At 62.0% G+C, this 57,671-nt stretch carries 49 protein-coding genes (2 of these 49 running past the window's edge); 27 read left to right on the plus strand and 22 right to left on the minus strand.

Annotated elements, in window-relative coordinates:
- Positions 1-411 carry the end of a RagB/SusD family nutrient uptake outer membrane protein gene (locus E4021_RS04285; protein WP_136456672.1) on the plus strand. Its footprint begins 1,410 nt before the window's first position, so 411 of the gene's 1,821 nt are visible here — the last part of the coding sequence; the start codon falls outside the window, past its left edge; it ends in the stop codon at positions 409-411.
- A gap of 46 nt (positions 412-457) precedes the next feature.
- Positions 458-2,116, plus strand: coding sequence for a DUF4957 domain-containing protein (locus E4021_RS04290; RefSeq protein WP_246050221.1), 1,659 nt, complete (start codon positions 458-460; stop codon positions 2,114-2,116).
- 231 nt (positions 2,117-2,347) lie between these two features.
- On the opposite strand, the gene E4021_RS04295 is transcribed toward E4021_RS04290, so the two are convergent.
- The 7 genes from E4021_RS04295 to E4021_RS04325 form a co-directional block, all read right to left on the minus strand.
- Positions 2,348-3,298, minus strand: coding sequence for an alpha/beta hydrolase (locus E4021_RS04295; protein WP_136456676.1), 951 nt, complete (start codon positions 3,296-3,298; stop codon positions 2,348-2,350).
- A 94-nt stretch (positions 3,299-3,392) separates the two neighbouring features.
- Positions 3,393-4,289 (minus strand): alpha/beta hydrolase, encoded by an 897-nt coding sequence (locus E4021_RS04300; RefSeq protein ID WP_136456678.1) that lies wholly within the window; start codon positions 4,287-4,289, stop codon positions 3,393-3,395.
- A gap of 4 nt (positions 4,290-4,293) precedes the next feature.
- Entirely contained in the window at positions 4,294-5,751 is a 1,458-nt protein-coding gene (locus E4021_RS04305) for a tagaturonate reductase (protein WP_136456680.1), read from the minus strand.
- A 39-nt stretch (positions 5,752-5,790) separates the two neighbouring features.
- Positions 5,791-7,443, minus strand: a complete 1,653-nt coding sequence (locus E4021_RS04310) for a UxaA family hydrolase (protein WP_136456682.1) — start codon at positions 7,441-7,443, stop codon at positions 5,791-5,793.
- Positions 7,444-7,634: 191 nt separating this feature from the next.
- Positions 7,635-8,393, minus strand: coding sequence for a rhamnogalacturonan acetylesterase (locus E4021_RS04315; RefSeq protein WP_211096958.1), 759 nt, complete (start codon positions 8,391-8,393; stop codon positions 7,635-7,637).
- Positions 8,394-8,427: 34 nt separating this feature from the next.
- The gene (locus tag E4021_RS04320; protein ID WP_136456684.1) at positions 8,428-9,966 is read right to left on the minus strand and encodes a pectate lyase family protein; all 1,539 of its coding nucleotides are present in this window, start codon (positions 9,964-9,966) and stop codon (positions 8,428-8,430) included.
- Between the two features lie 50 nt (positions 9,967-10,016).
- Entirely contained in the window at positions 10,017-11,459 is a 1,443-nt protein-coding gene (locus E4021_RS04325; protein ID WP_136456686.1) for a glycoside hydrolase family 28 protein, read from the minus strand.
- A 203-nt stretch (positions 11,460-11,662) separates the two neighbouring features.
- Here E4021_RS04325 and pelA point away from each other — a divergent pair, with 203 nt between their 5' ends.
- Positions 11,663-12,700, plus strand: a complete 1,038-nt coding sequence (pelA, locus tag E4021_RS04330; RefSeq protein ID WP_211096959.1) for a pectate lyase — start codon at positions 11,663-11,665, stop codon at positions 12,698-12,700.
- On the opposite strand, the gene E4021_RS04335 is transcribed toward pelA, so the two are convergent.
- The 6 genes from E4021_RS04335 to E4021_RS04360 all read right to left on the minus strand — a co-directional run bounded on the left by E4021_RS04335 (position 12,697) and on the right by E4021_RS04360 (position 26,214).
- On the minus strand, positions 12,697-16,965 hold the full coding sequence (locus tag E4021_RS04335; protein WP_168797464.1) for a response regulator: 4,269 nt from the start codon (positions 16,963-16,965) through the stop codon (positions 12,697-12,699). The two genes, pelA and E4021_RS04335, sit on opposite strands and share 4 nt — an antisense overlap.
- A gap of 104 nt (positions 16,966-17,069) precedes the next feature.
- Complete coding sequence (locus E4021_RS04340) at positions 17,070-18,578, minus strand: M20/M25/M40 family metallo-hydrolase (RefSeq protein WP_136456690.1); 1,509 nt, start codon at positions 18,576-18,578, stop codon at positions 17,070-17,072.
- Between the two features lie 61 nt (positions 18,579-18,639).
- Positions 18,640-20,034, minus strand: a complete 1,395-nt coding sequence (locus E4021_RS04345) for a putative oxidoreductase C-terminal domain-containing protein (RefSeq protein WP_211096960.1) — start codon at positions 20,032-20,034, stop codon at positions 18,640-18,642.
- The gene (locus tag E4021_RS04350; protein ID WP_136456692.1) at positions 20,024-21,412 is read right to left on the minus strand and encodes a Gfo/Idh/MocA family protein; all 1,389 of its coding nucleotides are present in this window, start codon (positions 21,410-21,412) and stop codon (positions 20,024-20,026) included. Before E4021_RS04350 ends, E4021_RS04345 begins: the two co-directional genes overlap by 11 nt.
- 27 nt (positions 21,413-21,439) lie before the next feature.
- On the minus strand, positions 21,440-23,401 hold the full coding sequence (locus tag E4021_RS04355) for a DUF6807 family protein (protein WP_136456694.1): 1,962 nt from the start codon (positions 23,399-23,401) through the stop codon (positions 21,440-21,442).
- A 74-nt stretch (positions 23,402-23,475) separates the two neighbouring features.
- Complete coding sequence (locus E4021_RS04360; protein ID WP_136456696.1) at positions 23,476-26,214, minus strand: alpha-L-rhamnosidase; 2,739 nt, start codon at positions 26,212-26,214, stop codon at positions 23,476-23,478.
- 239 nt (positions 26,215-26,453) lie between these two features.
- Between E4021_RS04360 and E4021_RS04365 the strand changes: the two genes are divergently transcribed.
- Both E4021_RS04365 and E4021_RS04370 read left to right on the plus strand, forming a co-directional pair.
- Positions 26,454-26,888, plus strand: a complete 435-nt coding sequence (locus E4021_RS04365; protein WP_136456698.1) for a transporter substrate-binding domain-containing protein — start codon at positions 26,454-26,456, stop codon at positions 26,886-26,888.
- The gene (locus tag E4021_RS04370; protein ID WP_211096961.1) at positions 26,885-27,901 is read left to right on the plus strand and encodes a cation transporter; all 1,017 of its coding nucleotides are present in this window, start codon (positions 26,885-26,887) and stop codon (positions 27,899-27,901) included. Before E4021_RS04365 ends, E4021_RS04370 begins: the two co-directional genes overlap by 4 nt.
- Before the next feature lie 31 nt (positions 27,902-27,932).
- On the opposite strand, the gene E4021_RS04375 is transcribed toward E4021_RS04370, so the two are convergent.
- The 4 genes from E4021_RS04375 to E4021_RS04390 form a co-directional block, all read right to left on the minus strand.
- On the minus strand, positions 27,933-28,790 hold the full coding sequence (locus E4021_RS04375) for a glycoside hydrolase family 16 protein (protein WP_136456700.1): 858 nt from the start codon (positions 28,788-28,790) through the stop codon (positions 27,933-27,935).
- Between the two features lie 153 nt (positions 28,791-28,943).
- Positions 28,944-29,960, minus strand: coding sequence for an LLM class flavin-dependent oxidoreductase (locus tag E4021_RS04380; protein WP_211096973.1), 1,017 nt, complete (start codon positions 29,958-29,960; stop codon positions 28,944-28,946).
- Positions 29,961-30,074: 114 nt separating this feature from the next.
- Positions 30,075-30,833 (minus strand): bestrophin-like domain, encoded by a 759-nt coding sequence (locus E4021_RS04385; RefSeq protein ID WP_136456704.1) that lies wholly within the window; start codon positions 30,831-30,833, stop codon positions 30,075-30,077.
- Positions 30,834-30,857: 24 nt separating this feature from the next.
- Entirely contained in the window at positions 30,858-31,616 is a 759-nt protein-coding gene (locus E4021_RS04390; RefSeq protein WP_136456706.1) for a bestrophin-like domain, read from the minus strand.
- Positions 31,617-31,781: 165 nt separating this feature from the next.
- Between E4021_RS04390 and E4021_RS04395 the strand changes: the two genes are divergently transcribed.
- Positions 31,782-32,537: a DUF3891 family protein gene (locus E4021_RS04395; RefSeq protein WP_136456708.1), complete on the plus strand. Its 756-nt coding sequence runs from the start codon at positions 31,782-31,784 to the stop codon at positions 32,535-32,537.
- 151 nt (positions 32,538-32,688) lie between these two features.
- Here E4021_RS04395 and E4021_RS04400 read toward each other — a convergent pair whose 3' ends face one another.
- Positions 32,689-33,117 (minus strand): Dabb family protein, encoded by a 429-nt coding sequence (locus E4021_RS04400; protein WP_136456710.1) that lies wholly within the window; start codon positions 33,115-33,117, stop codon positions 32,689-32,691.
- A gap of 134 nt (positions 33,118-33,251) precedes the next feature.
- Here E4021_RS04400 and E4021_RS04405 point away from each other — a divergent pair, with 134 nt between their 5' ends.
- The 4 genes from E4021_RS04405 to E4021_RS04420 are packed head-to-tail and all read left to right on the plus strand — an operon-like array spanning position 33,252 to position 38,851.
- Positions 33,252-35,618, plus strand: a complete 2,367-nt coding sequence (locus tag E4021_RS04405; protein WP_136456712.1) for a hypothetical protein — start codon at positions 33,252-33,254, stop codon at positions 35,616-35,618.
- 3 nt (positions 35,619-35,621) lie between these two features.
- Positions 35,622-36,347, plus strand: a complete 726-nt coding sequence (locus E4021_RS04410) for a hypothetical protein (protein ID WP_136456714.1) — start codon at positions 35,622-35,624, stop codon at positions 36,345-36,347.
- A 19-nt stretch (positions 36,348-36,366) separates the two neighbouring features.
- Positions 36,367-37,686 (plus strand): cation:proton antiporter domain-containing protein, encoded by a 1,320-nt coding sequence (locus E4021_RS04415; protein WP_136456716.1) that lies wholly within the window; start codon positions 36,367-36,369, stop codon positions 37,684-37,686.
- A gap of 43 nt (positions 37,687-37,729) precedes the next feature.
- Entirely contained in the window at positions 37,730-38,851 is a 1,122-nt protein-coding gene (locus E4021_RS04420) for an alpha/beta hydrolase (RefSeq protein ID WP_136456718.1), read from the plus strand.
- Here the strand turns inward: E4021_RS04420 and murQ are convergent.
- Positions 38,807-39,604, minus strand: a complete 798-nt coding sequence (gene murQ / locus E4021_RS04425) for an N-acetylmuramic acid 6-phosphate etherase (RefSeq protein ID WP_136456720.1) — start codon at positions 39,602-39,604, stop codon at positions 38,807-38,809. The two genes, E4021_RS04420 and murQ, sit on opposite strands and share 45 nt — an antisense overlap.
- 244 nt (positions 39,605-39,848) lie before the next feature.
- On the opposite strand from murQ, the gene E4021_RS04430 reads away from it, so the two are divergent.
- The 6 genes from E4021_RS04430 (at position 39,849) to E4021_RS04455 (ending at position 44,565) form a co-directional block, all read left to right on the plus strand.
- Positions 39,849-40,553 (plus strand): NUDIX hydrolase, encoded by a 705-nt coding sequence (locus E4021_RS04430; protein WP_136456722.1) that lies wholly within the window; start codon positions 39,849-39,851, stop codon positions 40,551-40,553.
- Between the two features lie 144 nt (positions 40,554-40,697).
- Positions 40,698-41,279 carry a nucleotide exchange factor GrpE gene (locus E4021_RS04435; protein WP_136456724.1) on the plus strand — a complete coding sequence of 194 codons (582 nt, stop codon included), beginning with the start codon at positions 40,698-40,700 and terminating at the stop codon, positions 41,277-41,279.
- 41 nt (positions 41,280-41,320) lie between these two features.
- Entirely contained in the window at positions 41,321-42,484 is a 1,164-nt protein-coding gene (gene dnaJ / locus E4021_RS04440; RefSeq protein WP_136456726.1) for a molecular chaperone DnaJ, read from the plus strand.
- Complete coding sequence (locus E4021_RS04445) at positions 42,481-42,951, plus strand: gliding motility lipoprotein GldH (protein WP_136456728.1); 471 nt, start codon at positions 42,481-42,483, stop codon at positions 42,949-42,951. Before dnaJ ends, E4021_RS04445 begins: the two co-directional genes overlap by 4 nt.
- 56 nt (positions 42,952-43,007) lie before the next feature.
- On the plus strand, positions 43,008-43,637 hold the full coding sequence (locus E4021_RS04450) for a hypothetical protein (protein WP_136456730.1): 630 nt from the start codon (positions 43,008-43,010) through the stop codon (positions 43,635-43,637).
- A 127-nt stretch (positions 43,638-43,764) separates the two neighbouring features.
- Entirely contained in the window at positions 43,765-44,565 is an 801-nt protein-coding gene (locus E4021_RS04455; protein WP_136456732.1) for an SDR family oxidoreductase, read from the plus strand.
- Here E4021_RS04455 and E4021_RS04460 read toward each other — a convergent pair.
- Positions 44,538-45,764 carry an O-antigen ligase family protein gene (locus tag E4021_RS04460; protein ID WP_136456734.1) on the minus strand — a complete coding sequence of 409 codons (1,227 nt, stop codon included), beginning with the start codon at positions 45,762-45,764 and terminating at the stop codon, positions 44,538-44,540. The genes E4021_RS04455 and E4021_RS04460 overlap by 28 nt on opposite strands.
- 65 nt (positions 45,765-45,829) lie before the next feature.
- On the opposite strand from E4021_RS04460, the gene pheS reads away from it, so the two are divergent.
- The gene (gene pheS, locus E4021_RS04465; protein WP_136456736.1) at positions 45,830-46,882 is read left to right on the plus strand and encodes a phenylalanine--tRNA ligase subunit alpha; all 1,053 of its coding nucleotides are present in this window, start codon (positions 45,830-45,832) and stop codon (positions 46,880-46,882) included.
- Between the two features lie 12 nt (positions 46,883-46,894).
- Here pheS and E4021_RS04470 read toward each other — a convergent pair whose 3' ends face one another.
- Positions 46,895-47,773 (minus strand): UbiA-like polyprenyltransferase, encoded by an 879-nt coding sequence (locus tag E4021_RS04470; RefSeq protein WP_136456738.1) that lies wholly within the window; start codon positions 47,771-47,773, stop codon positions 46,895-46,897.
- Positions 47,774-47,928: 155 nt separating this feature from the next.
- On the opposite strand from E4021_RS04470, the gene E4021_RS04475 reads away from it, so the two are divergent.
- From E4021_RS04475 to E4021_RS04505, 7 genes are all read left to right on the plus strand, one after another.
- Entirely contained in the window at positions 47,929-49,233 is a 1,305-nt protein-coding gene (locus E4021_RS04475) for an LVIVD repeat-containing protein (RefSeq protein WP_136456740.1), read from the plus strand.
- 7 nt (positions 49,234-49,240) lie between these two features.
- The gene (locus E4021_RS04480) at positions 49,241-50,035 is read left to right on the plus strand and encodes a hypothetical protein (protein ID WP_136456742.1); all 795 of its coding nucleotides are present in this window, start codon (positions 49,241-49,243) and stop codon (positions 50,033-50,035) included.
- A gap of 4 nt (positions 50,036-50,039) precedes the next feature.
- Positions 50,040-50,594, plus strand: coding sequence for an RNA polymerase sigma factor (locus tag E4021_RS04485; RefSeq protein WP_168797465.1), 555 nt, complete (start codon positions 50,040-50,042; stop codon positions 50,592-50,594).
- Positions 50,584-51,873, plus strand: a complete 1,290-nt coding sequence (locus E4021_RS04490) for a hypothetical protein (RefSeq protein WP_136456746.1) — start codon at positions 50,584-50,586, stop codon at positions 51,871-51,873. The genes E4021_RS04485 and E4021_RS04490 overlap by 11 nt, the downstream gene beginning before the upstream one ends.
- 190 nt (positions 51,874-52,063) lie before the next feature.
- A complete protein-coding gene (locus E4021_RS04495) occupies positions 52,064-52,465 on the plus strand; it encodes a hypothetical protein (RefSeq protein WP_136456748.1) in 402 nt (133 codons plus the stop codon).
- Between the two features lie 20 nt (positions 52,466-52,485).
- Complete coding sequence (locus E4021_RS04500) at positions 52,486-52,989, plus strand: acyl-CoA thioesterase (RefSeq protein WP_246050222.1); 504 nt, start codon at positions 52,486-52,488, stop codon at positions 52,987-52,989.
- Positions 52,990-53,002: 13 nt separating this feature from the next.
- Entirely contained in the window at positions 53,003-53,776 is a 774-nt protein-coding gene (locus tag E4021_RS04505) for an exodeoxyribonuclease III (protein WP_136456752.1), read from the plus strand.
- Here E4021_RS04505 and E4021_RS04510 read toward each other — a convergent pair.
- Complete coding sequence (locus tag E4021_RS04510; RefSeq protein ID WP_136456754.1) at positions 53,773-54,798, minus strand: hypothetical protein; 1,026 nt, start codon at positions 54,796-54,798, stop codon at positions 53,773-53,775. The two genes, E4021_RS04505 and E4021_RS04510, sit on opposite strands and share 4 nt — an antisense overlap.
- A 64-nt stretch (positions 54,799-54,862) precedes the next feature.
- Here E4021_RS04510 and E4021_RS04515 point away from each other — a divergent pair, with 64 nt between their 5' ends.
- The 3 genes from E4021_RS04515 to E4021_RS04525 form a co-directional block, all read left to right on the plus strand.
- Positions 54,863-55,987 (plus strand): cysteine desulfurase family protein, encoded by a 1,125-nt coding sequence (locus E4021_RS04515; protein ID WP_136456756.1) that lies wholly within the window; start codon positions 54,863-54,865, stop codon positions 55,985-55,987.
- Positions 55,988-56,102: 115 nt separating this feature from the next.
- Positions 56,103-57,536: an Asp-tRNA(Asn)/Glu-tRNA(Gln) amidotransferase subunit GatB gene (gene gatB, locus E4021_RS04520; protein WP_136456758.1), complete on the plus strand. Its 1,434-nt coding sequence runs from the start codon at positions 56,103-56,105 to the stop codon at positions 57,534-57,536.
- Positions 57,537-57,538: 2 nt separating this feature from the next.
- Positions 57,539-57,671: the start of a hypothetical protein gene (locus E4021_RS04525; protein ID WP_136456760.1), read on the plus strand. It continues 1,889 nt past the right edge of the window; 133 of the gene's 2,022 nt are visible here — the first part of the coding sequence; its start codon is at positions 57,539-57,541; its stop codon lies off the right edge, out of view.

The raw sequence follows: 57,671 nt of genomic DNA on the forward strand, positions 1-57,671 counted from the left end.
GGGGAGATGATCCGCAAGTACGAGCTCATCCGCTGGGGCAACTACTCCGAAAAAATGGCCGAGACCGTCACTACCCTGAAGAAAATGGCCGATTCGGCCATGGAGGGCTCCGGCCAGTACGCCGAACTGCCCGACTACATCTACTGGAAGGTGGACGAGAGCGGCAACTTCGTAGTGCTCAACCCCGACACCGAGGTGGCCGCTCCGCCGGACGACACCTGGAATCGTGAACCGTGGCTCATCGCGCTTAACGACGAGGTGACCGTCTACGACGAGTGGATCCTCAAGGACTGGAGAAACTACATAGACGAAGGCCCCAAACCGGGTACCGTACGCTACATCTTCCCCGTACCGGAGGAGGCCATCACCAACAGCCAGGGCACCCTTTCCAACGACGGCTACGCATTCTGATCCCCCCGTCAACTCACTTATTCAAGCATTATCAATGAAACAGTCCATGACAATCCTGCCCAAACTGTGCCTCATACTGCTGGGGGGCGCCCTGCTGCTCTTCGCCGGCTGTGAAAAGGAAGAATTCTTCGAAGAGACCCGCCTTTTTCGGCCGGTCCTCAACGAGCCCCTGGAAGCCGAACTCAACACCATCATCGTCAATATGGGCAACATCCGGGAAGCCACCTCGTACACCATCGAGGTGAGCCGCGACTCCTTCGCTTCCGTCCTTTACACGATCGAAAGCGACACCCACTACGTGGTCATCAACGAGGAAACCCTCAATGGGGAATCTCTGCTCTACGCCACCCTCTACCAGGTGCGGGCCACCGCCCACGCCGCCGAGGCGGCCTTTGACAGCCGCCCTTCCGACCTCGGCGACGTGCGCACCGAACGCTTCCCTTCCGTGCTGATCAGTCCGACCGAAGGAGACCTGCTCGATGCCCTGGCCCGGGTACGCTGGCAGGTAGCCGGAGCGCCAATTACCCACATCCGGGTGTTCCGGGGCAGCGACGAGCGGCTGACCGATCCCTTGCAGACCTTTGAAGTGGATGCCGTGGCCCAGGACACCGGAGCCTTTATCGTAAGCGGGCTCAAGGCCGAAACGGAATACCAGATCGCCATCTACAGCGGGACCGAGGGAGAAACGCTGCGGGGCTGGGACCTCTTCACCACCATCGCCAGCGCCATCGACCTCAACGATCCCAACGTCATCAACCTGAGCAACTCGAGCAATCCCGATACCCTGGAAGCGGCCATCGCCATGGCGCAGGACGGCCAAGTCATCGTACTCCAAAAAGGATTCGTGTACAATCTGCCGAAAGAACCGCTCGACAAGTCGATCACCATCACTTCAGCCTACGGCTTCGGCAGCGTTAAAACGGTGCTCTATACCACCGGCAACTGGAACTTCGCCGAAGGAGCTACCATCGACCACGTACGCTTCATCGACGTGGAGCTGCGGGGTGAAGACATCGGCGGCGACTACGTGTTCAACCCCAAGCTGGACACGCGAACGGTAGTGAACGAACTGACCTTCGAGAACTGCATCATCAATCATTTCCGGGGAATCATCCGCATCCGCAACCAGATGTTCGTGAGCAATTTCACCATCAACAACTCGCTGGTCCACCACATCGGAGGCTACGGTATCCTCACCGCCGATACCGACGGGGTGGGCAACGCCGCCTTCGACAACATCACGCTGACCAACAGCACCTTTTCCAAGGTCCACGTATTCATGCAATCCCGGCAGAACGCCCAAAGCATCACCATCGACAACTGCACCCTCAACGAAGTAGGTGACCCCGACGGCATCATCTTCCGCTGGCGCGGCGAGGAAGGTCTCCTCAGCAACGTCCTCGACGGCATTACCATCACCAATACCATCTGGGGTCCAGCCTGGGACGAGGGAGAAACCGGAAACACCGCCGTGCGCGGCATCTACGACGGGCTGGAGAATACCAACTTCAACGTCGTGAATACTTACGGTACCGCCGATTTTGCCTTCACCGCCGGCTCGGAGATACCGGGCTTCCCCAGCCTGGTTTACAGCGGAACCGCCGATGAACTCTGGGTGGCACCGGATCAACTGAATTTTAACTTCCAGGACAGTGGGTTTGCCGGAATCCGGGACAGCGGCGACCCCCGCTGGCGCCCCTTCTGAGGCCATCCCTGTTTGATTTCTTATTCGCATCCATTCCAACTGAAGCGCCCGGATATTCCGGGCGCTTCCTGTTTACGGCCTGGGCAGCAACTCCCAATTTTAGGCCACCCCAGCCTGCTGGGAACCGGAATGAATTCCCCCGCCACCCGGCGCCGGATAGAAATGAGTGGCGTGTACCCTCGGAACCGCTCAGACCGCTCCGGGGTTACAGGACAGAGCCGCCAGCGTCGGTCAGGGGAAGACGCGCTTCAGAAACTGCACCGTCAATTCCAGCGTCGGCTCGAACCACGGATCCAGTAGCCAGAAGGCGTGGGGGGAATCCGGGAAGGTGTGATCCTCGTGGTAAATACCCTGCTCGTCCAGCATCCTAAACAGGTCGTCACGGCCTGCGTGGAAGCGGGGATAGGAGCTGTTGACGAACAGGAAGGGCGGCGCGTGCCGATCCACGTACTCCAGCGGCGAAGCCTCCCGCCAGCGGTCCTGGTGTACGGCATAGTCTCCCAGCCAGGCGTTGGCTGAACGCCCGGTCCACTCGGGTTCCGCCTCCGGGTGCACGAAGGATACAATGCCGTCGATGTTCAGCACGGCCTGAACCTGCGCGGAATGACCCTGCCACGGTCCGAGGGTATCGTACAGGCTCCGCTCCGCCGTAACGCCCAGCAGCGAAGCCAGGTGAGCCCCGGCCGAGGCGCCGTACACGGCGATACGATTGCTGTCGATCCCGTATTCCGTGGCGTGGGCGCGCATCCAACGCAGGGCCTGCTTCAGGTCCTTCACGCCCGAAGGATACGGGGCTTCCGCGCTCAGGCGATATTCCGGGGTGACGGTAACGTAGCCGCGGTCGGCCAGTTGCTGGGCCATGGGGATCTGGTTTTCCTTCGACCCGGTGGTCCATCCGCCCCCGTGGATTAGCAGCACGCCCGGTCGGGGACCACGCTCCTCCAACCGTCGAAAAACGTCGAGGTAAAGTTGCCGGCCGTTCTCTACACTGGTATATACCAGGTTAGTATCGGCGAGCACGCCCGCCGGCAAGCGGGGGTATACGGGGCGCACCTCCGGATGGCTGCGGCGGATCTTCTCGTAGGAGGAATGAATGGAGTAAGTAGTATCCCGCGGGTGGTAGTCCGATTGGGCCAGGAGTCCGCCGGACACCAAAAGCGGGAGTAAAAAGTATGCCTTCATAAACCGGATACTATTGCGTTTCCAAAATGCCCGGCACCTGCGACCCCGCCCCTTCAGGGAACAACTGGCGGCGCGGACGCGGGTGCCGGGGGCCTTACAGGATGCGGAGCCAGTTGGTAAAGCGCTCCATCCAGTCGTCCGGAGTAGTCGGGTTGCGCAGTCCGAAACCGTGGCCGCCGGAGGGATAGAGGTGCATTTCCACGGGTACTTCGTTTCGCAGGCAGTTCTCGTAGAAGCGGAGGCTGTTCTGTACAGGAACGGCGCGGTCGTCGGCGGCGTGGACGAGAAAGGCGGGCGGCGTCTGCGGACCCACCTGCTCGTCGGCGCTGAACAGGTGCACCTGTGCTTCACCGGGCAGATCGCCAATGAGGTTGCGGCGCGAGCCGGTGTGGGTGATGGTGGAATCAAAGGAGACGACGGGGTACAACAAGGCGACGAAATCGGGCCGCACGGAGGTGGTGTCCGTCTCATTCGGATCGGCCGGCAGCGAAAAGCGCGTGGCGGCGGTGGCGGCCAGGTGGCCACCGGCCGAGAAACCCATGATCCCGATTTGGTGTGGATCAACCCCGTAAGCAGCAGCATTCTGGCGTACCGTACGAATGGCCTGTTGCGCATCCATCAGCGGGGCGAGCGATTTATCTACGTTCGTCGCGTCCTGGGGAATCCGGTACTTGAGCACGAAAGCCGTGATGCTGTCTGCGGCCAACCGTTCGGCCACCCACACCCCTTCCTTGTCGTAGGCGAGGCGGGCGTAGCCTCCCCCCGGACAGATGATCACCGCCCGGCCGTTGGGGTGCGCGGGTCGGTAGGCGGTCAGTTCCGGCACGGCCACCTTGCTGATGGCCCGCCCGCCGGAGGGGCGCTGCTCGGTCGTCTCCGGGTCGGGCACCGGCCGGGAATTGGGAACTTCTCCGGGGTAAAGGGGCCGGGTTTCCTGTGCCAATACCGGAGCAGTCGAGAAAAATAGGGCCAGGAGTAGCAGATGGTACATGAGATCAGCTTTTCAGGGTTTGCTTAACGGCGCACGCCATGCCCTCGCGCCCAATGCGCTGCAGGGCGCCGGAGAGTTCGGCGGCGAGTTCACCGTGATCGGACAAATCGCGCCCCCAGGCGCGCTCCCAGCCCAACACGCGGGCCGCCAGTAGGTCCGCACCCTCCGCGGCGCCGTAGTCCTCCCAGGCCTGGCCGAGAAAATCTATGGCCCAGTCGTCGTCGTTCAGCGGGATCGGTTCGCCGTGCAAATCTCCCCGGTAAAATCGGACCAGAGCGGCGAGCGCCAGCACCATCCGGGCCGGCGGCGCTCCGCGCTGGTCCAGGTAGGCCAGCAGCGACGGCAGCACCCGTTCCCGGAACTTCGAGACGGAATTCAGCGAGATGCTCAGCAGGCGATGGTGGATGAAGGGGTTGCGGAAGCGGTCCAGGATATCATCGGCAAAGGCCTCCAGGTCCACCCCGGGCAAGTCGAGAACGGGAATGACCTCTTCGAAGAGTAATTCCCGCACAAAAGCGCCTGTAGTCGCATCCTCCACGGTTTCGCGCACCGTTTCCTTGCCGCTGAGGTAGCCCACCGGCACCATGGCGGTGTGGGCTCCGTTGAGGATAGCCACCTTGCTGCGGCGGTAGGGGGTGAGATCGTCGGTAAAAATGATGTTCAGCCCAATGCGGTCGAGGGGCAGTTCCTCCCGTACCGCCGCGGGTGCCTCGATGGCCAGCAGGTGGTAGGGCTCACCCTGGGTGACGGCCGCGTCCTCGTAGCCGATCTGTTCCCACACTTCCGTCCGTTCCTTTTTCCCTACTCCGGGCACGATGCGGTCGACCAGCGTGTTGCAAAAAGTGCAATGTTGGCGGATCCATTCGGCGAAGGCGGGTTCCAGGTTCCAGTGGGCGGCGTAGCGCAGCACGATGCCGCGCAGGACGGCTCCGTTGTCAACGAGGAGTTCCATGGGCAGCACGATGCACCCGCGCTCGCCGTCTCCGGAAAAGTGCTGAAACCGCCGGTGGAGCCAGGCGGTCAGTTTGCCGGGAAATTCGTCGGGTGGCCCGTTCGTGCCGGGTCGATCGCTTTCGGAAAACCGGACGCCGGCTTCGGTGGTATTGGAGATGATGTAGCGCAGTTCCGGTTGTTCGGCCGACCGCAGGAAGGTATCCCAGTCGACGTCCATACTGATGACGCGGCTGATGTTGGTGATCAGGGCGGCGCGGTCGACCGTCTTCCCCTGACGGATGCCGCGGGTCAACACGTGGTAGAGTCCATCCTGGGCCTGCCAGTCGGAATAGATCTGCCGGTCGGAATTGTTGGCCACCAGCACGCCCAGCGCGGCGGATTGCTTCTGATTAAATTCGTGCAGTATCCAGTCGGCAAAGCCGCGCAGGAAGTTGCCGCCGCCAAACTGGAGTACGCGTTCGGGTGGTGGGGCGTCGACGTTGGCGGTGGTACGGTTGAGTGCTTGCATTAGACGTGTGGGGTGTTTCAGAGGGGCGCGTGCTCTGGTTCAAAGGGATACCCCGCGTTTCCAGGGGATGAAATCGTCCTGCCCTAATTGCTCGGCGCGGGTGAGTTGGTGGCCGCCGGCGACGCGGATGAGCAGTTCCAGCAGCTCTTCGCCTTTGGACCGGATCGAGTCCTGCCCGGAGATCACGGTACCGGCGTCGATGTCGATGATGTCGGCCATCCGTCGGGCGAGTGCGGTGTTGCTGGCCATCTTGACGGTGGGTGCGATGGGGTTGCCGGTGGGCGTGCCCAGTCCGGTGGTGAATACGATCAGGTTGGCGCCGGAACCGGCCAGGCCCGTAGTGCTTTCCACGTCGTTGCCGGGGGTGCAGAGCAGGTTGAGGCCCGGGCGGGTGGCCGGCTCGGTGTAGTCGAGCACGTCCACGACCGGGGAGGTGCCCCCTTTCTTGGCGGCTCCGGCCGACTTCATGGCGTCGGTGATCAGTCCGTCCCGGATGTTACCCGGGGAGGGATTCATGGAGAAGGCCGAGCCCACCGCCTCCGCCCGCTGGCTGTAGCTGCGCATGAGGTGGGCGAACTTCAGGGCGCTTTCTTCCGTGACGCAGCGGTTCACGAGTTCCTGTTCCACGCCGTTCAGTTCCGGAAACTCCGACAGGATGGCTTTTCCGCCGAGCGTCACGAGCAGGTCGGACGCGTAGCCCAGGGCTGGGTTTGCGGAAATACCCGAGAAGCCGTCCGAGCCTCCGCACTCCAGTCCGAGCGTCAGGTGCTCCAGTCCGGCGGGCCGGCGCTGCACCTGGTTGGCCTGCATCAGCCCCGCGAAGGTGACCTTTACCGCCTCGGCGATGAAGTCGCGCTCTGACTTGCTGCCCTGCTGCTCAAGCACGTAAAGCGGCTTGGTAAAGGCCGGGGTCCGGCTCGCGAGTGCTTCCTGCAACAGGCTTACCTGCGCATTCTGGCAGCCCAGACTCAGGACGGTCCCGCCGGCCACGTTCGGGTTGCTCAGGTAGCCGGCCAGGAGGCGGCAGAGGGCCTCGGAATCCTGCCGGATACCGCCGCAGCCGCCCTGGTGGGTGAGAAACTTGATACCGTCGACGTTGGGGAAGACGCGGTTGTGTTGCAAGTCCGTACCGGAGCGCAGGATCTCCGTGGCCATAATCTCCTCCGCCCCCCGGCCCTGCCGGTATTTGGCGATGAGAGCGTCCACGTCCACCGTGAAGGCGCGGTCGGTCACGTAGCCCAGCTTTTCGAGCATGGCCGACTGGATGACCTCGATGTTGCGGTTCTCGCAGAAGACCAGCGGGATCACCAGCCAGTAATTGCGGGTACCCACGGATCCGTCGGCGCGGTGGTAGCCGTCGAAGGTGCGGCCCGCAAAGGCGGAGACGTCCGGCGCGTCCCAGTCCGTGCTCCGTCGCCCCACCGTGTATTCGCTGCTGGCGTGCACCACGTTCTCGGTGCTGATGCACGTACCCCGGGGCACGGGGCGCAGGGTCCGGCCCACAATGACGCCGTACATGGTGATGAGCTCACCTTCGACGAAGTCGCGCTCGGCGAATTTGTGTTTGGTAGGGACATCCTCCAGGAACGGCAGGGTCCCCCCGTCGGGCAGATCGATCTCTTCCCCGGCGCGGAAATCGCGGAGGGCAACGATCACGTTGTCGGCGGGATGAATTTTCAGCGCTTCGGTCATGGGCGTTTAATTTAAGCGATTCGCGGAAGATAGGAGTACGGCCACCGTTACCGGGTCGATAAACCGATTCGTTCGGCGTACTGCCGGGGAGCTTGCCGATGCATCTCCTTGGCGGCGTGCGCGGGTGCCGTAGCCGGCAAACATGCTGGGTCGCGAGGTTTCGACACCCAAGGTTGGTCGGTTCCCTTTCATCATCGTACAATTTGGCGGCGGAGCGGCAGGCCAGTTTCTCGGATCCCATCGACCACCAACGCGGCGATGGCCAGTGCTCCCGCGGGCGACAGGTGCGTGTCGTCCTGTACGCCTTCCGGGTAGTTCGGGTGCTCTCCGGGCTCGAGCCAGAGGAACAGGTCTTTGGACGGCGCATCGCCCATGCCGGAAATCAGTTCCCGGCTGCGGGCGGTCATATCGATGAACGGCACTTTCATTTCCTCAGCCGCACGTTGGGCGGCGGCGGGGTACACTCCGTGGGTCGGCTGCAAGTTGCCCGTCGCGTCGAAGTCGCGGCGCACGATCGGACTCAAAATCACGGCCGTAGCGCCCCGCTCCCGCGTCTCCCGCACGTAGCGTTTCAGGTTCTCCCCATAATCCTCCGGGGAGGAGAAGCGCGAGGTATCCGGCTTGGGGTCGTTGTGGCCGAACTGGATAAAAACGTAATCCCCCGGCGTGATCCGCTCGTATACGGTCTGCCACAAGCCCTCCTGCCGGAACGACCGGGAACTGCGACCGTTGCGGGCGTGGTTCTCCACACTGACAGCGGGGCGGAGGTAGGCGGAAAGGCTCTCGCCCCAACCGGTTTCCGGGCGGCGGTCCTCCTGCTTGGCGGCTGCCGTGGAATCTCCAATGATATATACAGTCACCGGCGCCGGAGCAAAGGACCGGCACCCGGCCGCCGCGGCCACGATCATGAATATGCCTGTGAGGCGGACCAGAAAGCCAAATTTTCTCATCTGGATAGGTTAAATATAATCAGTTCTGAGGCGATCACCGGACGATTAGCAGCCGCTGGGCGTGGCTTCCCCGGCGAGTCGTAACCAGGAGGTGGTACGCGCCCCGGGGAAGGTTTGCGACATTCACTTCGTACGGTTGCCCCGTCGTGTTAGTGACCATCTCCTGATGTACCAGGCGCCCCGCCCCGTCGAAGAGACGCACTCGCGCATTCAATGGAACAGCCGCGGCCAGCGAAACGCTCATGCGCGAGGTAGCGGGATTGGGAAAGATGTTTACCGAGCCCGCGGGCAAAACATCCCGGGTAGCGGTAGTGAAGCCGTCGTAGGCGATCAGGACGCGACCGATGGCGACGCCGCCCTGGGTGTCAACCAACTCATATTCGATGGTATCCATCCCCGATCCGGTAGCGGGGGGAATGAAGTTTATGCGATTGTCGCGGACGATCGCCAGGCCCGGCGGGTCATTGAGTATCCGGCTGATGCGCAGTTCACCTCCGTCTACATCGAAGTCGTTGGCCGTAACGTCCACCACGGTAGGTAGGGCGTAGTCGCTGAAATCAACGCTGTCGGTCACGGCTACGGGCGGGTGGTTGTTTGCGGGATTGAAGGGCCCGGCGGCGTTCATGACGTAAGCTGGGACCTCCGCTGCGAATAAAGGCGTATAGCTGTAGTAATTGGCGGGTACGAAAGCATCGCCGCCGGCTTCCCGTCTGCCAGTGCTTCCGTCGTAGATGTTCCCGATGCTTACCAGTTCCGGTTCCCTGATGCCTCTTCCCTGATCGCCGACGGAGTGGGGATTCCGGGAGTTGCGGAAGTAGTTGTTTTCCACTACGAGTCTGGACTCAAAATTGGCGGCGATGCAGTAGGAAGCGATGTCCTCGAAGTAGGTATTCAGGACGTGTACGTCGCCGAAGCGCGTGCGGGGCATCCGCTGGGACAGGCCCTTGCCCGAGGTACCGTCAAACCAGCAGTTGTAGTAGGTCGTGCGCAGGTGACCGCGGCTTTCCACCTGTTCGTCGCTGGAGCCGATTAGGCTGACCTTGTTGTGGTCGCTGAACCGGCAGTTGGAGACGGTGATGTAGTCGGCATCCATGCCGTTGCCGCTGCGGATGTCCAGCAGGCCGTCGGCGGCGGCGTACATCCAGCAGTGGTCGATCCAGACGTTCTGGCCGTAAACCGTAATGCCGTCGGTGCTGTGCGTTTTGCCCAACCAGTCGCCGTCGTAGGAGTCGCCGATCGACAGGTTCTGGATGATGACGTTGTTGCCTACCACTTCCAGTCCGCCGTAGCGGATCATGGCATCTGGGGTGACTCCGCGCAGGGATTTGTTCCCGTATACTTTCACGCGCTCGTAGCGGTTGAGCTCAATGGTATCCTGTACGAGGATCACCCTCGGAGCACTGCCTTGCAGTTGCGCCACCAAGCCTGCCCGCGTGCTTACGGTGACGGTTTCTCCCCCTTCCCCTCCCGTCGTACCGCCGTTCAGGGACGCCCAGCCGATCGGGCCCTCCTGACCGGGAAGGGCGATCGGGAGCCACAGGAATACCACACACAGCATCAGGCTCTGGTACATGATCGACGGAAGGGTTTGGGAAGTGGTGAGGTAGTTGGCCGCAACCTGAGCTATTGGACTACGGGGGCCTCGACGAGCTCGCCGTTGAGGTAGTAATCTTGGTACGTAAGGTCGTCTACGAACTCGATCTTGTTCCCTTCGGCCACTCCCTCGAATTTGCAGTCGATCAGCTGTACGTCCGTGATGGGATGGTCGGGGCTGTACCCTTCCAGCAGGAGGCCGTAGCGGCTCTTCTTCGAGGTGACGTTCTCGATCAAGATGTTGCGTACGGTGGGAATGTACACCTGCGTCGTGTCGGAGAAAATGGCGTAGCGCATGTTGATGCGGACCACCGCTTCCCGGACTTCTCCGACGGTGATGTTGCGGAAGTAAAGATTCTCGATGGTACCGCCGCGTACCTTATTGGTCTTCACCCGGATGGCGCGTTCCAGATTAGGGCTGTCCATGATGCAGTTCTCCGCGAAAATGTTGCGGGCTCCCCCGCTGACTTCGCTGCCGATCACTACCCCGCCGTGTCCGTCCTTCATCTCGCAGTCCTGGATGACCACGTTTTCGATGGGCCTTCCGCTGTTGCGGCCGTCCTGGTTGCGGCCCGACTTTAGGGCGATGCAGTCGTCGCCCGTGTCGAAGTAGCAGTTGCGGATCAGTACGTTGTTACAGCTCTCGGGGTCGCAGCCGTCGCTGTTTGGTCCGTGACTGATCACCCGCACGTTCTGGATGGTCACGTTCTCGCTCAGGGTCGGATGCAGTACCCACATCGGGGAATTGAGGATGGTAACGCCGTCGATCAGGATATTTTTGCAGTGGAAAGGCTGGATGAAATTGGGCCGCAGGTAGCTCACGCCCTCGAAGCGTCGTTGTTCCAGCGGTACCTCATTGGTGTTCCAGGCGTACAGCTGCGGGCGACTGTTGTCGTCGGCCTGGCTGGGCATCCCTTCCTTCCATCCGTAACGGTCGGACCCCGACCACGGCCACCAGTTTTCGTTACTGGCCTGTCCGTCAAGCGTGCCGCTACCCGTAATGGCAATGTTCTCCTGCTCGTAGGCGTAGATCAGGGGACTGTAATTGTAGGTCTCCACGCCCTCCCAGCGGGTGTGTACTGCGGGCAGGTAATCTTCGGGTGTGGTACTGAATTTCAGGGTGGCCCCTTCGGACAGGTGGAGGTTGACGTTGCTCTTCAGGTGGATGGGCCCTTTTACGTAAAAGTCACCCGCCGGTACCACCACGCGGCCTCCTCCGGCCGTGGTACACTTTTCAATCGCCCGCCGCAGGGCCGGCAGGGCGTCCGTGCGTCCGTCGGCTACCGCACCCTCGGCCGTGATGTCGAAGTCGCGGTCGGGAAACTCCGGAGGCTGAATATTCGACAGTATGTCTTCCATACCAGCCCAGGGGTCAGCGGCGGCGGATGGGTCGGCAGCAGCTCCGGTTTCCGGGGCGGGTTGGCAATGCAGAAAAAGAAGACAGGCAAGGAATCCGGGAAGGTATCTGGTCATGGTGCACGATCGTATTAATGGACAACTCGTCGAAAGGGAGAATGGAAAAATCCGTCCTTCCGGCATTGCCAAATGTAGCCAGTACTCCGTCACCCGGATCATGCAGGAATCATCATCGACCCTTCCGGTTTTCACATCTGCCCGACTGCGGTTGGTGGAGGGGGGTAGCCAATTTACATTAGGTGCTATCAACATTTTGCCCCGTGATCCACCTGCTCCTGTCGCTCTGCTGCCTCCTATTTCTATCCTGCCAGGCACGTCCCACGTTTCCACAGGAGCGCGACCCGGTCGCGGACCGTATGCTGCTCTACCAGCGGGACAACGGCGGATGGCCCCAGGATCATGGCGACGCAGTGGATTATGCCTCTCCCCTGACCGCGCAAGAGCGCGCAGCCGTAGCGGCGGATAAATCGAAGGAGGATGCCACCCTGGACGACCACAGCACTACCCGGGAGATCGACTACCTGTTGACCGCCTTTGAAAAGACAGGAGCGACAGCCTATCACGAGGCCGCGGTGCGCGGTCTGGAATTCCTCTTGGCCGCGCAGAACGCGGCCGGAGGGTGGCCCCAGAAGTACCCGGACACCTCCGGCTACCACGGCCACATCACCTACAACGACAACGTGATGGTCGACGTGATGAACCTCCTCTACGGAGTAGCCGATGGAAAGGGTAAGTACGGCAGTCTCGCGCAAGACCTGCGTGAGCGGGCGAAGGCTGCCGTAGAGCGGGGCATACGGTGCATCCTGAATACCCAGGTAGTGGCTCCGGACGGACGGCTTACCGTATGGGGCGCGCAGCACGACCGGCACACCCTAAGACCCGCACCCGCCCGGAAATTCGAACCCGCCACCCTTAGCGGGTCGGAAAGCGTGGGCATCGTCCGCTTTCTGATGCGGCTGCCCGCGCCCGACGAGCGGGTCAAACGCAGCATACGGGCGGCGGTGGCGTTTCTCGATTCCGTCCGAATCGAAGGGTACCGTATGGACCGGATCGACGATCCCCGGCAGCCCACGGGCCGCGACCGGATCATCGTAGCGGACAGCAGCGAAACCCTCTGGGCGCGCTTTTACGAACTGGAAACCTACCGCCCCGTTTTCACCGGTCGCGATGCGGTGGTCCACTACCGGCTGGCCGACATCGAGAACGAACGCCGGGTCGGATATGGTTTCTACGGATCCTGGCCCCGCGACCTGATTCGGAAGGAATACCCCGCTTGGGAGGAACGCGTGGCCCGCTAAATTTTTTCCTCCTGCTCCTGAATGCGCTGAATGAACTGGGTAGGCGTCATATCGAACTCCTTCTTGAAGGTGCGGCTGAAAGAGTTGGGCAGGTCGAAACCCACCCGGTAGGCCACTTCGGCTACAGTGAGGCTCTCCTGGGCCAACAACTCCTGGGCCTTCTTCATGCGAAAGGATTTCAGCAGGTCGATGGGCTTTTTGCCGGTCAGCTGCTTCACCTTACGGATGAAGTGCATGTGGCTCAGGTGCATGGCCTCGCACATGGCCCGCACGTTGAAATCGGAATCCCCTACGTGCTCGTGCAGCAAGCCCGTGAGCCGCTGCAGGAATTCCTCGTCCGGCGAGGCCACCACCTCGGTTTCCGGCGTGAGGCGGAAGTCGAGGCTGAATTTCTCCCGCAACCGGCGGCGCTGTTCGAGCAGGTTCTCGACCCTGAGCAGGAGCAGGTCCGGATTGAAGGGCTTGGTGATGTAGTCGTCCGCACCCTTGGCGTAACCGGAGGCCTTGTTTTCGTCCAACACTTTGGCCGTGAGCAGGATGACCGGCAGGTGACTCGTGGCCAGGTTCTCCTTGAGTCGATGACAGAGGGTGATGCCGTCCATCTCGCCCATCATCACGTCGCTCAGCACCAGGTCGAAAGATTGCTCCTGCGCGAGCCGCAATCCCGCTCGGCCGCTCGTTGCGGTTACGACCGTGTACCCGTCGCCCAACAGTTGGGCAAGGAACTGCAACATGTCAGGGTTGTCTTCCACCACCAGTATGCGCGCCCCTTCTCCCTCCACGCCGGAATCGGTTTCCTCGACCTCCGCCGCATCCTGGTAGCCGGTCAGCAGCAGGGCCGCCTCCTGGCGGGTGGTACGGAATGCCCCCTCCTGGGCCGCCGCCGGTTGGCTTACCTCCGAGACCCGACCGGGGAGCAGGGGCAGGAAAACCGTGAATGCGGCGCCCGCCCCCGGGATACTCTCCACCCGGATGTCGCCCTGCATCAGGTAGATCAGGTCTTTAATGTAACTCAGCCCGATACCCGTGCCCCCTTCCGTGGAGGTTTGGCTCGGAGAGGTATAGTACTTGTCGAAGATGAGGGCGATCTTTTCCGGACTGATGCCGCTGCCGGTGTCCTTCACTTGCAGGCGGATGTATTCCGGGTAGAATCCGTGCAGACCCGCCGATTCGGCGGAAACGGTAGACAGGTCGACCGTGATGCTTCCGCCCCGCGGGGTGTGGCGGAAGGCATTGGACAGGAGGTTCGCCAGCACTTTTTCCACCTTGTCCAGGTCAAGGGACACCACCGCTTCGCGCTCCGCACCGTTGAAGGCCAGGTAGATCTCACGTTCCAGGGCAAGATCCTCGAAGAGCGAGGTGATGCCTTGCAGGTATTCGCACAGGCGCACGTCGCTAAGCTTGATCTCCAGGGCGCTCTGCTCGATACGCCGGATTTCGAGCAGTTGGTCAATGAGCTTAAGCAGGCGCCGGGCATTGCGCTGCACCATCCCCTGCAGTTGCTGCCGCCGGGACGCGGGCAGGTTATCCTGCTCTTCCACCAGCTGATCGATGGGGCCGAGGATCAACGTGAGGGGCGTGCGCAGTTCGTGGGAGATGTTGGTGAAGAAGCTCAGCTTGGCCCGCGACAGGTTTTCCAGCTGCACCAGCATCCCTTCCAGTTTGTCGCGCTGCTGCCGGATCTCTTCGTGGCGGTCCTGCAGGGTCGCGTTGACGGTTTCCAGCTTCGCATTCTTGGCGTGTACCCGGTATTCGTAGAAGCCGAAGATGGACAGGAACAGCAGGATCAATCCGATGAACCACCCCTGCTTCCAAATGGGCGGCAGCACTTCGAAGGTGACCACGGCGGGGGTGGGATCGATGTTGAAGTCGAGATCCCGGGCGCGGACTTCCAGGCGGTGGGGTCCGTCGCCGAGGTGGGTAAAGGCGTATTCCTCCGCGGGCGAAAAGGGCTGCCACGGGCCGTCGTCCACCCGGTAGGAGTACATCAGGTGCTCGGTTCTGGTCTTGCCGAAGAAGTCCTTGCCCGACCAGGAGATGATGCCGTTACCGTCGGCCGGCACCCGATCGGTGAAAAAGGAGATGGTGGTTTCCGGCGGAGTTCGGGACGGCCCGTAGCGAGTGGTAAAGAATTCGTACTGGTCGCGCTCCGGCGGCGCCCCGGTGAGCGCCTGCCGTTTCCAGCTGCGCGATACGTGGTCGATCCATAGGAACTCAGGGGTATGGTGGAGCGTACCCCCTTCAAAATCCAGGTTGAGTTGCTCGGGAAAGATGTCCTGCGTCCAGGAGGTGCCGTCGAAGGCGCAGGTGCCGTTCTCGGTGGCCACGATGAGGATGGAATCCGACAGGGCATCGATACTGATGATGGTATTGCCCATCAGCCCGTCGGCGGTGGTGTAGTTCGTCCAGGCTCCGGCTTCGTACACGAACAGGCCATAATAGCGCGAGCCCACCAGCAGCCGGCCGGGCGTACTGTGCAGGCAGTTGACGTACTGCTGCAACCTTTCGTCTTCGGCGGGTTGCCAGCGGGTGCCGTCGTAGAAGAGCAGCCGGCTGCCCCCGATCCAGATCCGCCCGTCGGCCGACTCCCCGATGCCGTATACGTTGGCCTGCTGCAGGCCATTCTCCCCGTACACGTGGCGGATCCATTTCAGCTTTTCGGCGGTCGGGTTCGGCAGTTGGAGGAGTCCGCTGGTGAAGCCGTCCTCCGCCCGGGCGTCTACGCTGCCGCCGAACCAGAGGGTCCCATCGCGGGCCTCGAAGACGGCCCGGTAGTCGATGCCCCAGGACAACGTAGGGTGCAGCTGTCGCTCCCACCTCCCCTCGCGCCATACGGCGGTGGCGGCCTTGCCCCGGTGGGAACCGGCGGCCCAGATCTGACCGCGGGAGGTGCGCAGGAGCCGCACGGGGGCGTCCATCAGTCCGTCCGCGGTACCGTAGGCCGTCCAGCTGCTTCCCGATCGCTGCACCACGCGGTTGTCGTGGGCGATGTACCATTCTCCGTCGGCTGCCTCGGCAAACTGGAAACTGAGTCCCTCGTAGGTGAGCCAGCGGTCGAAGGAAAAGTCGAGCAACAGCAGTTTCGATTTGTAGCCGGCCAGCCAGAGTTGGTCGTTTCCGCTTTTCTGCAGGACCACCCGGTTCGCGGGGATGGGGTACTGTGGCGACTTGTACATCGCCCACTGCCCGTCGGGAAAGTAGGCCATCAACTTGGCGATGGTGCTGATCCAGATGATTCCGTTCTCCGATTGGACGATGTCGGTCATGTATTCATCCCCGCCGAAGCGCCGGTTGAGGTAGATAGTCTCCCATTCTGCACCGTCGTATACCAGGATGCCGCGGTCGGAACTTGAATTGATGACCCAGATCCGGCCGTCGGCGGCCTCCATCATGCGCTGGTCCTCCCCGAGTTGCAGGTCACCACCACTGGTGATGACGGAATAGTCGCGGAACCCGCTTGCGCTCACGTTCGACCAGCGGAATCGCAGCAGCGTCCCGTTCTCCATGTCGGTAGAGAGGGCGAACCACACCTCGCCGTTGCGGTCCTCGAGCACGTCGGAACCCTCGCGGAAGTTCTCCTCGGCGTTCAGGGCTTCCGGCGGCAGGGTCACCAGTTGCGCTGCGGGGAGAGCCGACCGTAGGACCGGCATCTTTTCCTTCGACGTATAGATCAGCAGCTCGTCGTCCATGCGCAGGTGGACGAACCCCCGGTTGGAACAGGCCATCACGCTGCCGTCCCGCAGTTCCTTCACGTTAGTGAAGGTAAACGGCAGGTTCTGCGGCGCGGTCAGCAGCCGGTCCCACTTGCCTTTCGCGTACCGGTAGATGCCCCACTGCGTGGCGGCGTAGACGGCCCCGTCGCGGGTTACCATGAGCTGCTCGACCGCCGCGCCGCGCGGACTGCCGGGCGCGTGGTGCGGCAACCAGGAATAGCCGTCGTATTCCACTACGCCGTCGCTGACTCCGACGAAAACCCGCCGGTTGGGCGTCTCCACCAGGCATCGGATGCCGGTACCGTCCACCTCGGGAAACTGCCGCCATCGCCAAGGCTCGGAAAGGGGGTTGACGACCTCCGGGGTGTAGGGTTCCGTCGCGTTTACGGCAGGTGCATTCAGGACGACCAGGAAGACGACCAGTAACCAACTAAGTCGGCAGCCATCCGCCCCGCCCGGGCACCCGCGTCCGCGCCCCAACCGCTGAAACGGAAGGAATCTCGGGCCAGACCAGGCCGGACGGAAAGGGTGAAAGAGCTGAGGCATGCGCATGATCGACCGCGTCGGATAACGGTGCAAAATAACACTGGCCCGAGGAGCATGGCCGGGTGAATCGGGGTTTCGTCCGCCAGCAGCGGGCTTCCAGCCGCCGTGTCCTACAGGTCGGTACGCAGTACGCCGTACAGGCTCTCCACGCCCCGGAAGTAGTTGCTCAGCAGGATATTTTCGTTCGGACTGTGCTGGTTGTTGTCGGGATTAACCAGCGGCAATACCACCGCGGGCACGTCCAAGGTATTCACGAAAGGCGCGATTGGCACCGAGCCACCCATGGTGCGGATGAGTACCGGTGGTGCTCCGAAAGTATCCTCAAGGGCGCGACGCAGCCACTGGCCCGTCGGGCCGTTCAGATCGGTACGGAACGCGCCGTAGCTGGTGGTTCCCTGCATGCGGGCCAGGCGGGGATACGACAGGCGTTCCTCGTCCGTGGGCTCCCGGTCACCTGGAATGAGGTGAAAGCCCTGGTTCTCCAGGTGTTCCCGCACCAATTGCAGCAGGCGATCGCCGTCGCTCTCCTTCACGAGGCGCAGGTCTATTTCCGCCACCGCGGTTGCGGGGATGATCGTGCGGACCTTGTCGCCCACCCATCCGCTGGCCATTCCGCGGATGTTCAGGCTGGGGTACTGCAGGGCTTCCTGCAGGTTCTCCCCTACCCCGTCGGGTTCGCTGAAGCCGATCTTTTGGCGGATCTTGGTGGGGTCGTCGGGTACCGTGGCCATCATCTCGCGGGTAGCCGCGTCCAGTTCGATGCCGTCGTAGAAGCCGGGGATCGTTACGCGCCCGCGCTGGTCCTTCATCGACGCCAGCAACTGGGCCAGGCGCAGGGCAGGATTGGGAGCGTAATTTCCGTAGTGCCCGCTGTGCTGCGGCAGTTTTGGCCCGAAGACCGTGATCTCGGCCGTGGCGATACCCCGGGCGCCGCCCACCAGAGTAGGTCGATTAACCAGGTGCACCGGCCCATCCAGAATCACCAGGTGGTCGGCGGCAAGCGCCTGCCGGTGGGTTTCTACGGCTCCGGGGAGGTCCGGACTGCTGGTTTCCTCCATGGGGTCGATGACAAACTTTACGGTGTAATTTGGTCGATCGCCGCGGGCCACCAGCTCGTCCCACGCCACCAGGAACATCATGATCGGTGCCTTGGCGTCGCTGCTGGAACGGGCGAACAGCCGCACGTCGCTGGTATCCGGGCGGGCCGGCAGCGTCGCTTTCTCGTACCGTACCGAGCCGTCGGCATCCAGTATCGTACGCCCGTAAGTAGGCGTGTAGGGCGGGGCGAGTACCCAGCGCGAGGAATCCACCGACTGCCCGTCCACGTGCCCGTAAAACAGTACGGTCTCGGCATCGGGCGACTCCGCCGGGAAGGTGGCCAGGAAAAGGTCGATGCCGGCATTGGGCAGCCTCTGGGTGGCAAAACCGCGACGGCTGAACTCCCGTTCGAGCCACTGCAGGTTCCCCTCGAGTTGCCCCTCGATGCGCGCATCGTTAGGGATGGCCAGGAACGCTTCGTAGTCCGGCAAACTGCCCAGCGTCCGTTCGTAAAGCCCTTCCTGGGCGGGGACGCGGGTGCAAAGCCAGCACAGGAACAGCAAGGTCAGGGGGTAACGCATATTTCGGATTTGGAAGTTGGAACTTGAGAAGCGTAAGATAGACAAGACCGCCCTTCCCTAATTAATGCGTCATTCTGTAGGCCTGGGTGGTGACGAAGTACTTGGTCAGCATATTCACCCGCTCCCATTCAGGGATTTCGCCCGCGGCCAGGTAATCCAGGTACTGCTCCGTCACCTGCCCGAAGTGGTCTTCGTGGCTGGTACGCAACGCGTCGGGCACCACGATCTCGTAGCCTGCGTCGGCGGCCCGGTAGCTGATGCCGGGGAAACGGTCCTGCAAACTGGCGATCGCGGCATCCAGGGCATCGGGGGTTAATCCATCCTTGGGTTCCACGTAAAGGGTGGGTTGGTAATTCTGCGGCGCGTCCTGCCGGATGACCAGGTCGGAGCGGGTGCCCCGCATGACCGAATAGTGTGTGTCGGCCGCCCCGGGGGGCGCCTCGTAATTCCAGATCACGGAGGCCCGGCCGTGAATCCCGCGCACGGTGAAATCGATGGAGCCGTTGGCGTATACTTCCAGTTCCCCGTCCGTGACGGCCGACTGCAGGTACTCGGAAAATTCCGCTTGCCCGGTAACGTGCTCAAACTGCTCAGGGGTAAGGCGGGTGGCCCACCGGCGGGCATCGACTACTTCTACCTCCGTGGTATCGATGGGCTGGTCGGGGAAAGTCTCCCAGAGGATCAGATCCACCAGGTGGGTAGCCACGTCGACCATCCCCTCGCCCTGTTGATTGACGTCGAAGAACCAGGCCGGCCGGGTAAGGGGCTGTCCGGACACCAGCTTGCTGAAGTGGTGTACGCTTTCCTTGGAAATGGCCGGCTCCTCGACGCTGCCCGTGAGCAATTCGCCGAATACTTCCTCTTGTTGGGACAGGGCGCGCTGCAGCATGGTGGTAATCTCGAAGCGCTCGGTCATGATGTCGTAGAGCAGCAATCCTTTTTCCTCGGCCTCCTCCATGGCGGACTCCAGCATGGCGTACTCCGCGGGGTCGATCACCATCGGCTTGTCGGCCAGCACGTTCAGTCCCGCATCGACCGCGGCCTGGATGTACTCGGTTTTACGGGCGTTGTTACCGGAGAGGACTACGACATTGCCGGCTGTGTCGGACAGCATGCGGTCCAGGAAGTCGGGACCGGTGTACACTTCCTGCTTCCAGCCGGTGGGTGGATCTCCGGCGTTGTACCGGCTAATGCGGTCCAGGTGTTGCTGCAGATCGTCTCCGGCGGGGGCGTACACGTGTACCGTGGAATCCACCTGGGGATACATTCGCTTCTGCACCAAAGCGGCGTGGAAGTGACCGGGATCCAGGGTGATCAATCTCACCGCGGCGGGTTCAGGCTCGGGCATCGGGTCAGCGGTGGTGGCACAGCCGGTGAAGAACAAGAGGGCAAGGTAGGCCAGACTGAATGCAGTGGGTTTCAGCTTGTCGAGGGTTGCGAATCGGTTAGCGGGCAAGGGCGGGTATATTTTCGTAGCCGTAGGGATAGCGCTGCGACCGGCTTAGCATCCGGTTAGCGGTGTCGTTGTCCTTGAAGCGCTCGTTGACGGGATCCCAGTAGAGTTTTCCGGGCACTTTCATGGCGATGTGTGACACCAGGCAGGCCGAGCAGGAGCGGTGGGCTACTTCGGCCGGAGAGACGGTCAGGCCGCGGGTCTTCATACAGTCGAGCCAGTTGCCGTGTTGTTCATGGCTGTCGTAGAGGCGAATGTCGCTGTCCGTCAGCTGCAGCTGCTCTTTGTCAGTAATGGTGGTCTTGAACGCCTCGCTGTTGCCGAAGGTGGGGTCGCTGGCTGTCACCCCCACGCTGCCGCGGGACACGAAGATCGATCCGTCGGAGCCGTGAAAATGGATGCCGTTGGGCAGCTCACCGTCGATTACCATGGTTACCCCGTTGGCATATTTGCTTTCCACGTGGTAGGGTCCGTGGACCGTCCACAACCCCTGCTCGGGAAACTGCGCGGTGGCCTCCACCTCGATCGGACCCGTAAATTCAGTGCCCATGCCCCAGTGGGCAATGTCGACGTGGTGGACGCCCCAGCCGGTGATCATACCCGCACCAAACTGCTCGCAGCGTAGCCACCCCGGCCGGGAGAAGTCGTCCTGCGGATGCACGCGATCGACGGTATAGGGTACGTAGGGCGTGGAACCCAGCCACATATCGTAGTTCAGGTTATCGGGAATGGGCATGGGCTTCATCTCCCCGCCGGCCGGGTCGCTGGGCAGGCCGATGTCGACGTGCTGCAATTTGCCGATGCGCCCGTTGCGCACCAATTCGCAGGCGCGCCGGAACTGAGGCCACGGATCGTTCGAGCGCTGCTGACTGCCCAGCTGGAACACGACGCCGGTACGGTGAATGATGTCGCTCATCATTCGCCCCTCTTCGATGGTAAGGGAGGTCGGCTTCTGGAGGTAGATGTCCTTGCCGGCCAGAGCCGCCTCGATGGCCGGTTGGGCGTGCCAGTGGTCGGGCGTACTGATGATGACGCCGTCGATTTCCGGATTGGCCAGCAGCTCGCGGTAGTCGTCGTACATCTTTACGTCGACGTACTTGTCGCTGCCGCGCTCCTTGCGGTACCAGTCCTCCACGAAGGTTTTGCCGAGTTCCTTACGGCGCTTGTCGAGGTCGCAGACCGCGATGACCCGCGCGCTGTCGTGGCGCATGGTTTCGGGGAGGTCATGGCCGCGTGCGATGCGGCCGCAGCCGATCTGCGCGATCTGCAGTTTGTTGCTGGGTGCGTCTTTACCGAGCACCGAGGCGGGCACGATGGTGGGTACACAGAGGGTGGCGGCCACGGTGGCGACGGATTTTTTGAGGTAGGACCTGCGATTCATGATGGACTGGCTAAGTGAGTGAGAGAGTTAATTGGATTGGCGCGCCGCCCATTCCATACCGCCGAGGATATGGCGCAGGTAAAGCGGATCGGAATAGTGTTCGCTGCGGTGCCCGAGGGCGGTGTACCACTGCCGGCCGCCGTGGTTGGTCAGGTACCAGGAAGTGGGGAAGCTGGTACCGAAGGTATCGCCGGGGTAGCCGGCCTTGCCTTCGGGGTCGTCTACCGTGCTCAGGTCGGCAGCGAGCAGGACGTGCATGGCCGGATTGAGTTGCTTGATGTAGTAGCACTCCTCGTCGCGGATGTGCCAGGTCGGGGGCAGAAAATCCGTGGAGGGGTGGTCGGCGTCGATGACCGCCACGTCAAAATCCTGCCGCTTGGGGTGGCGGAAGAAAGTGCCGCCAATGACCCGCCAGAAATACGGCCAGTCGCGCTCCGAGCCAATGGCCGAATGAATGGCGACGAAACCGCCGCCGCCCTCGAGGTAGGCACGGAAAGCCTCGTGCTGGGCCGGCGTATCGAAGATATCATTGTTGGTATTGGAGAACACGAGCAGGTCGAATTCCGATAGCCGGTCGCCAGAGAAGTAGGTCGGGTCCTCGGTACTTACCACGGTAAACCCGTGGGTCGCGCCTAGCTTTTCGATCGCCGCCACGCTCGCCGGGATATTCTCGTGGACGTAACCCTTGCCGTTGCGGGTGTACAGCAGGACGCGCTTGCCGTCCAGGGGGCTGATCTCTTCCCGAATTACCTGGGGCGGATGGGCGAAGTCCTGCCAGTACCGCTCCGCCGCCAGGGAATCTAGCGTGCCGTCGTAGACTACCATCCGGTATTTCAGCCGGTATTGGCCGTCGGGGCGCAGGCGGTAGTCGATCTCCTGGGCGGGATTGAAGTTGACGAAGACATTTTCCTTACCCCCATTGGCGCCCACGGGCCAGATGCGGATGGTCTGCGGGGAATCGTAGTTGTCCGGGTGGGAAAGGAACAGGATACCCGACCGGCCGCTGTCCGTAGGTCCGTCGACCATCATCCAGCGGGCGCGGGTGGCGTTGCCGTCGGCCTTATTCTTTCCGCCGGAGGTAAGCAGCCTGGCGGTTTCGTCGTCCCAGTCGGGCCGCGCCCGAAAGCCGAAACCCTGGTAGCGGTAGGCCTTCACCACGAAGGGCTGGTCGGTGACGTTGCGTTGCGTGGTGGTATAGTCGACCTGGTAGGCCTTCTCCTCCACGCTGTGCACGCGCAGTTCAAGTTGTTCGTCCAGCAGCTGCCGCGCACCCTCGCGCACGGCACTGTCCGGAAAGGCCATATAGGCGTGGGTGGCCGTGAGGCCCGCCCGTAGCGGACCGCTTTTCACGGCATCTACCCCCTCGGCGACTACCGTTCCGTGGCCCCGGACGAGGTTCCAGAAGTCCAGTTCCCGGCCCTCAAATTCGGTGTGCGTCCACGGGTTCCATACCCCGTAGTGATGGTAGTGATCGGAAGGCTGTATCCGGGTCAGGGTATCGCCGGATGGCGACCGCAGGGGGTGGATGAAGCCGCCACGGGAAAAGATCGGATCTACCCCGGCGGGCACCGGCACCGCGTCGCGCTGGTAGGTCAAGAGGGGTCGACCAGCGGCGGCAAATTCCACGCGCCCGTCCACCCGGCGGGCCTGCACCTGTTCCACATTCGCGGCACCCGCGGTTCCCGCCCCGCCCAGCACGTAACGCCGCTTCGTATTCGCGGGAGTCTTGCCCGTGAGGGTCCAGCACAGCTGGCTGCCCTCGCGTTGCATCCTCACCGGAACGCGGTCGTTCCCCCTTATTTCGTACAGGGCCGGATTGGAAAGTCGGTCCAGCATCGTGTCGGGAAGTTCCGTGCAGACCAGCGTTTCCATTCTTTCGTAAGGGCCGGAATCTACGGTAAAGGTCGGACCGCCGCCGGACTGTGCCAGGAGGGCACCCAGGCTAAAGAGCAGGCCGGAGAAGAAGGTGAGGCGGGGTAAAATCTGCAAGGGGTGTTGACTTTGGAAGGGAAGATAGCCCGTGAGGGGGAATTAGTCCATCGATTGCGTAACTCATTTCGCGACTACCGGGAGTTCGCGGCGGGAGCGTAAAAGCGGTAGGTGCCCGATCCAAGTTTCACGACGGTGTCGGGGCCGGACTGGCGGGTTTCGTGAATGCCGTTGCCGGTTTGCAGGATCTCGTCCTCCAGCCGTACGTTCTCCAGTTGAGCGTCCGGCAAGTGCAGCTCGGCGGTGGTGTTGGGGGGCACGGTCACGGTGAAGTAGCGGCCGTCCGGACCCGTCGTCCAGCCACTCTCCGCCGATCCGTAGGGCGTTTCCAGTTTGGCCCGGGCCTGGGAGAGGGTTCCTCCCGGCCGAGGCTGAAGTATCAGGCGTTTGTATCCTGGAGATGCTTCGTCGGTATCCAGTCCGGCCGCCCGCCGATAAAGCCAGTCGCCCACTGCACCATAAGCGTAATGGTTGAAGGAGTTCATGCCCACGTTCTGGAAGGTGGAGTCTGGCTTGATTCCGTCCCACCGCTCCCAGATGGTGGTGGCCCCGCGGGTCACGGGGTAGAGCCAGGAAGGGTATTCCGTGCGGTGAAGCAATTCGTAGGCCGTGTCCGCGTGGCCAAAACGGGTCAGCACGTGCAAGAGGTGGGGTGTACCGAGGAAGCCGGTGGTGAGGTGACCATAGCGTTTCACGTTTTCGACCAGTCGCTGGGCGGCGGCGGGGCGCAAGTCTTCCGGCAAGAGGTCGAAGGCGAGGGCCAGCACATAGGCCGTCTGCGTGCTGCTCACGAGTCGGCCGCTCGGGGTCACGTATTCGTCGCGGAAGGCCTGGCGGAGTTTTCCGGCGAGGTCACGGTACCGGTTTGCGTCGGCGGTCTTTCCCAGCACCTCGGCGGTGCGGGCTAGCAGATCGGTGGAGTGAATGAAAAAGGCCTGGGCGATCAGGTACTTGTCGGTGATGGCCGAAACGCCGGAGGGGTCGTCGCTGCGGCTGTAGAACAGCCAGTCGCCAAAGTGATCGCCCGTATTCCAGAGCAGGTCGTCGCCGGCCGTCTGTTCCATGTATTTTACCCAGTCCTGCATACTCGCGTACTGCTCCTCCAACACGCGCTCGTCGCCGTAAGCGAGGTACAGGGTCCAGGGGGCGATGGTCGCCACGTCGGCCCAGCCGGCTGCGCCCGACGCCCCGGCTCCCAGTACGTTGGGCACGACGTGGGGTACGGCTCCCGACGGCAACTGGTCGGCGGCAAGGTCCCGCAGCCACTTCCGGAAGAATCCCGATACATCGTAGTTAAAGGCTGCCGTACGGGCAAAGGCCTGCGCATCGCCCGTCCAGCCCAGGCGTTCGTCGCGCTGCGGGCAGTCCGTGGGCACGTCGACGAAGTTGCCGCGCTGCCCCCAGCGGATGTTGCGCTGCAGCTGGTTGATCAGGGAATCCGAACTCGAAAACGTACCCGTCCGCTCCATCGCCGAATGCATAACCTCCGCCCGAAAATCCTCCAGCCGGGGCGTGCCGGGCCAGTCCCGGAGCCGTACATACCGGAAGCCCATGAAGGTGAAGGGCGGCGCGAAGGTCTCCGGTCCGCCCCCAGCGAGGGTATAGCGGATCTCCTGCTGTGCCGTGCGCAGGTTGGCCGTATAGAAATTGCCTTCCTTGTCGAGCACCTCGGCGTGGTGTACGGTGACGGTCCGGCCACTGGGGCCGTCCACCGTGAAGCGGAGTCGACCGACCAGATTTTGTCCGAAGTCGATCACGGTATCCCCTTCCGGGGTGTAAAGTATTTCCCGCGGCTGGAGTACTTCGGTGATCCTTACCGGGGGGCCTACCGGCTCCACCAGCACTTCCTTGGAATGGTCGACTTCCGATACCGGCTCCCATTTCTCGCCTTGGTATCCAGCGGTCGACCAGCCCGGCATCTCCCGGCGGGCATCGTAAGCGATGCCGTTGTAGATGTCGGCGGAACGGATGGGGCCGCTGGAAGTACTGCTCCAATTTCCGTCGCTTATTATCCTATCGGTGCGTCCATTACGGTACGTCACTTCCAGTTGCAGTAGCAGGGCCAAATCGTCTCCATACACCCCCCGGTTACCGGCCCAACCGAGGTTGCCACGGTACCAGCCGTCGGCCAGGGTCACGCCGATCGCGTTTTCGCCGGTGCGCAGTTGCTCGGTCACGTCGTAAGTCTGGTACTGCAGTCGCTCCTGGTAAGCTGTCCACCCGGGTGTGAGCAGTTGGTCGCCCACCCGCTGCCCGTTGATCTCGGCGGCGTACAGTCCGTGACTGGTGACGTAGAGCCGGGCGGATGCGACGTTATTGCCGAGCTGAAATTCGCGCCGCAGATAGGGAGCGGGCGGCGACGTATCCTGGTCTCCGGATTCCACCGGCTGTATCCAGGTGGCCGACCAGTCCTCGGGCCGCAGCAGCCCCATCTCCCAACGGGCCGGAGCGCTCCAGCCGGAATCGTTGCCGTGGTTGTCCCACACGCGCACCTGCCAGAAGTAGGTCTCGCGAGACTCCGGTGCCGGACCGCCATAGGGCACCAGAACCGACTGATCCGATCCTACGCGGCCGCTGTCCCAGCTTAACCTGCGACCCCGCTGCAGGTCGAATTCGTTGTGGGCCACCCGGATCTGGTAGGCCATCTGCATCACGTCGCGGGTGTCGCTTACCAGCTTCCAGCTGAACCGGGGTTGGGTCTCCCCCACCCCCAAAGTTTCGGCCTGCTGTTCGAAGCGCAGATCCGCTACGCTCACCCCTTGTGCCTGAAGGATAACGGATCCAAGGAGCCAAAGAAGAATTACGAAATGCATAAGCGTGGTTTGCAGTGATCGACCCCCTAATATATCCGATCGCACGCCAATCCACTATCCTGCTCTGTCCCGGAGGTAGGGCACGCTCTACTCCAAGCGCCCGGGTGGGCACGCTCAAGTATCAGAATTCCCACACGCTATTATAACTGGAGGTCCAGTTTGTCCGCACCTCCCCGCTCCGCCCCTGTTTTATACTTAGCACCGTGTCGGGCGACCTGACCGGCGCAAAGACCCTGCCTATGAAAATCATTGGTGGCTGTACTCTCCTGCTGGCACCCCTGCTCCTCACCCGTTGCGACATTCCGAAGGACCCCGCCGGTTCACTGGACGCGGCCAGGCAGACCGCACTGCAAGTCGGCGTCACGGATAATTCGCCCTTCGTCATCTTGCAGGGCGACCGGCCGAGCGGCCTCGAGGTGGCCCTATTGGAGGACTTTGCCGTGGCCCAAGGATTAAGGATCAGCTACCGAAAAGGCAGTGAATCCACCCTCGTTAAAATGCTGGAAAACAGATTACTGCACATAGCCATCGGTGGATTTGAAAAAGGTTCCATATGGCAATCCAAGGCCGGTTTCAGCGCCCCCTACGACAGCACGCACGTCCTACTCATTCCCAAGGGGGAAAACCGGTTGCTGTACGAACTGGAAAAGACCATCTTAAACCATCCCCGATGATCTACCAGACGCACCAGTTCGAGCTGCCCGGGGACTTGCAGGTGCAGATGCTCCACGCCAAGCGGCTAGAGTGGATCACCTTGGCGTACCTGCTGTCCGTGGTGGTCGTGATGTACCTGGTGCTGGGTTCCAGTCAGGCCATGAAGACCGCCTGGCTGGAAGATATTCTGGGCATGTTCCCGGCTGTGGCCTTTCTGGTCGCCTCCCGCTTTTACTATCGACCCCCGAACCGGGAATACCCCTACGGTTACCACCGCGCCTACGGCATTGCCTACCTAACCGGGGCGGTATCCCTCACGGCCATGGGTGGCTTCCTGGCCATCGATTCCACCCTCAGTCTGCTCACCGGCGAGCGCCCCACCATCGGCATTCTTTTCCTTTTAGGGCACCAGGTATGGCTGGGTTGGATCATGATACTAGCCCTGTTGTACAGTTCCCTGCCGGCCATCTTCCTCGGGCGCGCCAAGCTTCCCCTGGCCAAAGCCCTCCACAACAAAATCCTCTATACCGACGCCGAGACCCAGAAAGCAGACTACTCCACCGCCCTGGCGGCTATCGGGGGTGTCCTTGGCGTGGGACTCGGGTTCTGGTGGGCCGATGCCGTGGCCGCTATCCTCATTTCGGGTTCAGTTTTGAAGGATGGCTTCCAAAACCTGCGGGCCGCCACTCAGGACATGCTCGATCGCTACCCGGAGGTTGTCGGTGAGAAGGCCAAGGACCCCCTGATCGCTCAGGTACACGAGCGGGTAAAAAAGTGGCCGTGGGTGGCCGAGGCCCGCGTGAGGTTCCGGGAAAACGGACAGGTGTATTACGGGGAGGTTTTGTTCGTTCCCCGCGACCACCGGGAGCTCGTGAACCGCATCGCCAAAGGGCGCGAGGAGCTGCTGGCTATGCACTGGAAACTGCATGACGTTACCCTGATGCCGGTGCAGTCCTTTGAAGATTACCGCGACGTGCCCTCTTCCCACTCTGAGGGCGAATTTTCTGGCGGCGGAGCGCGGGTGCAGGGCTAAACCCAACTGCCCTGCCGGGTGGTATGCACCTTCATTCCGGCTGGTACACCCTGACGTAATCTACCACCAGCCGGGCCGGCAACTGCGCTTCCTCTAGCGGTCCGCCGTTCGTCCCGCCGAGCGCCAGGTTCAGCAGCATGTAGTGCGGCTGCCGGAAAGGATGAAAGTTCGAACCATCGCGGTTGGCCAACTCCTCCATCGGCTGCCGATTGAGTAAACTGTCGTCGACGTAGAGGGCGATTGCGTTTTCGTCCCAGTCCATGCGCCAAACGTGAAATTGATCGGCCCACTGCGCCCCACCCAGGCTGTCCAGCGGGATCCGCCGGTCGAACCACAAGGCCTGCCCATCCGCCCCGCGGCTGGCGATGTTGGCCAGCAACTGATCCTGGTAGTACTCCATTATGTCGATTTCACCGTTGCCGGGCCAGTCCCCCTGCGTGCCGAGCGTCCACCAGGCCGGCCAGATGCCCTGCCCCACCGGGATCTTGCCGCGCATCTCGAAGCGGCCGTAGCGCCATTCGCCTTTGCCCCGGGTATTGATGCTCGAGGAGGTGTACTCGATCTCCGGCCGAACGTGGCGCCAGTCGTCGCTACCGGGTCGGTGGGTGGGATTCGGCTTCCGTTCCCGGCGCCCCTCGATCACCAGGAATCCGTTTTCCACCCGGGCGTTGTCCTCCTGGTACCACTGGTCTTCGCGATTGCGGACGAATCCCCGCTCGTAGCTCCAGTTCGTCGTATCCGGCCGGCTTCCCCGGTCGAATTCGTCGGACCACACGAGGCGGTAGCCCGTCGGCACGGGAAAAGGTTCCAGGGGAGGCTCACCCGGCCGGTCCGGCGTACAGGACTGGACCGTCAGTAAAATCAAGAAGTACAGGAATTCCGACCGCATGCGCAGATCATTGGGGGTTCGGGCGGAAATTTACGCTTGCGGAATTACACCCGGATAATCGGCTGTTGACCACCCGGCCTGGCTCACGGTTAAGCCCATGGCACCCGCGCGCCGTCCGCCCCGCTGATGGAACACCCCCACCTACCAACCTGATCAGGCTGGCACACCCCGCAGCACTCCGGCCAGCAACTCATAGGATTTGAGTCTGGCCTGGTGGTCGTAGATGTGGGATACGGCCATGAGCTCGTTGACTTGGGTCTGCTGGAGAAAATGGGCAATGTCCTTTTCCAAGCGCTCCGGTCCGCTGATGAAGGAAACCGCCAACATTTGCTCGACGTACTGCCGCTCGGCCGGCGACCACAAGTGGTCCATGGAATCAACGGGCGGCTGCATCAGTTGTCGCTTGCCGGTGACCACGCCGAGCATCAATTGCTGGAGGGTGGTACCCAGGTGCTCCGCTTCGGCGTCCGTGTCGGCGGCCACTACGTTGACGCAGGCAATGGCGTAGGGCTCGGCAAGCACCGCGGAGGGCCGGAAATTGTCGCGGTAGCGCTTCAGGGCCGCGAAAAGCTGCGTAGGGGCAAAATGACTGGCGAAGGCGTAGGGCAGGCCCAGCAGACCGGCGAGGTAGGCGCTTTCGGTACTCGACCCCAGGATGTAGATCGGGATGTCTAGCCCCTCACCGGGGATGGCCCGCACCGGGGCGTGGCGATTGTCGGCGGAAAAATAGGCCTGCAATTGTTGAATGTCGCGGGGAAAGTCCTGCCCGGCGTCGAAGCGTACCCCGCGAATTGCCCGCGAGGCAACGGGGTCGGTACCGGGGGCGCGACCCAGTCCGAGGTCAATGCGCCCGGGGTACAGCGTCGCCAACGTACCCATCTGCTCGGCCACCACCAGGGGAGAATGATTCGGCAGCATGATACCGCCGGATCCTACCCGGATGGTCTGGGTGCCCCCGGCCAGGTAGCCGATCAGGACGGGCGGAGCGGAACTGGCCACCCCGGCCATATTGTGATGCTCGGATACCCAGAAGCGGGTGTACCCGAGTCGTTCGACGTGGCGTGCCAGGTCCAGGCTGTTGCGGAAGGTGTCGGCGGGCGTGTGGCCCTCGCCTACGGTGGCCAGGTCGAGGACGGAAAAGGGAAGGCCAGAAGGGGGATTTTCAGACATCATGCACTCGGTCTAGGGAACAAATTCACTGGGGAAAGGAAGACACTTCCCGTCCCGATTGGTTGTCTGTGTACCGTCAACGGCAGTCGGAGACCGACCCGTTTTACCCGTATCTCAGCGCAGGGCCTCCATACTATCCTGCCGCACCTGGATCACCCCGCGGCGCGGCCGGTCGAGGTCGATGATGATGAAGACCAGCAGACAGATCAGCAGGTTCAGGATCAGGGCGGGGGCGCGGGAGCGGCGCTGGCCCAGTCCGCTGGAATACCCGATGAGCCCCCCGGAGGCGATGAAGAAGGTGAACAGCAGATAGAAAATAGCCGGCGGCACGTGGCGCTGCAGGGCGTCGATCCGGCTGCCGTAGGCGTCGATCATATCGTTCACGGCCGTGAGAAAATAGCCGGTCTTGACGGGATTCGGATTGGCCTCGGCTGCCGCCACCCCAATGGTCCAGATGCGCTGTTGCAGGGCGGTGGTCTCGACGTTCAGCACCTTGCGTTCCTCCCGGTGGGTAAGGTCTACACCGGCACTGCGGAGTCGTAGGGCAATGTATTCGTCGATCGCCGCCTGGGCCTGACTGCTGTAGGGGTCAGGTAGCAGGGCGGTCCGCAACTCGGCGGTGCCGATGGCGTTGGCTTCGGCCACTTCGGCTCCCGACCGGACGTCGTAGCGCTGGATCGACATGCTGAAGGTGAAGCCCAGGATGAGGGCCAGCATACCGAGCACCCCGCCCTGGATGGCGGAAGTCTGTGACTTCACGTCGCTGTCGGAGCGGTCGAGGTAGTGGCCGCCGATGCGCACGCCCAGTTCGTTGGCGGCGACGATAAGCAGAAATAGGACGACGGCAATCAGGACGCTGTTCAGGCTGTACATATCAAATTGGATGATGACGGGAGTTTAGCGGAGGGCTTCCATACTATCCTGCTTGACCTCGATCAGGCCCCGGCGCGGCCGGTCCAGGTCGATGATGATAAAGACCAGCAGGCAGATGAGCAGGTTGAGGATCAGGGCGGGCACGCGGGAGCGGCGCTGGCCCAGTCCGGTGGAATAGCCAATCAGGCCGCCCGTGGCCATGAAAAAAATGAACAAGAGGTAAAAGATAGTCGGCGGCACGTGCCGGTTCAGTACGTCCAGCCGCCGCCCCTGGGCGTCGATCATGTCGTTAACGGAGGTCAGGAAGTAGCCGCTGCGTACCGGACTGGGCGAGGCATCCGCGGCGGCTACCCCGATGTCCCAGATGCGCTTTTGCAACTCCCCGCTGCGGGTGTTTAGTGCCTTGCGTTCTTCCAGTCGGGTAAGGTCGACGTGGCTGCTCTCGAGGCGCAGGTCAATGTATTCGTCGATCGCCGCGACGGCCGCGGCGTGGTGGGGCTCCGGTAGCAGGGCGGCCCGCAGTTTGGCGGTGCCGATGGCGTTGGCCTCTTCCACTTCGGCTCCCGCGCGGCTGTCGTATCGCTGGATCGACATATTGAAGGTAAAGCCAAGGATCAGGGCCAACATGCCGATGATACCGCCCTGGATGGCCGAAGTCTGCGACTTGACGTCGCTGTCCGAGTTCTTACGGGCCCGCTGCCCCAACCAGAGGCCGATCATGTCCGCCGCCACGATCAGACAAAAGAGGATCGCGACGATTACTAGACTGTTAAGGTGGTACATGCAGCGGGTTTTCCGCCACGAATATAGGCCCCTGCCCTTCCTGCGCAACAATACATTTTCGTGCCGCCCCCACCGGGCCGCACCCTGCCACGCACCGATCATCCGTACCGCTTTCGCGGTTACCGAAGGGAGCCGAGTGCCTCGGCCCCTTCAGTTACCGACCGTATGCTTGTACGCCCCCACCCCGACGGATGGCGCATCACCCTCCACCCCGCCCACGGCCTTCTGGCCGCTGACCTGTACACCCATTTGCCGCGCGTAGTGCCCCCCGCCCTGGCCCTGCCCACCCTACTGGCCGTGGCGCAGCACGACGACCACCAGATCGACTTCAGTAGCGGCGACTACCTGACGGAGCGGGGTGCCCCAAAGGATTTCACACTATTGCGCATGAATGAATCCCAGCGGAGCGAACAGGCCGAACACCTGCTGGCCGACGCCTATCGCAAGCACCTGTGGACGGGGCTGGTTATCGGCCGGCACTACGAATACCTGTACGACGGGGAGGCCGTAGACGCGCGGCTGAAGAAGCTGCTGCGCCGCATCGCCGACAAGCGCAAGAAGGTGCTCAAGGCCCGGGGATGGCCGGCCGAACTGCTGGAAACCACCTACGGCCGCTTGCGCTTCTGCGACCGCCTGTCGCTGATCCTCTGCGGGGAAGAACTGCCCGCCGTGGGGCGCCGGCTGGAGGTGAACGAAGGACTCGGTGAGGCCACCTTCGTCAATCAGCATCCGGAAACGGACGAAATCAACCTGACCCCCTGGTGCTTTGCCGAAGATCGCGTCAAGGTATCGGTGGAATCCTACGTCCTGGACAAGCTCACTTTCAGCAGCGGCAAGGCCCTGGGTGAGGCGCTGGCCGGCACCCTGCCCGAGTTACGCGAATGGGTGTTCGTCAAAGGAAACATCCCCGCGGCGGAATAATCCAGGCAGCATTCCGGCGGGATTGGTCAGGAACCGGTCCGGCCGGCAGCAGCAACAAACATGGCACCCGCGACCGCGGCGGAAAAGGGCGAGCCCGGAATCAGGCAAGTATCCGGGCTACGCGATGGTCCGTCGGCGTGGTAGTTATCCGCTAGCGCGTCCAGTAATCCACTACGAAGACATCTTTAAGGTGGGGACCCAGGATGCGCCCGAACTCCTGGTGGGCCGGGTGCGGCAGGTAAGCATCGCGGTCCGCCTCGCTGTGAAAGGTCAGGAAGAAGGCGTGGGTGAAACCCTTGTTCAGGCCTTCCGGACTGTTGTTCACGCCCCATTCGAAGTCGCGGATCTGCTCGATTTGCTCGGGCAGGGCGCTGAACGCCTGCTGTACGCTATCGATCTGGGCGGGCGTGGCGTCGTCCTTGAAGGCAAAGAAAACGGCGTGGCGCAGCAGGCTGTCGGGGGAAGCGGTACGGTCGTCCTCCATGGTCGGGGGTGTTTCAACGGCGGGTGGGGGAAGTTCTTCCTGGCAGGCGGTGAGCAGGCCGAGAAGGAGGAGTGGTAAGAGGCGCAGGATATTCATGTCCCGAAGGTAAGTCGGGCCGGGAAAAAAGGTGGCCTTACCACCGGTCCGGGCCTAATTGTGACCCTGCGCAGGTGGCCCCTGAGGGTCATTATTCATCGTCGCGCTTGGTGGCAGGTGGCTATATTGCCGCCATGACCGCCGACCTGCCCATTTCCTTCTCCACAACCGCCGAACGTGCCCTGGCCGACGTTGACCCCGCGGGGCGGGTCGAGCAGCTGGCCCGCCATACCCGCGAGATGGCCACGGCCATGATTGCCCGGGGGGATGCTTGTCCGGTGGGCGAGGACGAAGATTTCACCAACCTGGAATGCCGGCTGACCCATTTCGTATGGGCGGAGCGCGCCAAGCACTTTCTGCTGCTGTACCGCGACGTACAGCTGCAACTGCAGATTGCCACCCTGCTCGTACGGGAAGGCAAGACCGACGAAGAGGCCGTCAACCAGCTGTACCGACGCTCGCGGGAAGCCCTGGCGGAGGCACTGGCCGATTGGGATGCCGACCACAATGCCCAGCTCGACGCCCTGAAAAGGAATGAAAAGCAGCGGCGGCGTCAGCTCAACGCCTGGAAACTGCAGCACAACCCCTGGCCGCTCTACCGCCACCAGCTGGAGGAGATCGCCGGGCAGTCGACCGCCCTGTCGACCGAATACTCCCAGTTGTCGCGGAAGGCCGACGGATTCGGTGAACTGCGTGCCCTTTTGAAGGAGACCATCGCCGTGACCGAGGAAGTCACTACCCGGGCCCAGCACCGGGCGGAAGAGATCATCACTTTCCTGCGGGAAGGCGATACGGAACCCGACCGGCCGGGCGTGGTGGCCTCCCGCCTGGAAGACTACGCGAACGGTGAAACGCCCCCCAATCGGCTCGACCACTACACCAACCGGGTCAATGCACTGATCGCCCGCTTCAGCGAAAAGCAGCGCGTGACGGTAGCCTCCGAAGGCGGCCTGCTGAAGTACAAGGAGATCAATTTCCGCCGCTCCACCGACCAGTGGGTCAGCGCGGAGATCATGCCGATCATCTACGAACTTTGGGAGCTGAGCGAACAGATCAACAACGGGCTCAACGTAGCCGTGGCCAACGTGCGCAACCGCGCCCTCCTCCTGGCTACGGAGCTGAAGGCCGGCCACGAGGTTTCCATCGACAACAATCAGCTGGCCCAGCCGCTGGCCGTCTTCCTGGAAAAGACCGAGAAAAGACGCGACCAGTTTACCGCCCTGCGCCACCGGCTGGAAGAACGGATCCGGCAGGACCTTCAGCTCACTTCCGTCTACCGGCCCGATCCGGGGTTCCTGCCCCTGCCCCTGCAGTCGGGCATCGACGTCTTCACCCGCCGGCAGGGCCGCTGGATCACCACCGTGCAGGAATGGTTGCATCGGCACGCCTCCGGGGTGAGCCAATTCCTGGGTGCCGCGGCCCGGGAAGACAAACTCTCCGCCAGCGAGAAGACCGTCCGGGTAATCCGGCAGCGCACCCTCACTCCCGACAACGCCGCCTATACTAATATCCTCATAACCCGGGGTTACATCGGGGAATCTTTCCTCGTCGGCCGGGAACGGGAAACCGCCCATCTGAAAGAACTGATCCAGAACTGGAAACTCGGCTTCCGCGGTTCGGTCATCCTGACCGGCAACCGCCTGGCCGGCAAGACGCTGTTCGGCGAACTTATCACCAATCGCTTTTTTGCCGGAAATACCATTCGCCTGCAACCCCATTCCAGCGTGATGGTCCAGGGCCGGCGTACCCCCACCACTGGCGACCTGAGCGCCGCGCTGGCCTTCGTGGAAAAGTACACCGTGCAGAGCCGCCCAATGGTCTGGATCGACGACCTGGAAACCTGGACCGACGCCGAGACTACCCTCGCCGCCAACGTACGGGCCTTGGGCGAGCACATTGACGACTACTCGGGGCGGATCTTCTACCTGGTCTCCACCAGCAACGCCGTCTACCACCACCTCAACCGCTACCTCGACGTGGGCCGCGTATTTCAATCGCGCATCAGTCTCGACGACTTCTCCGCCGAGGATATGATCCGGGCCGTCCGGATCCGCCACGGCGCCACCCACAAGCTGCTCGTCGACGCCGACGGTGAGCCCGTCAGTGATGCGGCTTTCAACAAAATGGTCAAGCGCATCTTCCGCGCCACCGACGGCAACGTAGGGGAAACGATCAACCGCTGGGCCTACTACACCGAGCGCTACGACGACGAACGGGTGGTGCAGTCCACCGGACGCCGCTACAGTCTGCCCGCCTTTCTGTCCCCGGACACGGCACCGCTGCTCAGTACCATCCTGCTGGAGAAACAGGTCCGCGACTACCGGCTGCGCAAGCTCTTCGGACCCGCCTACGCCGAACGGTACGCCAGCATCCTGCAGCGGCTCATCCGCATCGGACTGGTGACGCGCCACCCCGACGGCAACCTTGAGATCACGGAAAGCGTGGTCAACGACCTCGGCAAGATGCTAGAGGCCGAATCCTACCTCAACTACTCAAGCTAAGCGATGGAAGCCTATGAACTCCCCGATCTAACCTGGGTAGACCTGATCCTCGCCGCGGTCATCCTCTACGGCACCTACGCGCTGCTGTCGCTGCTGCGCGACCGCCTCCAGCGCACCCGCCGTACCCAGGGCGTGCGGGCCGGGGCCCATAACGTCATCGCGGCCTTTCTCCTGTACTACGAGCCGATCACCCTGCTGGTGATGGCCACCCTCTTCGTCTTCGTTAATCCCCTGCTCCACGGGGTGATCCTGGCCCTGCTGATACTGGCCGGCTTTGCACGCCTGCGCGACTACCTCAGCGGGCGCATCATCCTCGGCACCCCACTCATCGGCGTGGGTAAGCGGATGAAGACGGACCGCTTCACGGGGGTCATCAGCCGGATCAACCGCATCGGGCTGTACCTGCAGACCGGCGAGGGGCTCCACTTCGTAAACTACACCACCCTGCTGACCGAAGGCTACAGCCTTGTCACCGGTAAAGATATCGGGGGTTACTACCAGCTGAACCTGGTGGCCGCGAAGGACGCCCGCGACCCGCTGACCGACCTCCTCGACCGGCTTACCTCCACGCCTTACCTCGACCGCAGTTTCCGCCCGGAACTGTCCTACGCCGAATACGGCACCCGCGACATCCAGGTACGCCTGTCGGTGCGCGAGGAAAAACACCTCTCCGAATTACTCAGCCTGCTCCAGGAGTGGGGATACCCCGCCACCATCGCCCAGCGCTAAGCGCACTGAATCATCCGCCATGCAATCCGTAGATCCCTACCTGCTCATCATCGAGGCCTCGGTCATCATCATCCTCTCGTTCTTCTTCGGCGAGGTGTCCAAGCGTACGAATATCCCTTCCGTGCTGATGCTCATCATCCTGGGCATCCTCATCAAGCTGGGTCTCGACGCCTTCGGCTTCGGCAACCTCAATTTCTTTCCGATCCTGGAGATCCTCGGCATCATCGGCCTGATCATGATCGTGCTCGAGGCCGCGCTGGAGCTCAAGCTGGAACGCGACAAGTACCTGGCCATCGGCAAAGCCCTCGTGGTGGCCCTCGTGGGCCTGGGTGCCTCGACCTGGGTGGCCGCCATCATCCTCGAGCGCTTCATCGACGGCATGACCACCCAAAGCGCCTGGCTGTACGCCACCCCGCTGTCCATCCTGTCGAGCGCCATCATCATCCCCAGCGTTACCGGCCTGAAGGGCCACAAGCGCGAGTTCCACATCTATGAAAGCACCTTTTCCGACATCCTCGGCATCATGCTCTTTTACTTCCTGACCAGCCAGTTGCCCATCTCGGAGGCCGCGGGCGAGACGCTGGACGTGGTGGAGCATACGGGGGGCGGACTGGCCTTCTTCGGCAACGTGGTGCTGACCATCGTGCTGTCGCTCATCGCCAGCTACGCCATCGTGCTCATCTTCCAGAACATCAAGAGCCACGTCAAGCTCTTCCTGCTGATCGCCGTGTTGCTGCTGCTCTACGCCGTCGGCAAGCGGCTGCACCTGTCGTCGCTGATCATCATACTCATCTTCGGGCTCCTCATCGCCAACATGCGGCTGTTCTTCCGCGGGCCACTCAAGAAGTTGCTCAACTACAAAAAGGCTTTACACATTTACGAGGGACTGCACGTGGTGACGGTGGAAACGGCCTTCGTGGTGCGTACCTTCTTCTTCGTCATCTTCGGGGTGACCATCACCCTCTCTTCCCTGCTAAGCGTCGACGTGGCCATTGTGAGCCTGCTCATTATCCTGAGCATTTACGTGATCCGCTTCGTGGTCCTGCGCATCTTCATCGGTTCCGACATCCTGCCGCAGTTGTTCGTGGCCCCGCGCGGACTGATTACCGTGCTGCTGTTCTACGCCATTCCCACCGAGGCGTCCATTGCCAATTTTGAGCCCGGCGTACTGCTGTTCATCATCATCGGTACCAGCCTGATCATGACCCTGGCCATGGTGGTCGACAAGAAGCGAACCACCTCCGCCATCCGCAAGGTAGCGGACGCCCCAGTGGGCTACGAGCGCTGGAAGGCCCCCACCCTTTCCGATGCCGTGGTAGAATCGAAATCGCACGAATAGAGTAAGCTACCGATAAAGGGTAGGCGGCGGGGTCGCAGGTGCCATGGACCGTCGCGAAATCCGGCGTACCGCGGTACCCAGCGGCATAACATCCGCCCGTTTTTCCTGTTTGTCTGGCGTGACCACCTCCTCCAAAATATTTTACGGCCTCGGCGCTTTTCTGGTCGTGGTAACCCTCGGCTACTTTCTCGGTCCCAGCATCGAGCAGCCAGAGTACCCAACCGATCTCCCCGACCTGCCCGATGACTTACCCGAACTCGACCGGTACATCAGGAATAGCGAAGCCCGCGCGCCAACCCGTCCGGATAACGCGGCGCGGATCGTGTGGCAGGACTCCGTGCCTGCGGTCACGGAATACGCTTTCGTCTACCTCCACGGTTTCGCCGGCAGTTACCGCGACGGCTACCCGGTAAACGTGAACGTACCGGCCATTTTCGGTGCCAATGTCTATCTCTCACGTTGGTCGGGCCACGGCCTGCGCCCCGATGCGGCCCTGGAGGAATTCACCCCGGAGAATGCCTGGTCCGACGCCCGGGAAGCCTTGGCGATCGGGCAGCGAATCGGCCGCAAGGTGATCATCATGTCCACCTCCACCGGGGGTACGCTTGCCCTGAAACTGGCGGCTACCTACCCGGATGAAGTCTTTGCCCTGATCAACATGGCGCCGAACGTGGAGGACGACCAGCCGGGAGCCTCCCTGCTGATGAGCCCGTGGGGGCACGAACTCGCCCGCCTGGCTTCCTTTGGCAGCAATAAAAAGATCGACCACAAGGAGCCCCGCGCCGCCCAGTATTTCGACACCATCTACCCCTCCGAGGCGCTGGTCAATTTGCAGATCCTGGTGCAGACGACGATGACCGACAGCACCTTCGCGGCCGTCGGGTGCCCGGTCCTCACGGTATATTACAAGGAGAACTTCCTGCAGAAGGATGAGCACGTGGAGGTGAGTCGCTTTCCGGAGGTACACGATTCATTAGGGACCCCCGAAAACAAACGACTACTGGTGGCCCTGCCTACCCCGAAAACGCACTTTGTCGGCAGCGACATCAAGTCGGAGGACTGGATGGCCCCCCAGCGCGTGATGGTTGAATTCTGCACCGACGTGCTCGGCATGGAGCCCCTACTTCCGATCGATCACGTTGCGGACGCTGCCGGCCTCGAGTAACCTCCGGCGGGCTTCTTCGTATGACAGGCCGGTCGATTCCACGATCATCTTCGTGCCGCGGTCGATGAGTTTGGCGTTGCTCAGTTTCATGTCCACCATACGGTTGTCCATTACCCGCCCGAGCCGGATCATGACGGAAGTCGTGATCATGTTCAGGATGAGCTTTTGGGCGGTACCGGATTTCATCCGGGTACTGCCGGTCACCACCTCGGGGCCTACCACGGCCACGATGGGGTGGTCGCAGACCTGGGTGACGGGGGCGCCGGGGTTGCAGGTGACGCATCCGGTGAGGAGGCCGGCTTCCCGCGCGCGCCGCAACCCACCGATCACGTAGGGGGTCGTGCCGGAGGCCGCGATCCCGACGATGGTATCGTCACCGTTGGGCGTGTATTCGGCCAGGTCCTTCCAGGCCTGTTCCTCGCTGTCTTCGGCCGACTCAATGGACTCGCGCAGGGCACGGTCGCCACCGGCGATCAGGCCGATGACCATACCCGGCGGTACGCCATAAGTGGGTGGGCACTCGCTGGCATCGAGCACGCCCAGGCGGCCACTGGTGCCGGCTCCGATGTAGAACAGGCGGCCACCGCGCTCCATGCGCGGCACGATGGCTTCCACCAGAGCCGTCAGGGCGGGGATGCACTGGCCCACGGCCGGGGCCACCTTGCGGTCCTGCTCATTGATGAAGGTGAGGAGCTCCCGGGCGGAGCGGTTCTCGAGGTGGCGGTACGGACCGGGCTGTTCGGTGATCTTCACGGCTGGAAGGTTTACAAAGAGGACTAATTACGGGGCTGAAGGTAAGGTGTGGTACGGGACGAGGTAGCAGAATCCCGGGAAAAGACATAGATCTGGCGGGGCTCAAGCAATCCACATTGCCGTGACTATCCAGCGGAAAAGCCTGGACGCGCAAATGACCGCCGGCGGTCACGGATGAAACGATCCTGCCACCGATTGCCCGGCGGGGCGGCTTGTGAAGTATATTTGCGGAAATTTTGAATTTGTGCATCCTGACTCCCATTTAGATAAGTACTTCAAATCGGCTTTCACGGTCGACAACGTCATCTTCGGATTTGACGAGGGGGAGTTGAAGGTGCTGCTCATTCGCCGCAGTGAGGAACCCTACGACAACTACTGGGCGCTGCCCGGTTACTTCGTCCGGCAGAATGAAGACCTTGACGAAGCGGCCCAGCGGGTCCTCTGGGAAACCACCGGTCTCCAGAACGTTTACCTGGAACAGTTGCGGACCTTCGGCGCACCGGCGCGTCACGCCTTCGGGCGGGTCATCACGGTGGCCTATTACAGCCTGGTGAAGATCGCTGATTTTTACCCCCGGGCCGACGGACTTTCCCGCGAAGTAGCCTGGCACAGCCTGCACGAAGTCGGCGAGCTGGCCTTCGACCACGCCCGCATCCTCGAGACGGCCATTGCCCACCTGCAGCAGAGCGTGCGCACCCGGCCGGTCGGATTTGAACTCCTGCCCCCGGAATTCACCCTCACCGAACTGCAGCACCTCTACGAGGCCATCTGGGACACCGAGCTGGAGAAGCGCAATTTTCGCAAGAAGATCCTGTCAATGCAACTCATCATTCCCCTCGACCGCATGCAGCAGGGGGTATCGCACCGGCCGGCCCGCCTGTACCGCTTCGATGAAGCCCGGTACCGGGCACTGACGCGGCAGGGATTCAACTTCGAGATGCGCGGATAGCCCGAAACTACCCCCACGGATAAGTTGGATGGCGGGAAAAGGTGACGGCTTGTCGCAGTTTGCCGTTATGGCCTGACAGAATTGCCGCCAAAAATTGTGGCCCCTTTTTTGCGGCCTACCGTAGTGCTAAAATTTTTCAAGAAGATGAGCAAGAACAATGACGATCAGCCGATCGTAGACGACGAAATGCTGAACCACAGCGACGCCGCCCCCGAGGAGCAGGTAGTCGAGGAGGACCTCAAAACGGACGGCGACCTCCAGGAGGAGCGCCCCGACCAGGTAGACCTGGATGAACTGCAGCAGCGCTTGCAGGAAAAGGAAGACCGTTACCTCCGCCTCTATGCCGAGTTCGACAACTACAAGCGCCGCACCCAGCGCGAGCGGCTGGAGATGATGGACACCGCCGGCAGTAAAACCATGAAGGCTCTGCTGCCCGTGCTCGACGACTTCGACCGCGCCGCCCAATTGGCCGAACAGGACGAGGCCACGGCCGAGATCTGGAACAACGGGATCGGGCTGGTCCGCAAGAAATTATTGTCGGCCCTGGCCTCCCAGGGACTAAAACCCATGGAAAGCACGGGTGAGGAGTACAATCCCGACCTCTTCGAAGCAGTTACAGAAGTACCCCATCCCGAAATGAAAGGAAAGGTGGTCGACACCATCGAACGCGGCTATACCCTCAACGGCCGCATCATCCGCCACGCAAAGGTGGTGGTGGGCAAGTAGCCTCCCCCGGCCCCTTCCCCAACCAATATAAGTAAAGCCATATGGCAAGAGATTATTACGAGGTACTCGGTGTAGCCAAGAACGCCGATTCCGACACATTGCGCAAGGCCTACCGCAAGATGGCCATGAAATACCACCCCGATCGCAACCCCGGCGATGCGGCGGCGGAAGAGAAATTCAAGGAAGCTGCGGAGGCCTACGACGTACTGAACGACGACGACAAGCGCGCGCGGTACGACCGCTTTGGCCACGCCGGCGTGAACGGACAAGGCGGCTTCAGCGGCGGCCCCGGCGGCATGACCATGGAGGACATCATGGCGCAGTTCGGCGACATGTTCGGCGACGGCGGCGGGGCCTTCGGTTCCTTCTTCGGTGGTGCGGCCGGCGGCGGCGCGCGGCGCCAGCCGCGCGGTGAGCGCGGCTCCAACCTGCGCATCAAAGTGCCCCTGACCCTGGAGGAGATCGCCGAAGGCGTCACCAAGCGCATCAAGGTTAAGCGGCAGAAGGCCTGCGACGTCTGCGACGGCAGCGGTGCCAAGGACGCCGAGAGCGTCGAAACCTGTCGTACCTGCGGCGGGGCCGGCGTGGTCCGACAGGTGCGCTCCACCTTCATCGGCCAGATGGCTACCACCACGACCTGCCCCACCTGCTCGGGAACAGGTACTCAGATCAAGGCCACCTGCAACAACTGTAAGGGCGACGGCCGGGTCTACGGCGAAGACACCATAGAGGTAAACATCCCCGCCGGCGTCGAGGAAGGCATGCAACTCAGTATGCGAGGCAAAGGCAACGCCGGCCGCCGCGGCGGCCCTCCCGGCGACCTGCTCATCAATGTGCAGGAAAAGCCGCACGACGAGCTCCAGCGCGACGGCCAGAAACTCATCTACGACCTGTATCTGAACTTCGCCGATGCCGCCCTGGGCACTTCCGTGGAAGTACCCACGATCGCCGGTCGCGTCAAGATCAAGGTACCCGCCGGCACCCAGTCCGGCAAGATCTTCCGCCTCCGCGGCAAAGGCCTGCCCGCCCTCCAAAGCCACAGCCGGGGAGATCAACTGATCCACGTCAACCTTTGGACGCCCAAGAAACTCACCCGCGAGGAAACGGAACTGCTGGAGCGCATGCGCACCATGGAGAATTTCGACCCCAAACTGGAAAAGGGCGACAAGGGCTTCTTCGAGCGGATGAAGGAGTATTTCGCGTGAGCCTGAGGCTGACGGGAATCCTGATTCTTACTATTGCGCTCCTGACCGGATGCGGACCTGACATTACCTACCAGGAAGAAAAGGTACTCGGGCCCGGCGGCTGGGCCTACGCCGACAGCGCCAGCTTCGTCTTTCCGGTGACCGACACCGCCGCGCGCTACGACATGGTACTGACGGTCACCCACGGGACCGACTTCCCCTACCAGAATTTCTATACCCGCCTCACTACCCACCTGCCCGACGGCACCGTACTTAACCAGCCGCTTTCGCTGCAGCTGGCCGACAATTACGGCAAATGGTACGGAGACTGCGGCGCCGAGGAGTGCACCATCGACATCTCGTTGCAGGAAGGCACCCGTTTTATCCAACCCGGTGAGCACCGACTGGTCGTAGCCCAGTTCTCCCGCGAGGATCCACTCGCGGCGGTCACCGGCATCGGCTTCCGTCTCGTGCGCCAAGAGGATTGAGTGCTCATCCGCCTGGTCGCTACAACCCCCACGCCTCCGGCGGTGTCTGTAATCACATGCGTCACTACCTGATTCTTTTTCTGCTTTGCGCCGTCTCGGCCGCCGGCTACGGGCAAACCCCTATGGCCGCCCCCGACGCGGAACCCGTCAAAAGCTACGAGGACGATACCCGCTGGACCGAAGTGGACGACCTGGAAGGTCGCTACCGCATCCAGACCCCGGGGCCCCTGGAACATAAGGCCGATACGCTGCTGACCGCCGTGGGCGAGCAGGTGTTCCATACCTACTTCTTCAAGGTGCCCGACCTGCAGCGGGCCGAGAACCTTATTTACGTGCTCAGCTACGTCGACTACCCGGACGGCACCTTTCACGCGGACAGTACGGAACTCGTGGAGGAACTGCTGCTCTCTACTCAGGAGTCGGCCGCCGAAGCCCTGCGCGGCGAGGTCATCTACACCACCCCCCGTGAGGTCTCGGGTAGCCCCGGGCGCCTCTGGCGGATCGACTATAAGGACGGGGAAGCCAGCGCCCGCACCCTGGCCTTCGTGATCGGCGAGCGGTACTACGAACTGAAAACCTTTGCCCTCACTGGGCGCGGGCTGGGCGAGGCATCGGACAAATTTTTCCGCAGCTTTGAGTACCTGGGTAGCCGGGACAGCCGCGGTGCCCTTCCTACCCCCAGGTAGTCGTACGGGGCGGCGGCGCGCGAGTGCCGACCACCGACCACGGTGGCAGAGTACCCAGGCCCTACATACCAGCCGACTTCATAACGAACCCCCGTAGGGGGCAGGCGTTCCTCCGCAAAAGAACGCTATGAAGATCGACCTTAAAGGACAAACCGCCATCGTCACCGGATCGAGTACCGGCCTGGGCCGAGCCTGCGCCGTCAGCCTGGCACGCGAGGGCATGAACGTGGTCGTCAACTACCACAGCAGCGACGAAGAGGCCCACGACACCCTGCGCGAAATTGAGGCGGAAGGTGGACGGGCCATCATTGTGCAGGCCGACGTATCCAAGGAGGAAGACGTGGCGCGGTTATTCGCGGCCTGCCACGAGGCCTACGGCCACCTGGACCTGCTGGTCGCCAATGCCGGCCTGCAGGCCGACGCAGCCTTCACCGAAATGACCCTCGAGCAGTGGAACAAGGTGATCAGCGTCGACCTGACCGGACAGTTCCTCTGCTGCCGCGAGGCCGCCCGGATTTTCCGCAAGCAGGGCGTCCACGATCATTCCAGTGCCGCCGGAAAGATCATCTGCATGAGTAGCGTACACGACGAGATCGCCTGGGCCGGCCACGTTAATTACGCCGCGGCCAAGGGCGGCGTCAAGATGATGATGGAAAGCATGGCCCAGGAACTGGCCGGCGAAAAGATCCGCATCAACAGCATCTCACCGGGGGCCATCCGCACCGACATCAACCAGGCGGCCTGGAACACCGAAGCGGCCATGAATGACCTGCTCAAGTTGATCCCCTACGGTCGCATCGGGGAAGCCGAAGACGTGGCCAACCTCTGCATCTTCCTGGCCAGCGACGCCAGCGACTACATTACCGGTTCTACCATTTACATCGACGGGGGCATGATGCTCTACCCCGGCTTCCGCTTCGGGGGGTAGGCAAAGGCCAGCAGGAAGACCGTGAATAGGGTCACTCCCACCGAGGTTTCCAACGTGTTCTCGACCAGGCAACTAAGAGTAAGCATTACCCAGATGGCCGCGTACCGGGGGTCGCGCCACCGGCCGTCGGCGTAGCCGATCAGGAAAAAACATCCGACGGTGATCACGAAGCCGACCACCCCGCTGCCGGCCAGCGCGGTGACGAACTGGTTGTGGGGACGCTTGGGTTCCACTCCGGGATACCGGGCGGCGTAGCGTTCGTTCATGACCCGCTGCAGGTTGCCCTGCCCCACCCCGAGCACCGGGTGTTCGCGCCAGACTTCCAGTCCCAGACGAATGCTGGTGAGCCGCCCCTGGTCTGAGTACTGGGCCGTATCCTGACGCACGTCCCGGTGCAGCAGTTCGTAGCGCATATAGTTCATCTTAGTCTGGAAACTCGGCACCGTGAGGTAAGCCAGCACCGGCAGCGCCAGCAGGCCCAACAGTCCCGCGGCCAGATATCCGTAGCGGCCCGACCGCAAGGCCCAGCCGCCCATCACCACCGCCCATCCGGCGTAGGCCGTAGCCAGCCCCGTACGTACGGCCAGCAAGTGAAGGGTCAGGAAACAAAAAAGCCCCAGCATCAGCAGCCACCGGCTCCGGTAACGCAAATAGCCGTCCGCCCCCACCACCGAGGCCAGCGCAACGAGCAGGCTGAACCGGATGTGATTGTCCCGCGGCACGGGCAGGGGCTGTCCCTGTCGGATTAGCTCATTAAATTCTGGGAAGTGCAGGGCATAGTTGATCAATACGCTGGCTGCGACGACCGCGACGAAGCCGACCCACGCCAGATTGACCTTTACGGCACCCGCGCGCGCCGCCCAATGGGTACCAAAAGGAAGTGCAGCCCACGCCAGGGGAAGCAACAGTAACGGAATCTTGATGCGCAGCCGCTCCAGGTAGTACCCCCACTCTTCCGTCTGCGGGGCCCCGGCCAACAGCAACAGGTACAGGCCCGCCAGGCCCCAGCAGAGCGAACTGGAAAGGGCCCGAGGGATAAATCCAAGCGGACCGTCGGGGGAAAGAATAATAGATGCGGCTACGACCACGATGAGGGAGATCGACAGGAGCGCCGGTGCGAACACCAGCCCCACCAGCGTACCGGCCAGTCCGGCGGCTACCAGTCCTTCACGCCAGGCACTCTGCTGCATCGACACCATGGGCCGTAAGATAGTCCGGGTCCATCCTTCGTGCCTATCTTCGCCCGCCAAACCGCAGCAGCACCATGGACGTATTCGAACGCGTAGCGCAACTGATCGCCGAAATAGAGGCCGCCACCGCCCGGACGCCCGAAGAGGTGGAGGCCTTCCGCATCCGCTTTCTCGGCAGCAAAAACATCCTCAAGCCCCTGATGGGCGAGATGCGTAGTCTGCCCAACGATCGCAAGCGCGACTTCGGTCAGCTCGTGAACCGCGCCAAGACCGTGGCCCAGGAGCGTTACGATGCCCTGAAGGCCGAGGCCGGCAAGGCTGAGGCGCAGTCGGCCGCCGCGGACCTTGACCTGACCGCACCCGCCGAGCCCCTGCCCCTGGGCAGCCGGCACCCGATCGCCCTGACCATGCGTCGCATCGTATCCATCTTCGAGCGGATCGGTTTCGCGGTCGCCGAAGGACCGGAAGTGGAAGACGACTGGCACAACTTCACGGCCATGAATACGCCCGAAGACCACCCGGCCCGCGATATGCAGGACACTTTCTACGTCGCGGAAGGCATGCCGGCCGGCCCCAACAACTCGGCCATGCTGCTGCGCACGCACACCAGTTCGGTCCAGGCCCGCACCATGCAACAGCAGCAGCCGCCGATCCGCATCATCGCCCCCGGACGCGTGTACCGCAACGAGACCATCAGCGCGCGCAGTCACGCCCAGTTCCATCAGGTAGAAGGCCTCTACATCGCCGAGCGCGTCAGCTTCGCGGACATGAAGGCCACCCTGCTCCATTTCGCCCGCGAGATGTACGGCGAAGACACCCGCATCCGGTTGCGGCCCAGCTACTTTCCCTTCACGGAGCCCAGCGCGGAGATGGACATCTGGTGGGGACTGGAAACCGAGCACGACCACCGCATCACCAAGGGCACCGGCTGGCTCGAGATCCTGGGCTGCGGCATGGTTGACCCGGCCGTACTAGACAACTGCGGCATCGACTCCGAGAAGTACATGGGTTACGCCTTCGGCATGGGCATCGAGCGGCAGGCCATGCTGCTCTACAACATTACCGATATCCGACTGATGTTTGAGAACGACGCCCGCTTCCTGCGGCAATTCGCCAACGTCATCTAGACGGGGGGGCGGCTAGACGTACATGTCCAGGATCGACACCGAACCGAAGATCAGACTGGCTACGCCATTGGTGGTAAAGAAGGCAAGATTGATGCGGGAGAGGTCTTCCGCGCGGACTACGGTATGCTGGTAAGCGAGCAGCGAGAGGAAGATGCCGCCGGCTACCCAGGTGAGGACACCCACTTCGGGGTACCGGAGTTGCTGCAGGTATACGGTGAGAATGACCACCAGCGCGCACAATACGTGGAGGGTACGCCCCAGCAGTAACGCGCCATTCGTGCCCAGCCGTACGGGAATGGAATACAGTCGCTCCCTGCGGTCAAACTGCTCATCCTGCAGCGCGTACACGATATCGAATCCCGTCACCCAGAGCAGCACGGTGGCGCCGTAAAGGGTCGGGAGCAGGGCCCACTGTGCGGTCACGGCGAGGTACGCGCCGATCGGGGCGAGGGCCAGACCGAGTCCCAAAACGAAGTGGCAGAAATAAGTGAAGCGTTTCGTGTAGCTGTACCCCAGGATCACCAGCAGGGCGATCGGTGAGAGGGCCAGGCAGAGCGGATTCAGCAGGCCGGCGACGATGACGAACAGCAGGCAGTTCACGAGCACGAAGACGAGGGCGGCGCGGGCCGAGATCGTGCCGGCAGGGATCTCCCGCACCGCCGTGCGGGCGTTGCGGCCGTCGATGTCGCGGTCGAGGTAACGGTTGAAGCCCATGGCGGCCGACCGCGCGAATACCATGGCCAGGAGAACGAGCCCCAACTTGTAGAAGTCGAGCACCCCATCGTCAAGGGTGGCAAGGAAAAATCCCAACAGCGCAAAGGGCAACGCAAAGATCGTATGCGAGAACTTGACGAGGGAGAGATAATCGTTGACCCGGCGCAGGGTGGACATATCGGTGACTTGTGCTTGGGTAGTAAAAGCGGACCGCGCGGAAAGGTTGATGCGGCGCCCGACGGGGCATACGGGCGGCAATCGGTAATTTTATTGAGCCGCCGCCAACGTTCGCCGCCGCCCGGCCCGTCTTGCCCGGTACTGAAGCTCCCGTCATGAAACATTTACTGTTCCCCCTACTCTGTGCATTTTTCCTGACCGGCTGTCTGGAGGACGAATGCACCGACGTCGTCACCTACACGGCCTACCACCCCGTGGTGCTGACCGCGGCCGAGTGGCGGCAGGACGATTTTACCGCTACCACACCGCAGTCGGTATGTGATCCTTCGGCCTTCTACGTGTACGGCAACATCCTTTTCGTCCTGGATCGCAATGCCGGCCTGCACATCATCGACAATAGCGACAATGCCGATCCCCGGCCCGTGAAGTTCCTCAACATCCCCGGCGGGGTGGGCCTGGCGGTACGCAACAACGTGCTCTACGTCAACCAGTACATCGACCTGCTGGCTTTCGACCTGTCTGATCCGCGGGAGCCCCGCTTTCTGAGCCGAACGCGCGACGTTTTTGATCCCTATACCGACTTCGCCGCCAACCTGCACGGCACGGGCGAGGTCACCATCGCCTACACGGAGGGGCCGGAGACGATCACCGTCGACTGTAATTCTCCCTACTACGGACGCAGCTGGTTTCTGGAGGATGGCTTCATATATACCACGAACCGGCAGACATTCGATTTTGCCATAAACACGTCCGGTGCCGCCAACGCCTCGGGCGGCACCTCCGAACAGGTAGGCATCGGGGGTAGTCTGGCCCGCTTCACCATCAACCAGGGTACCCTTTATGCCGTGGACGAAAACAGCCTGCGCACCTTCTCGCTCGCCGATCCTAAAGAGCCGGAGTTCATGGGCATCACGCAAATGCCCTGGGGCGTGGAGACGATCTTCCCCTACAAGGATATGCTCTTCATGGGGGCGAACAACGGCATGCACATCTACGGGGTTAGCAACCCCCTGGACCCTGAATACTTCGCCACATTCGAGCACGTCCTGAGCTGCGACCCCGTGGTGGTACAAAACGACATTGCCTACGTGACCATGTGGGGCGGGGCCGACTGTGGCAGCCGGGGCGACCAGCTGATGGTCATCGACGTGAGTGACCCGCGCGACCCCAGGTCCCTGCAGGAAATCCCCATGAGCAACAGCCACGGCCTCGGCGTGGACGGCAACCACCTATTTCTGTGCTCCGGTCCGGAAGGACTCAAGGTGTTTGACCTGACGGACGACGGCCGCCTCGGGGCCGAAGTGCACCACGCCCCCGACTTTCCCGCCAAGGACGTCATCGTCCTGCCAGCCAAACAGGAACTTATCGTACTGGGATGGGAACAAGCCGGGATCCGGCAGTATGATTACGACGCGGAGGGACGGCCCGTCCACGCCGGCGACCTGTCCATCTGCAATTGATCACCGCATGAACCACCTGCTGCTTTTCGTGTCCGCCTTTCTGCTGCTCCACCAGCTGCCCGCTCAGCAAGGTGCGGTAGCCAGCCGGTCGGCGCCGGACCGGATCGTACTGACCGACGGTCAGCGGCTGAAAGGAAAATTGACCGCGTACCGATACGGCGATGCAGTCTCGCTGGTCACCGCCGACGGACAGACGTACACCTTCAGCAGCGACCGGATCAAGCGCGTGGAGATGGGAGGACGGTCCGGGCGCTTCGCGTCTACTGCTCTTTCACCCCATACAGGGGCCGCTGACCTGCCCCGGCGGGAGTGGCGCCACCAGGTGCGGACCTCAGCTGGATTCACCGATAACATAGGGGAGGACTTTTATTCCGTCTCTACCCTCGGCATCGGCATCGACTACCACTACCTACGCCAATGGAAGGCACTCGCGGCCGGCCTGGGCGGGGCGATGGAACTGATGGATGCGGACCGCAGCGAACGCCTGGCCTCCCTGACGGGCCTGGTTGAATACCAACTGGGGGGCGGCCGGTTGCGCCCCCTTTTCCGGTTCAGCGGCGGGGTGGCCCTCCCCGTGGGGGGCCGGGGCCTGAAGATTGAATCCCGTACGCCGGGTGCGGTAGTCCATCCGGCTATCGGGCTACTGCTCTTGCCCCCTTCCGGCTCCTGGGGTGCCGTGGTGATGGATGTCGGTTACCGCTTTTCGCACGTTTCCTTCCGGGGCACGGACGGGTATCGGCCCGCCTTCTACCGGGAGGTAACCTACCGCCGACTTACGCTTGGCATTGCCACCAGATTCTAGCCCATTGACTACCGAATACGAAGAACGAAAACTGGTTGCGGCCTGCCTGAAAGGCGACCGGCGGGCGCAGGAGGATCTTTACCGCAGGTTCGGCCCCGTTGCGCTGCAGGTCTGCCGCCGCTACGCCCCGGGCCGGGAGGAGGCCATGGCCCTGCTGAACGGTGGCATGATGAAGGTCTTTGAAAAGCTCGACCAGTTCCGCTGGGAAGGCAGTCTGGAAGGCTGGATCAAACGGGTGGTCTTCCACAGCACCATCGACCAGTTCCGGCGGCAGCGCAAGCGCCCCACCCTGGAAATTGCCAGTTGGGATCAGCCCACCGCCGATACCGCTACCCACGAACTCTACGCCGAGGACCTCTGCCGCATGATCGACATGCTGCCGGAGACCAGCAAGGAAGTTTTCTGGCTTTTCGCCGTGGAAGGCTACAGCCACGCCGAGATCGCCGACAAACTGCACTTCAGCGAGGGCAACAGCCGCTGGCACCTCAACAAGGCCCGTCAACTGCTGCGCGAGCGGCTGAATCAGGAAACCCACAAACACAATCGTTATGCCGGATAGCAATTCCCCCTGGACACCGGACGACGCCTTCTGGAACGAAGCGTGGGCCGATATGGAAACCCGCCTGGACCGCAAGCGGCGGCGGCGCCTGCTCCTTCCTCTGCTGCTCCTGCTGACTGCTTTGGCGGCGGGGACGCTGGTGCTGTGGGATGGACCGCTGCCGGGGGTGTCGGTACCATCCGAACGGGCCACGGCCGAACCCGCCGCGATTGTACGGACGGCCCCAACGACCACACCTATCGGTGCGGGCGAGGAAGCATTGGCCACCACGGAGCTGCCGGACGGCGGTGGCCTTAAAAATGCAGAAACGCCCGCCCCCAAACCGCTCGGGGCACCGGGCCGGTCTCCACAAAACGAAACCAACGCATCAGGCATTCCTGAAGGACCTGGCACCCGCGCTCCGCGCCCAAACGAGACGAACTCTCCGCTGGAAGATGCTTCCCGAGCGACACCCCCGCCGACTGCCGTGGAACCATCGGGGCAAAGCCGCACATCGCAGCTAGTGGCCGGCGTGCCTTTGCCAACGATGCAAGTAGATTATAGCAAGAATTTAGATCTTGAACCGGTTGTCGCTGCGGCTCCGATAATTACTCCCGCTGATCCGTTTCATTCCTTCAACCTGGCGGCTGGTACATCCGTTTACCCAACCGCCTATTTGCCCGGGACTTATCTCCAGTTCACGCGGCTCATCCCTGCGGGGAAATGGTTCGTGCCGGTGGGCTTGCGGTACGACTACACCCGGCGAGAGCTGCGCAGCACGGCTACCGACGACCCGCGGGAACTTATCAGCGTAAATGATCCTACTTTCTCGGGCAGCGTCGCGTATGCACAGGGGGGTGAGGCGATCCGGGAACCGCGGAGGCTGAAAATGCACACCCTTGGATTACGGTCGGGGGTGGGCCGACGGGTAAGTAATAAAATCACCCTATCCGCGGGTCTGGACCTGAGCTATATCCTGGCCGGCTCAGGCCCGACTTATTCCGTCACGGATTCCGCCGGCGTAGTGCTGGTGTCGGTGGCCGAGGAGCGGTTCACCCGATCGGCTTACGGCGGCGGAGCAAACCAGGACTTTGCCCCGGCCGTGGGATCGCCGGCCCCGATCGTTAACCCCTACCTGAACCGTTGGCAGTTATCTGCCTGGATGCGCGCTGATTATCGCCTGTCCGGAAATTTGCACCTAACCCTGGGCTATACCCCTCATATTTCTCCCCTGTACCGCGAAGGTGCCCCGTCGGTGAGTGCCAACCGCATCGAACTGGGCTTTTTACTCGCCCTTTAGGGCACTTCGCGGCGGGTGGCTTTGGCAAGGGGTAGCCCTTCGTCTCGCGCCTCGGCGGAAGAAACGGTGGTCAGGGCCCGGGCGACCGCTTTCCTGGTCGTGCCAAACCGTGGGAGGCAACATAACCTTCTCCATTCCCGGACCTTCCCGTCGGCCTTCGTACCTTTGCGGCCCAATTGCGTACCGCTGTATGAAAAAAGACATAGCAACACCCGAAGTAACCGACGTAGCCGTAGCCGCGGTACCTCGCCAGGAGGCCGGGGAAGAGCTGTGGGATATCTACCTGATCAACCTGCGACAGGAGCCCATGGAGAACATCCTGGTCACCAGTCAGGGCTACGGCAGTATCGACGGTGTAGACAAGACGACGACCGTGCTGCGGCACTTCCATCAGAAGCTCGACGCCCGGGATTCCATTAAGCTGGAGCCCATCCAGCCGACCCTCTTTGCCATCACGAACGAGTACTGGATCAGCTTCAACAACGGCAAGCACATGCTGGACAAGCGGTTCACCTTCCCTGCCGGGACGATCAGTGAAGCCGCCCTTACCGAACTGCCGGTCCTCGACCGCCCCGGAGTGATCATGCAATGAGCAGGCCCCAACCCAAGCGCGTGGCGGAGAGCTTCACGACCATGTCGGAGCTCGTCATGCCCAACGATACCAATCCCCAGGACAACCTCATGGGCGGTAACATGCTGCGGTGGATGGACATCTGCTGCGCGATCTGCGCGGGTAAGCACTGCGCCCGACCGGTCGTGACGGCCAGCGTGGACAACGTTGCCTTCAACAGCGCCATCCGGAACGGTGAGGTGATCACGCTGGAAGCCAGCGTGACGCGCGCGTTCAATACCAGCATTGAGGTGTACGTGGAGGTGTTTGCCGCCACCATGCAGGGCACACACCCCCGGCGCACCCACCACGCTTATTTCACTTTTGTTGCGCTGGACAAGGACAACGGATCCCCGGTGCAGGTACCCGAGCTGACCCCGCTTACCGAAGTTGAGCAGCAACGCTACACCGCGGCGTTGCGGCGGCGCGAACTGCGCCTAGTGCTGGCCGGCCGGCTGAAGCCCGAGGAGGCGCAGCACCTGCAGGAACTGTTCCGGCCCCATTAAAAACCTTTCGATCATGACCATTGCGACCTACAACGTGAACGGCATCCGCGCCGCCCTGCGCAAGGGTCTGGCGGAATGGGCCGCCGAAGTGGACGTCGACGTGCTGTGCCTGCAGGAAACCAAAGCCGCCCCTGACCAGGTGGAAATGGAGGAACTCACCGCGGCGGGTTACCCCCACGCCGCCTGGCACAGCGCTACGAGTAAAAAGGGGTATTCGGGGGTCCTGACCCTGAGCAAGGAGGAACCTGATCTGGTGGTCGAAGGCTGCCAGATGGACGTCTACGACTGCGAGGGCCGGGTAATCAGGACCGACCACGGCGACCTGACCATCCTCAACTGTTACTTCCCCAATGGAGGACAAGGCGATGAGCGTCAGGCGTATAAATACCGATTTCTGGATGATTTTCTGGAGTTCGTGGTCGAACTGCGCAAGACACGGCCGCACCTGTTGGTGGTCGGCGACTACAACATTGCCCACCGGGAGATCGACCTGCACGCTCCGAAGCGCAACGAAACCAGTTCGGGCTTTTTACCGGAAGAAAGGGCCTGGATGACGAAGTGGTTTGAGCGTACGCAAATGGTCGACGCCTTCCGTTACCTTCACCCCGAGGCCGTAGCGTACAGCTGGTGGAGCTACCGCGCTAATGCCCGCAACAACAACAAGGGTTGGCGCATCGACTACCACAGCTACCCCGCTGAGATGGCCGACCGCATCGCGCGGGTGGCGCACCTGGACGATGCGCTGCACTCCGATCACTGCCCTATTCTTCTTGAATTAAAACCCTAGACAGGTCTTTGGCTCCGATATCTTTTGTCGACGAAGTAAGTTCTCCAATATGACCGCGGATATCCCTTCAAACGATAACATTTACCGGTTGGATCCGGGACCAATGCCATTTCTCTATTAGGATGATTTGGATCGTAAACGAATATGCAAACATCGGTTTGGTAGGGCCCAAGGTCGCCTTCGTACCTACCGAGTTCATAACCGACGGCCACCATATAGTGACTGAATGGTCCGGAGGTGCCAACCGTCTGCAGCCCAATTGGCATCGGTCGATTCGAATCAATACATTCCATTAGCTCCCCCAGTCGACCTGAGCCCGTTTGTAAGCCCCAATTAAAAAACTCCTGGTCACGATTGCCAATATTGGTACCAATTAACTCGGCCCATTTACTAGCGCCGCCCTGAAAGGCCTTCAGTTGACGCTTATAGATGTAATCCCGCAGTGCAGAACCTTCTGCCGGGAGTGTAGATTGCTCGGGAATCGGCTGGCGATTGTAATAGTAATCCAGTGCCGCGTAACACATCCCTCCACACAGTCCGTAAGTTTTAATGTCGCCAATGATATGATTGGTGAACGAGTTTGTAAAATTGAATCCATGTTCTTTTGCTGTAAATCCAGACCGCTTCGGCGGTGCAACAGCATTTCCACTTTTCCAAGTCCATTCTCGGCTCCGGTCGTCACCGGTGAATCGATGTAGGGGGTTTCCAGATTTATCCAGTAGCGTGGTGGTTCTTCCGTTCTGTGTAGCGACGACCCGCAGGTTGTTGACGTTCCAATTGTCGCCACCAATTCCTCCCGATGCAGTGGTTTCCAGTCGAATACCTCGGATTTCATGGAGCTGCTTGCCCACCCGCATAACGGTAGTATAGGTTTGGTGATCTTTCCACCGCTGTCCACGATTTATGTTACGTTCTGTTAGTGTGTGTCCGTCTGTGAAGAGTAGTGTAACATTTGCATTGTCATTTCCTCCTCGAAGGTCATCGCCTCCCGTGGTAATGTGGATTTGTAGGTCAGTTGCCATGGGTTAGTGTGTTTGTTTTCCCTCTATATCTGTCTTTAAGAAAACGTTACATTTGCCCCCCGATATGCAACGAATTTTCCTCGACAACGCCGCCACCACGCCCATAGATCCCGACGTACTCTTCGCCATGACGGAAGTCATGCGGGAAACCTACGGTAACCCGTCCAGCATCCACGCCGAAGGCCGCAAGGCCCGCAGTCTGATCGAGGCGGCCCGCAAGACGGTGGCCAACACCCTCAACTGCAGCATCGGGGAAATCTTCTTCACCTCCGGCGGTACGGAAGCCAACAACATGGCCCTGAAGAATGCAGTACGCGACCTGGGAGTCAAACGCATCATCTCTTCCCCCCTGGAGCACCACTGCGTTCTGCACAGTCTCGAGGCTATCGCCGCTACCGGAGCGGCCTGCGTGGAGATGGTCGGTATCGACGAGAAGGGCCACGTGGACCTGACGGATCTGCGCCGCCGCCTGGGCGAAAAGGACGTCCCCACCCTGGTCAGCCTCATGCACTCCAACAACGAGATAGGCAACCTGCTGCCCCTGCAGGAAGTGGCCGATCTGTGCGCGGAATACCAGGTACTATTCCACTGCGATACGGTACAGACGATGGGGTACTTTCCGATCGATCTCGAGCGGACCCCCGTTGGCTTCCTGTCGGGATCGGCGCACAAATTCTACGGCCCCAAGGGCGTGGGATTCGTCTACATCAACAACGACAACCAGATCAAGCCCTATCTCGACGGTGGCGCCCAGGAGCGCAATATGCGCGGGGGAACGGAAAATGTTTACGGGATCGTCGGACTGGCCAAGGCCCTCGAAAAGGCCGTCGCGGAGCGGGAGGAGCGCCGCGCCCGGATGGAGGACGTGAAACAGTACCTGATGGACCGCCTGCGTGCCACGTACCCCGACGTCCGGTTCAACGGAGATCCCGAACGCAGCCACTACAAGGTGCTGTCGGTCAGTTTTCCCGAATCCCCGAAGGGCGACCTCCTGCTTATGAACCTCGATCTGTCGGGCATCTCGGCCAGCGGGGGGTCGGCCTGCTCCAGTGGCATAGACGTGGGCAGCCACGTGGTGGGCCACCTGCACCCCGATTCAAAACGGCACACCATCCGGTTCAGCTTTAGCCACCACAATACCCGCGAGCAGATGGATTACGTGGTGGATAAGCTGGCGGGGATGCTGTAGGGGCTGGTCGGACCAGTAGACCGCGGACCAAAACCGCCAATCGAGCGCATAACCGTTGGACGGTCCCCCCACCGTCCAACCGCTATCCGTCCAACGGGGTTATCTTCGTCGCCACATGACCCCCTACGAAACCGTCATCGGCCTGGAAACCCACGTCCAGCTCGCCACCGCCTCCAAGGCCTTCTGCGGCGACCGCAACGCCTTTGGAGCGGAACCCAATACCAACATTAGCCCGGTGAGTCTCGGCTACCCCGGGACCCTTCCCTTCCTGAACGAGCGACAGGTGGAATTTGCCGTCAAACTGGGCCTGGCCCTCGGCTGCCAAATCAACCGGCGCAGCACCTTCGACCGCAAGAACTACTCGTACGCCGACCTCCCCAAGGGATACCAAATCACCCAGGACGAGCACCCCATCTGTATCGGCGGAGCCCTCCCCCTGCGATTGTCCAGCGCCGAAGAACCCTCCCGGAACATCCAGCTCCATCACATACACATGGAGGAGGACGCCGGCAAGTCAATCCACGCGGAAGGGGAAACCGGCAGCCGGGTCGACCTCAACCGCGCGGGTACCCCCCTGTTGGAGATTGTCACAGAACCCGACCTGCGGTCCGCCGAGGAGGTCGATGCCTTCATGAGCGGCATGCGACAACTCGTCAGGTGGCTGGGGATCAGCGACGGTAACATGGAGGAAGGCAGCCTGCGCTGTGACGTTAACGTGAGTGTACGGCCGCACGGACAATCCAACTACGGCACCCGCTGCGAGATCAAGAACATGAACTCCATGCGCTTCGCGCGTCGGGCCATCGCATACGAGACGGAGCGACAAGTAGCCTTACTGCAAGCCGGCCAGTCCGTAGTCCAGCAAACCAGACAGTTCGATCCCGAAACCGGCACCACCGCCGCCCTGCGTACCAAGGAGGACGCCCACGATTACCGGTACTTTCCCGACCCCGACCTGCCACCCGTAGTGCTCACCGAGGCTTTCATCGAGCAATTGCGATCCGAGATTGGCACCCTACCCTGGGAGGCGTACGACCGGCTGATTGCCCTCGGACTGGATGCCGACGACGCGGCGCTCATCAGTGAGGACCGCACCCGTTACGAGACCTTCTTGCGGTACGCGGAGGCCTCCCCCGCCGTCCCCGAACTGGCCAAACTGTGGGTGAACCGCGTACTGCCCCTAACCCAGGATGCCGAACCCGGCCTGGAACCAGGAGGCTTCCACGCTCTGCAGGCGTTGATTGCCGAGGGGCGGGTAAGCGCTGCCAACGCGGCTTCCCGTCTGCTGCCGGATCTGCTCGAACGACCGGGTGACCCCGAAGCGCGGGCCAGCGAACTGGGCCTCATCCAGAATACCGACACCGATTTCCTGACCGGCATCGCCCGCGAGGTGGTCGCCGCCAACCCCCAGCAAGTAACCGCGTACCGGAAGGGAAAGAAAGGACTGATCGGCTTCTTCATGGGGGAAGTGATGAAAAAGAGCCAGGGCGCCGCCGAACCAAAAGAAACACAGGCCCTGTTGCGCACCTTACTGGAGGATAATGGCTGATCATGGCATCTTCCTTCGCAGACTACCTGAATAACTGGCACCTCCACGGCGCGGAGGCCATCGAGGATTACACCGACCGGAAGACCTCTTACGTCGTCGGACTTCCGCCCCAACGCGCTTTGGAACTTTCCGCAG

Origin of the sequence: Neolewinella litorea (genome assembly GCF_004803465.1) — a bacterium.
GTDB lineage: Bacteria > Bacteroidota > Bacteroidia > Chitinophagales > Saprospiraceae > Neolewinella > Neolewinella litorea.

Bases quoted from the DNA above. Each gene is read 5' to 3' on its own strand.
- E4021_RS04290 (WP_246050221.1), top strand. From the start codon at position 458: ATGACAATCCTGCCCAAACTGTGCCTCATACTGCTGGGGGGCGCCCTG.
- E4021_RS04295 (WP_136456676.1), bottom strand. From the start codon at position 3,298: ATGAAGGCATACTTTTTACTCCCGCTTTTGGTGTCCGGCGGACTCCTG.
- E4021_RS04300 (WP_136456678.1), bottom strand. From the start codon at position 4,289: ATGTACCATCTGCTACTCCTGGCCCTATTTTTCTCGACTGCTCCGGTA.
- E4021_RS04305 (WP_136456680.1), bottom strand. From the start codon at position 5,751: ATGCAAGCACTCAACCGTACCACCGCCAACGTCGACGCCCCACCACCC.
- E4021_RS04310 (WP_136456682.1), bottom strand. From the start codon at position 7,443: ATGACCGAAGCGCTGAAAATTCATCCCGCCGACAACGTGATCGTTGCC.
- E4021_RS04315 (WP_211096958.1), bottom strand. From the start codon at position 8,393: ATGAGAAAATTTGGCTTTCTGGTCCGCCTCACAGGCATATTCATGATC.
- E4021_RS04320 (WP_136456684.1), bottom strand. From the start codon at position 9,966: ATGTACCAGAGCCTGATGCTGTGTGTGGTATTCCTGTGGCTCCCGATC.
- E4021_RS04325 (WP_136456686.1), bottom strand. From the start codon at position 11,459: ATGACCAGATACCTTCCCGGATTCCTTGCCTGTCTTCTTTTTCTGCAT.
- E4021_RS04335 (WP_168797464.1), bottom strand. From the start codon at position 16,965: ATGCGCATGCCTCAGCTCTTTCACCCTTTCCGTCCGGCCTGGTCTGGC.
- E4021_RS04340 (WP_136456690.1), bottom strand. From the start codon at position 18,578: ATGCGTTACCCCCTGACCTTGCTGTTCCTGTGCTGGCTTTGCACCCGC.
- E4021_RS04350 (WP_136456692.1), bottom strand. From the start codon at position 21,412: ATGAATCGCAGGTCCTACCTCAAAAAATCCGTCGCCACCGTGGCCGCC.
- E4021_RS04360 (WP_136456696.1), bottom strand. From the start codon at position 26,214: ATGCATTTCGTAATTCTTCTTTGGCTCCTTGGATCCGTTATCCTTCAG.
- E4021_RS04365 (WP_136456698.1), top strand. From the start codon at position 26,454: ATGAAAATCATTGGTGGCTGTACTCTCCTGCTGGCACCCCTGCTCCTC.
- E4021_RS04370 (WP_211096961.1), top strand. From the start codon at position 26,885: ATGATCTACCAGACGCACCAGTTCGAGCTGCCCGGGGACTTGCAGGTG.
- E4021_RS04375 (WP_136456700.1), bottom strand. From the start codon at position 28,790: ATGCGGTCGGAATTCCTGTACTTCTTGATTTTACTGACGGTCCAGTCC.
- E4021_RS04380 (WP_211096973.1), bottom strand. From the start codon at position 29,960: ATGTCTGAAAATCCCCCTTCTGGCCTTCCCTTTTCCGTCCTCGACCTG.
- E4021_RS04385 (WP_136456704.1), bottom strand. From the start codon at position 30,833: ATGTACAGCCTGAACAGCGTCCTGATTGCCGTCGTCCTATTTCTGCTT.
- E4021_RS04390 (WP_136456706.1), bottom strand. From the start codon at position 31,616: ATGTACCACCTTAACAGTCTAGTAATCGTCGCGATCCTCTTTTGTCTG.
- E4021_RS04395 (WP_136456708.1), top strand. From the start codon at position 31,782: ATGCTTGTACGCCCCCACCCCGACGGATGGCGCATCACCCTCCACCCC.
- E4021_RS04400 (WP_136456710.1), bottom strand. From the start codon at position 33,117: ATGAATATCCTGCGCCTCTTACCACTCCTCCTTCTCGGCCTGCTCACC.
- E4021_RS04405 (WP_136456712.1), top strand. From the start codon at position 33,252: ATGACCGCCGACCTGCCCATTTCCTTCTCCACAACCGCCGAACGTGCC.
- E4021_RS04410 (WP_136456714.1), top strand. From the start codon at position 35,622: ATGGAAGCCTATGAACTCCCCGATCTAACCTGGGTAGACCTGATCCTC.
- E4021_RS04415 (WP_136456716.1), top strand. From the start codon at position 36,367: ATGCAATCCGTAGATCCCTACCTGCTCATCATCGAGGCCTCGGTCATC.
- E4021_RS04420 (WP_136456718.1), top strand. From the start codon at position 37,730: ATGGACCGTCGCGAAATCCGGCGTACCGCGGTACCCAGCGGCATAACA.
- E4021_RS04435 (WP_136456724.1), top strand. From the start codon at position 40,698: ATGAGCAAGAACAATGACGATCAGCCGATCGTAGACGACGAAATGCTG.
- dnaJ (WP_136456726.1), top strand. From the start codon at position 41,321: ATGGCAAGAGATTATTACGAGGTACTCGGTGTAGCCAAGAACGCCGAT.
- E4021_RS04450 (WP_136456730.1), top strand. From the start codon at position 43,008: ATGCGTCACTACCTGATTCTTTTTCTGCTTTGCGCCGTCTCGGCCGCC.
- E4021_RS04455 (WP_136456732.1), top strand. From the start codon at position 43,765: ATGAAGATCGACCTTAAAGGACAAACCGCCATCGTCACCGGATCGAGT.
- E4021_RS04460 (WP_136456734.1), bottom strand. From the start codon at position 45,764: ATGGTGTCGATGCAGCAGAGTGCCTGGCGTGAAGGACTGGTAGCCGCC.
- pheS (WP_136456736.1), top strand. From the start codon at position 45,830: ATGGACGTATTCGAACGCGTAGCGCAACTGATCGCCGAAATAGAGGCC.
- E4021_RS04470 (WP_136456738.1), bottom strand. From the start codon at position 47,773: ATGTCCACCCTGCGCCGGGTCAACGATTATCTCTCCCTCGTCAAGTTC.
- E4021_RS04475 (WP_136456740.1), top strand. From the start codon at position 47,929: ATGAAACATTTACTGTTCCCCCTACTCTGTGCATTTTTCCTGACCGGC.
- E4021_RS04480 (WP_136456742.1), top strand. From the start codon at position 49,241: ATGAACCACCTGCTGCTTTTCGTGTCCGCCTTTCTGCTGCTCCACCAG.
- E4021_RS04490 (WP_136456746.1), top strand. From the start codon at position 50,584: ATGCCGGATAGCAATTCCCCCTGGACACCGGACGACGCCTTCTGGAAC.
- E4021_RS04495 (WP_136456748.1), top strand. From the start codon at position 52,064: ATGAAAAAAGACATAGCAACACCCGAAGTAACCGACGTAGCCGTAGCC.
- E4021_RS04505 (WP_136456752.1), top strand. From the start codon at position 53,003: ATGACCATTGCGACCTACAACGTGAACGGCATCCGCGCCGCCCTGCGC.
- E4021_RS04510 (WP_136456754.1), bottom strand. From the start codon at position 54,798: ATGGCAACTGACCTACAAATCCACATTACCACGGGAGGCGATGACCTT.
- E4021_RS04515 (WP_136456756.1), top strand. From the start codon at position 54,863: ATGCAACGAATTTTCCTCGACAACGCCGCCACCACGCCCATAGATCCC.
- gatB (WP_136456758.1), top strand. From the start codon at position 56,103: ATGACCCCCTACGAAACCGTCATCGGCCTGGAAACCCACGTCCAGCTC.